General features: G+C 30.4%; 59 protein-coding genes (2 of these 59 running past the window's edge). 14 read left to right on the top strand and 45 right to left on the bottom strand.

Going from position 1 to position 57671, the window contains the following annotated elements:
- Window positions 1-542: the beginning of a prolyl oligopeptidase family serine peptidase gene (locus Q1B05_RS07230; protein ID WP_299779110.1), read on the bottom strand. It extends 2272 nt beyond the left edge of the window; only the first 542 of its 2814 coding nucleotides appear in the window; its start codon is at window positions 540-542; its stop codon lies beyond the left edge, outside the window.
- A gap of 218 nt (window positions 543-760) precedes the next feature.
- Here Q1B05_RS07230 and Q1B05_RS07235 point away from each other — a divergent pair, with 218 nt between their 5' ends.
- From Q1B05_RS07235 to Q1B05_RS07255, 5 genes are all read left to right on the top strand, one after another.
- Window positions 761-2821 carry a polysaccharide lyase family 8 super-sandwich domain-containing protein gene (locus Q1B05_RS07235; RefSeq protein WP_299779112.1) on the top strand — a complete coding sequence of 687 codons (2061 nt, stop codon included), beginning with the start codon at window positions 761-763 and terminating at the stop codon, window positions 2819-2821.
- 80 nt (window positions 2822-2901) lie between these two features.
- Window positions 2902-3399, top strand: coding sequence for a DUF2975 domain-containing protein (locus Q1B05_RS07240; RefSeq protein WP_299779114.1), 498 nt, complete (start codon window positions 2902-2904; stop codon window positions 3397-3399).
- A 3-nt stretch (window positions 3400-3402) separates the two neighbouring features.
- On the top strand, window positions 3403-3612 hold the full coding sequence (locus tag Q1B05_RS07245) for a helix-turn-helix transcriptional regulator (protein ID WP_299779116.1): 210 nt from the start codon (window positions 3403-3405) through the stop codon (window positions 3610-3612).
- Window positions 3613-3631: 19 nt separating this feature from the next.
- On the top strand, window positions 3632-5077 hold the full coding sequence (locus Q1B05_RS07250; protein WP_299779118.1) for an NAD(P)/FAD-dependent oxidoreductase: 1446 nt from the start codon (window positions 3632-3634) through the stop codon (window positions 5075-5077).
- Window positions 5078-5192: 115 nt separating this feature from the next.
- A complete protein-coding gene (locus Q1B05_RS07255) occupies window positions 5193-5678 on the top strand; it encodes a GNAT family N-acetyltransferase (RefSeq protein ID WP_299779120.1) in 486 nt (161 codons plus the stop codon).
- 86 nt (window positions 5679-5764) lie between these two features.
- Here the strand turns inward: Q1B05_RS07255 and Q1B05_RS07260 are convergent, their stop codons facing one another.
- Entirely contained in the window at window positions 5765-6184 is a 420-nt protein-coding gene (locus Q1B05_RS07260) for a DUF2147 domain-containing protein (RefSeq protein ID WP_299779122.1), read from the bottom strand.
- A gap of 257 nt (window positions 6185-6441) precedes the next feature.
- On the opposite strand from Q1B05_RS07260, the gene Q1B05_RS07265 reads away from it, so the two are divergent.
- The 4 genes from Q1B05_RS07265 (at window position 6442) to Q1B05_RS07280 (ending at window position 8899) form a co-directional block, all read left to right on the top strand.
- A complete protein-coding gene (locus Q1B05_RS07265) occupies window positions 6442-7002 on the top strand; it encodes a TlpA disulfide reductase family protein (RefSeq protein WP_299779124.1) in 561 nt (186 codons plus the stop codon).
- 2 nt (window positions 7003-7004) lie between these two features.
- The gene (locus Q1B05_RS07270) at window positions 7005-7679 is read left to right on the top strand and encodes a thioredoxin family protein (RefSeq protein WP_299779126.1); all 675 of its coding nucleotides are present in this window, start codon (window positions 7005-7007) and stop codon (window positions 7677-7679) included.
- A gap of 174 nt (window positions 7680-7853) precedes the next feature.
- A complete protein-coding gene (locus Q1B05_RS07275) occupies window positions 7854-8300 on the top strand; it encodes a GNAT family N-acetyltransferase (RefSeq protein WP_299779128.1) in 447 nt (148 codons plus the stop codon).
- A 62-nt stretch (window positions 8301-8362) separates the two neighbouring features.
- On the top strand, window positions 8363-8899 hold the full coding sequence (locus Q1B05_RS07280) for a GNAT family N-acetyltransferase (RefSeq protein WP_299779130.1): 537 nt from the start codon (window positions 8363-8365) through the stop codon (window positions 8897-8899).
- A 25-nt stretch (window positions 8900-8924) separates the two neighbouring features.
- Here Q1B05_RS07280 and Q1B05_RS07285 read toward each other — a convergent pair whose 3' ends face one another.
- Entirely contained in the window at window positions 8925-10511 is a 1587-nt protein-coding gene (locus Q1B05_RS07285) for an L-serine ammonia-lyase, iron-sulfur-dependent, subunit alpha (RefSeq protein WP_299779132.1), read from the bottom strand.
- A gap of 365 nt (window positions 10512-10876) precedes the next feature.
- On the opposite strand from Q1B05_RS07285, the gene Q1B05_RS07290 reads away from it, so the two are divergent.
- Window positions 10877-13111, top strand: a complete 2235-nt coding sequence (locus tag Q1B05_RS07290) for a S9 family peptidase (RefSeq protein WP_299779134.1) — start codon at window positions 10877-10879, stop codon at window positions 13109-13111.
- A 77-nt stretch (window positions 13112-13188) separates the two neighbouring features.
- Here the strand turns inward: Q1B05_RS07290 and Q1B05_RS07295 are convergent, their stop codons facing one another.
- Window positions 13189-14061: an AraC family transcriptional regulator gene (locus Q1B05_RS07295; protein WP_299779136.1), complete on the bottom strand. Its 873-nt coding sequence runs from the start codon at window positions 14059-14061 to the stop codon at window positions 13189-13191.
- 245 nt (window positions 14062-14306) lie between these two features.
- Here Q1B05_RS07295 and Q1B05_RS07300 point away from each other — a divergent pair, with 245 nt between their 5' ends.
- Window positions 14307-15221 (top strand): dihydrodipicolinate synthase family protein, encoded by a 915-nt coding sequence (locus Q1B05_RS07300; RefSeq protein WP_299779138.1) that lies wholly within the window; start codon window positions 14307-14309, stop codon window positions 15219-15221.
- A gap of 294 nt (window positions 15222-15515) precedes the next feature.
- Here the strand turns inward: Q1B05_RS07300 and Q1B05_RS07305 are convergent, their stop codons facing one another.
- From Q1B05_RS07305 to Q1B05_RS07330, 6 genes are all read right to left on the bottom strand, one after another.
- Window positions 15516-16910 (bottom strand): DUF3570 domain-containing protein, encoded by a 1395-nt coding sequence (locus Q1B05_RS07305; RefSeq protein ID WP_299779140.1) that lies wholly within the window; start codon window positions 16908-16910, stop codon window positions 15516-15518.
- Window positions 16911-16926: 16 nt separating this feature from the next.
- On the bottom strand, window positions 16927-17139 hold the full coding sequence (locus Q1B05_RS07310; protein WP_299779142.1) for a DUF4266 domain-containing protein: 213 nt from the start codon (window positions 17137-17139) through the stop codon (window positions 16927-16929).
- Window positions 17132-18121: an FAD:protein FMN transferase gene (locus Q1B05_RS07315; protein ID WP_299779144.1), complete on the bottom strand. Its 990-nt coding sequence runs from the start codon at window positions 18119-18121 to the stop codon at window positions 17132-17134. Before Q1B05_RS07315 ends, Q1B05_RS07310 begins: the two co-directional genes overlap by 8 nt.
- Window positions 18111-18545, bottom strand: a complete 435-nt coding sequence (locus tag Q1B05_RS07320; RefSeq protein ID WP_299779146.1) for a thioredoxin family protein — start codon at window positions 18543-18545, stop codon at window positions 18111-18113. Before Q1B05_RS07320 ends, Q1B05_RS07315 begins: the two co-directional genes overlap by 11 nt.
- 125 nt (window positions 18546-18670) lie before the next feature.
- A complete protein-coding gene (locus Q1B05_RS07325) occupies window positions 18671-20044 on the bottom strand; it encodes a HAMP domain-containing sensor histidine kinase (RefSeq protein WP_299779148.1) in 1374 nt (457 codons plus the stop codon).
- Window positions 20041-20709 (bottom strand): response regulator transcription factor, encoded by a 669-nt coding sequence (locus tag Q1B05_RS07330; RefSeq protein WP_299779150.1) that lies wholly within the window; start codon window positions 20707-20709, stop codon window positions 20041-20043. Before Q1B05_RS07330 ends, Q1B05_RS07325 begins: the two co-directional genes overlap by 4 nt.
- Window positions 20710-21021: 312 nt before the next feature.
- On the opposite strand from Q1B05_RS07330, the gene Q1B05_RS07335 reads away from it, so the two are divergent.
- Window positions 21022-21822 carry an SHOCT domain-containing protein gene (locus tag Q1B05_RS07335; protein WP_299779152.1) on the top strand — a complete coding sequence of 267 codons (801 nt, stop codon included), beginning with the start codon at window positions 21022-21024 and terminating at the stop codon, window positions 21820-21822.
- Window positions 21823-21938: 116 nt separating this feature from the next.
- On the opposite strand, the gene Q1B05_RS07340 is transcribed toward Q1B05_RS07335, so the two are convergent.
- The 29 genes from Q1B05_RS07340 to Q1B05_RS07480 form a co-directional block, all read right to left on the bottom strand.
- Entirely contained in the window at window positions 21939-22382 is a 444-nt protein-coding gene (locus Q1B05_RS07340) for a hypothetical protein (RefSeq protein WP_299779154.1), read from the bottom strand.
- Window position 22383: 1 nt separating this feature from the next.
- Window positions 22384-22635 (bottom strand): hypothetical protein, encoded by a 252-nt coding sequence (locus tag Q1B05_RS07345; protein ID WP_299779156.1) that lies wholly within the window; start codon window positions 22633-22635, stop codon window positions 22384-22386.
- A 227-nt stretch (window positions 22636-22862) separates the two neighbouring features.
- The gene (locus Q1B05_RS07350) at window positions 22863-23837 is read right to left on the bottom strand and encodes a class I SAM-dependent methyltransferase (protein ID WP_299779158.1); all 975 of its coding nucleotides are present in this window, start codon (window positions 23835-23837) and stop codon (window positions 22863-22865) included.
- A 718-nt stretch (window positions 23838-24555) separates the two neighbouring features.
- Window positions 24556-26232 (bottom strand): S8/S53 family peptidase, encoded by a 1677-nt coding sequence (locus tag Q1B05_RS07355; protein ID WP_299779160.1) that lies wholly within the window; start codon window positions 26230-26232, stop codon window positions 24556-24558.
- A gap of 368 nt (window positions 26233-26600) precedes the next feature.
- Complete coding sequence (locus tag Q1B05_RS07360; RefSeq protein WP_299779162.1) at window positions 26601-27239, bottom strand: CPBP family intramembrane glutamic endopeptidase; 639 nt, start codon at window positions 27237-27239, stop codon at window positions 26601-26603.
- 319 nt (window positions 27240-27558) lie between these two features.
- Window positions 27559-28992 carry an FAD-dependent oxidoreductase gene (locus tag Q1B05_RS07365; RefSeq protein ID WP_299779164.1) on the bottom strand — a complete coding sequence of 478 codons (1434 nt, stop codon included), beginning with the start codon at window positions 28990-28992 and terminating at the stop codon, window positions 27559-27561.
- A 1-nt stretch (window position 28993) separates the two neighbouring features.
- On the bottom strand, window positions 28994-29665 hold the full coding sequence (locus Q1B05_RS07370) for a phosphoglycolate phosphatase (protein WP_299779166.1): 672 nt from the start codon (window positions 29663-29665) through the stop codon (window positions 28994-28996).
- Between the two features lie 200 nt (window positions 29666-29865).
- Window positions 29866-30627, bottom strand: coding sequence for a Bax inhibitor-1/YccA family protein (locus tag Q1B05_RS07375; RefSeq protein WP_299779169.1), 762 nt, complete (start codon window positions 30625-30627; stop codon window positions 29866-29868).
- A gap of 18 nt (window positions 30628-30645) precedes the next feature.
- Window positions 30646-31239 (bottom strand): hypothetical protein, encoded by a 594-nt coding sequence (locus Q1B05_RS07380; protein WP_299779171.1) that lies wholly within the window; start codon window positions 31237-31239, stop codon window positions 30646-30648.
- 100 nt (window positions 31240-31339) lie between these two features.
- Window positions 31340-32329, bottom strand: coding sequence for a hypothetical protein (locus Q1B05_RS07385; protein WP_299779173.1), 990 nt, complete (start codon window positions 32327-32329; stop codon window positions 31340-31342).
- A 216-nt stretch (window positions 32330-32545) separates the two neighbouring features.
- Entirely contained in the window at window positions 32546-33346 is an 801-nt protein-coding gene (locus tag Q1B05_RS07390; protein WP_299779175.1) for a hypothetical protein, read from the bottom strand.
- Between the two features lie 77 nt (window positions 33347-33423).
- Window positions 33424-34362: a septum formation inhibitor Maf gene (locus tag Q1B05_RS07395; protein ID WP_299779177.1), complete on the bottom strand. Its 939-nt coding sequence runs from the start codon at window positions 34360-34362 to the stop codon at window positions 33424-33426.
- Window positions 34363-34524: 162 nt separating this feature from the next.
- Window positions 34525-35103 carry a hypothetical protein gene (locus Q1B05_RS07400; RefSeq protein ID WP_299779179.1) on the bottom strand — a complete coding sequence of 193 codons (579 nt, stop codon included), beginning with the start codon at window positions 35101-35103 and terminating at the stop codon, window positions 34525-34527.
- Between the two features lie 17 nt (window positions 35104-35120).
- Window positions 35121-35546, bottom strand: a complete 426-nt coding sequence (locus Q1B05_RS07405) for a UPF0158 family protein (protein WP_299779181.1) — start codon at window positions 35544-35546, stop codon at window positions 35121-35123.
- A 171-nt stretch (window positions 35547-35717) separates the two neighbouring features.
- On the bottom strand, window positions 35718-36917 hold the full coding sequence (locus Q1B05_RS07410; RefSeq protein WP_299779183.1) for a hypothetical protein: 1200 nt from the start codon (window positions 36915-36917) through the stop codon (window positions 35718-35720).
- A 165-nt stretch (window positions 36918-37082) separates the two neighbouring features.
- Window positions 37083-38102 (bottom strand): cytochrome c peroxidase, encoded by a 1020-nt coding sequence (locus tag Q1B05_RS07415; protein WP_299779185.1) that lies wholly within the window; start codon window positions 38100-38102, stop codon window positions 37083-37085.
- An 81-nt stretch (window positions 38103-38183) separates the two neighbouring features.
- Entirely contained in the window at window positions 38184-39056 is an 873-nt protein-coding gene (locus Q1B05_RS07420) for an MbnP family protein (protein WP_299779187.1), read from the bottom strand.
- 42 nt (window positions 39057-39098) lie between these two features.
- Entirely contained in the window at window positions 39099-41084 is a 1986-nt protein-coding gene (locus Q1B05_RS07425) for a TonB-dependent receptor (protein ID WP_299779189.1), read from the bottom strand.
- A 2-nt stretch (window positions 41085-41086) separates the two neighbouring features.
- The gene (locus Q1B05_RS07430) at window positions 41087-42010 is read right to left on the bottom strand and encodes a hypothetical protein (RefSeq protein ID WP_299779191.1); all 924 of its coding nucleotides are present in this window, start codon (window positions 42008-42010) and stop codon (window positions 41087-41089) included.
- A 334-nt stretch (window positions 42011-42344) separates the two neighbouring features.
- Complete coding sequence (locus tag Q1B05_RS07435) at window positions 42345-42713, bottom strand: hypothetical protein (protein ID WP_299779193.1); 369 nt, start codon at window positions 42711-42713, stop codon at window positions 42345-42347.
- Window positions 42714-42897: 184 nt separating this feature from the next.
- A complete protein-coding gene (locus tag Q1B05_RS07440) occupies window positions 42898-43392 on the bottom strand; it encodes a hypothetical protein (protein WP_299779195.1) in 495 nt (164 codons plus the stop codon).
- 24 nt (window positions 43393-43416) lie between these two features.
- The gene (locus Q1B05_RS07445) at window positions 43417-43848 is read right to left on the bottom strand and encodes a hypothetical protein (RefSeq protein WP_299779197.1); all 432 of its coding nucleotides are present in this window, start codon (window positions 43846-43848) and stop codon (window positions 43417-43419) included.
- 69 nt (window positions 43849-43917) lie between these two features.
- A complete protein-coding gene (locus Q1B05_RS07450; RefSeq protein ID WP_299779199.1) occupies window positions 43918-44832 on the bottom strand; it encodes a glutaminase in 915 nt (304 codons plus the stop codon).
- A 108-nt stretch (window positions 44833-44940) separates the two neighbouring features.
- Entirely contained in the window at window positions 44941-46146 is a 1206-nt protein-coding gene (locus tag Q1B05_RS07455; RefSeq protein WP_299779201.1) for a retropepsin-like aspartic protease, read from the bottom strand.
- 101 nt (window positions 46147-46247) lie between these two features.
- The gene (locus Q1B05_RS07460; RefSeq protein ID WP_299779203.1) at window positions 46248-46640 is read right to left on the bottom strand and encodes a hypothetical protein; all 393 of its coding nucleotides are present in this window, start codon (window positions 46638-46640) and stop codon (window positions 46248-46250) included.
- 92 nt (window positions 46641-46732) lie between these two features.
- Window positions 46733-48886 (bottom strand): DUF87 domain-containing protein, encoded by a 2154-nt coding sequence (locus Q1B05_RS07465; protein ID WP_299779205.1) that lies wholly within the window; start codon window positions 48884-48886, stop codon window positions 46733-46735.
- The gene (locus Q1B05_RS07470; RefSeq protein WP_299779207.1) at window positions 48886-50331 is read right to left on the bottom strand and encodes an SIR2 family protein; all 1446 of its coding nucleotides are present in this window, start codon (window positions 50329-50331) and stop codon (window positions 48886-48888) included. The genes Q1B05_RS07465 and Q1B05_RS07470 overlap by 1 nt, the downstream gene beginning before the upstream one ends.
- Before the next feature lie 152 nt (window positions 50332-50483).
- Window positions 50484-52802: a chondroitinase-B domain-containing protein gene (locus Q1B05_RS07475; RefSeq protein WP_299779209.1), complete on the bottom strand. Its 2319-nt coding sequence runs from the start codon at window positions 52800-52802 to the stop codon at window positions 50484-50486.
- 208 nt (window positions 52803-53010) lie between these two features.
- Window positions 53011-53523, bottom strand: a complete 513-nt coding sequence (locus tag Q1B05_RS07480; protein ID WP_299779210.1) for a VOC family protein — start codon at window positions 53521-53523, stop codon at window positions 53011-53013.
- Between the two features lie 120 nt (window positions 53524-53643).
- Between Q1B05_RS07480 and Q1B05_RS07485 the strand changes: the two genes are divergently transcribed.
- The gene (locus Q1B05_RS07485) at window positions 53644-53958 is read left to right on the top strand and encodes a helix-turn-helix domain-containing protein (protein WP_299779211.1); all 315 of its coding nucleotides are present in this window, start codon (window positions 53644-53646) and stop codon (window positions 53956-53958) included.
- 32 nt (window positions 53959-53990) lie between these two features.
- Here Q1B05_RS07485 and Q1B05_RS07490 read toward each other — a convergent pair whose 3' ends face one another.
- Genes Q1B05_RS07490 through Q1B05_RS07515 form a run of 6 tightly spaced genes read right to left on the bottom strand, consistent with a single transcriptional unit; the run spans window position 53991 to window position 57148 of the window.
- On the bottom strand, window positions 53991-54698 hold the full coding sequence (locus tag Q1B05_RS07490; RefSeq protein WP_299779212.1) for an aromatic aminobenezylarsenical efflux permease ArsG family transporter: 708 nt from the start codon (window positions 54696-54698) through the stop codon (window positions 53991-53993).
- Window positions 54699-55136 (bottom strand): nitrophenyl compound nitroreductase subunit ArsF family protein, encoded by a 438-nt coding sequence (locus Q1B05_RS07495; protein WP_299779213.1) that lies wholly within the window; start codon window positions 55134-55136, stop codon window positions 54699-54701.
- A gap of 38 nt (window positions 55137-55174) precedes the next feature.
- Window positions 55175-56149 (bottom strand): permease, encoded by a 975-nt coding sequence (locus tag Q1B05_RS07500; RefSeq protein WP_299779214.1) that lies wholly within the window; start codon window positions 56147-56149, stop codon window positions 55175-55177.
- A gap of 1 nt (window position 56150) precedes the next feature.
- The gene (locus Q1B05_RS07505) at window positions 56151-56549 is read right to left on the bottom strand and encodes an OsmC family protein (protein ID WP_299779215.1); all 399 of its coding nucleotides are present in this window, start codon (window positions 56547-56549) and stop codon (window positions 56151-56153) included.
- A 5-nt stretch (window positions 56550-56554) separates the two neighbouring features.
- Entirely contained in the window at window positions 56555-56791 is a 237-nt protein-coding gene (locus tag Q1B05_RS07510; protein ID WP_299779216.1) for a thioredoxin family protein, read from the bottom strand.
- A 51-nt stretch (window positions 56792-56842) separates the two neighbouring features.
- Window positions 56843-57148, bottom strand: a complete 306-nt coding sequence (locus tag Q1B05_RS07515) for a metalloregulator ArsR/SmtB family transcription factor (protein ID WP_299779217.1) — start codon at window positions 57146-57148, stop codon at window positions 56843-56845.
- 349 nt (window positions 57149-57497) lie between these two features.
- On the opposite strand from Q1B05_RS07515, the gene Q1B05_RS07520 reads away from it, so the two are divergent.
- Window positions 57498-57671 carry the 5' end (the start) of an arsenite methyltransferase gene (locus Q1B05_RS07520; RefSeq protein WP_299779218.1) on the top strand. 714 nt of this gene lie beyond the right edge of the window, so only the first 174 of its 888 coding nucleotides appear in the window; its start codon is at window positions 57498-57500; the stop codon falls past the right edge of the window.

Here is a 57671-nt window from a genome sequence, read left to right on the forward strand (position 1 = left end):
AGACCTTTTTTCTTTTTTCCTTTGGCTAAAGTATCTTTTACTTTGTCATCAGAAAGGGAATCTTTATTTTTCTTTTTATCTTTTTTTACTTCGTCTAGCATATAAGCTACATAACCAGACCATTTTTCTGGTACTTTATAAGACTGAATGTTTGCAATTTTATTGATGGTTTTAGATTCTAAATTGTAAATAGCTAAAGTGTCTTTAGGCAAATCTTTTTTCTTAACTTTTTTACGTTTTAAAGCTGTAATACTATCTTTCCAAGCATTAATGGTAAATAAAGCATATTTAGAATCGGTTGTAAAAGTTCCTTTTTTAGCACGATCATGCTCGAAAATAAGTTTGGCTTTCGCATCCTTAATTTTTAAGTATACATCTTCTTCGCCTTGATTTAGTGTATACATTACATAATCACCATTTGGAGAAATAGATTCGTCATCAATGGTCTTCCAAAGTCCGATATCGGATTGTTCAAGTGCTTTTTTTTGTGAGTAACTTAAGATGCTACAACAAAGTAATAGGGTAGAGAGAATAACTTTCATTTAATCATTTTTTTTTAAATATAATATAATTCAAAATAACTTTTAGTTTTTAAGCTATATCCGACTTAAATTAACATTTATGATAAAAATAACCTTGTGAAATTAAATATTTATAATCTTTTTTGGTTTGTGTTTATGATTTCGTAAATGGTTTTTATTTCTTAAATTTATAGATATTGCTCGAAATCGAGTTGAATATTTAGTAAACGAGAATAGATATGAAAAAAGCTTGGCTTATATTAGGACTGTTTTGTGTGCTTTTACCTTGGCAATTTATTGGGCAAACAGAACAGTTAAAAACTAATTTTAAGCAGTTTTATGCTCTAGAGGATGTAAATGTAGCCGAAACAGAATCTTTACTTAATAGTTTGCAAGTTGATGGTTCTTGGACAGATATTGACTATACCATGACTAGACGAAGCAATTGGTTGCCTCTTAATCATTTAAAGCGTTTAAAATCATTAGCTATAGCTTATAATCAACCCGATAGTGACTATTTTCAGGATAAAATAGTATCTGAAGCCATATTAAAGGGTCTCAATTATTGGTGTAATCATAAGTTTTGGAGTGAAAATTGGTGGCTTAAACAAATCGGGATTCCACAAAATTTAGGTCCAATTTTAATTCTTTGTGAATCTTTTATACCAGATGCTTTACAGCAGAAAGCCTTACAACTTATGGATGCCAGTGAAATTGGTATGAGCGGACAAAATAAAATTTGGTTAAGCGGTAATGTCTTTATGCGTGAATTATTAAGAGACCATGAAGATGTTTATAAAATTGCAGCCACAACTATAGAAGATATCGTAGTACAGTCTACAGGAGCAGAAGAAGGTTTACAACCTGATTTCTCATTTCATCAGCACGGCCCGCAACCACAATTTGGGAATTATGGTTTACATTTTTCCGAAGATATCGTGATGTGGATGTTTATATTTAATAATACGACTTTATCCTTTCCTAAATCTAAGGTCGATTTAATGCGTAATTTTTTATTCAAAGGTCAGCAAAAGGTCGTATATAACGGTAAATATGATGTTTTAGCTAGCGGCAGACAATTGTTTCCGGAGTATGTTGATGGGGAAATTTATCGTGGTGCAAAAACAAAATACGCTACGTTTAATAAAGTTAAAAATCAGTTTAATGCTTTCGATACGCATACTAACCCAGAGCAAGCTCCTATAGGTTACACACATTTTCAAAATTCGGATTATTCGGTGTATAGAACAACTCAATTTTTTTCACCGGTACGCATGTCTTCTACACGAATTATTGGCGCAGAGGCAGGAAATGGAGAAAATCAGCAAGCCTATTATTTAGGAGACGGGACAAACCTTATTTATAGAACGGGAGATGAATATTATGAAATTTATCCCGTTTGGGATTGGAAAAAATTACCAGGAACTACAATTGTACAAGACACCGTAAAATTGCCTATACTAGGTTGGGAAGGTTACAGAAATGATTCTGATTTTTCTGGAGGTTTAGATGCGGGAAATACGGGAATTACAGCTTTTAAATACAGACGAGATGATGTAGCAGCAAACAAATCGTATGTGTTTAGAAATAACAAAATTTATGCTTTGGGTTCTGGAATTACCAGTTCTAGGAATGATGAATTATACACTTCAATAAATCAATGCAGGTTAAAAGGCGATGTGATAGTAAGTTCTACTACAGAAGGATTAAAAAAGGTGTGGCACGATAGCATTGCTTATTTTAGTCTAGACCATAATGTAATACAATACAAACAAGATATAGCCTTAGGCAGTTGGAACAAAGTAGTGTCTTGGATGCCAGATACTGTTGTTAAAGACTCTATTTTTTATGTGGGTATTGGGCATGGGGTTCAACCAAAATCAGAACGTTATGCTTATGTAAGTATTGTTGGTGTTTCACCAGAAGATATGTTTCAGACTCAAGTTAAAGATTTAGCGACCATTTTAATGCATACAGATTCAGCGCATGTTTTAGTCTTTAATAATGGACAAGAAATTACTATAAGTGCTTTCGAGGCTTGCACCATATGGTTAAGTAACGAACAGAGTGTTGCTTTTAATTCTGCTTGTTTAGTAACTTTTACAAAACAAGATCAGGGTTGGTTGGTTCATGTATCTGATCCGACGCAGTTATTATCAGAAATTTTGTTTGTTATTTCAGGAGAATATACAAGCTCTAGCCAAACAACTTTTAAAAAGAATTCAAACACCGAAGTCCGAGTTAAACTTCCTCAGGGTATAGATATAGGCACGACAGTGAATTTTAGTCTTGAAAAATAAAAAATAATTGTTTATCAATAATTAAAATATTGTTTATCGATAATTTTTGTTTATTTTTAACAAGTAAATAATTATTTATCATGACTAAGACAATTGTATTTAAAACTTTAGTAGATCTTCTTTATATGCTCCATGTAGTAGGTTTAATCGGTATTTTATTCACGGTTCCTTTAGGGATTATCAACATTAATCAAGCAAATCTTAGTGTTTCAGATTGGACCATTTGGCATTGGAGTATTGTGATGTTAACTTTTATAACATATATCGTATTTTTAAGAGGACTATATTTTCTTAGAAAAATGGCTAGATTTTTGTTATCCAATAAGTACTTTTCAAATCATATCATCGACAATTTGAAGCAGACGGGATATCATTTTTTGTACACAGGTTTGCTTTACGTAGGTGTTATTCTCATTGTATTTGTAGGTAAATTATATCTGGGTACATTTGAATTAATTTTTGATGATAACTTATTAATTCCGCTATTTATATCTATTATAGGATTGTTTTTTATCATTCAAAGCCATTCTTTACTTTTGGCTAAAGATTTTAAAGAAGAGAATGAATTAACAATTTAAATTATGGCTATAATAGTAAATCTAGATGTTATGTTAGCCAAACGCAAACTAAAAAGTAAAGATTTGGCAGATCGCATTGGTATTACAACGGCGAATATTTCTATTTTAAGATCAGGAAAAGCTAAAGCCATTCGTTTTTCAACATTAGAGGCCATTTGTAAAGCGCTAGATTGTCAGCCGGCGGATATACTCGAATATTCTGAATCTGATTAAACGTATAAATAACAGCAAATTGAAAAAAGAGCATAAAGCAGGCAGTTGTTGGACAATATGTAATGCATGCCAAGGTCAAGGTAAAAAACGCCGAAGACTGAATAAAATGGCAAGACAACATTATCAGAATGCTTGTAAACAATTTGAGAACGACAAACAAGGGGCTGCTCCCAGAAAACCCAAAGGGAATTTATATTCTTGTACAGATTGTTCAGGATCGGGTATAGTGGCATCAGACCATTTTCCATTGGCCGATACATCACGTTATCCACATGTTGCCATTATTGGTGGAGGAATAGGAGGTATGGCATTGGCTGTTGCATGCCTACATCGGGGTATTCCGTTTACACTTTACGAACGCGATAGTAGTTTTGATGTGCGATCTCAAGGTTATGGTCTTACATTACAACAAGCCAGTAAAGCCATGTCTGGTTTTGGAATTTCAGAATTTAAAGACGGTATTGTTTCTACGCGTCATGTTGTACATACCACAGATGGCACAGTGATAGGAGAATGGGGTATGAGAAAGTGGTTGAATACCACAAAACAACCAACTTCAAAACGCACCAATGTACATATTGCACGCCAAGCTTTACGGCAGGAACTTATGGAACAACTTGGTGGTGGTAAAATGGTACAATGGAATCATCAGTTTGTAGGTTTTAAGAGTTCGAAACAGAGTAGTGCAAATTTGCAATTTCTTGTAAATGGAGAAACTAAGCATGTTAAGGCCGATGTGGTTGTTGGTGCAGATGGTATTCGTAGCGCTGTTCGGAAATTATTGATTGGTGATATTATTACACCTTTACGTTACTTAGGTTGTATTGTTATTTTAGGAATTTGTCCGTTAGAAGCTCTAGATGGTCTCGAAAGTGATTTATTAGATTCGGCTACTGTTTTTCAAACGGCTAATGGTAATGAACGCATATATATTATGCCTTTTTCAAAAGATAAAATCATGTGGCAACTCAGTTTTCCAATGGCAGAAGAAGAAGCTATATCTTTAAGTTCTAAAGGGGCATTTGTACTTAAAGAAGAAGCCTGTTCTAGAACCCAATGGCACGATCCCATTCCGCAGATTATGGCAGCAACTCAGGCTAATATGGTGTCTGGCTACCCTGTATACGATCGTGCATTATTGAAACCAGAATTAATGGAACAAGAACACATTACATTAATTGGTGATGCAGCTCATCCTATGAGTCCGTTTAAAGGTCAAGGTGCAAATCAAGCTTTACTAGACGCTTTGTCTTTAGCTCGCGAAATAACTAGAAAATGTAAACCGGATTTACAATGGAAGCAAAACGGTATTAGAACCAGTGTCTTAACTGCATTTGAAAGGGAAATGATTACACGTAGTACTAGCAAAGTGAAGGATTCTGCTGCTGCAGCTAAATTTTTACATTCAGAAATTGTATTAGAAGAAGGAAATGAACCTAGAGGACGAAGTCTAAAAAGAAAATAGAAGTGAGCTTATTTTTTATATAAGTTTTATGACATGTGTTAACCGAATTTTGTTAATTTTAGTATCATGTAATTTTGTTTATAGTGTAATGTATAGACAAATAAACTTAAGTGATATGATTAGAGAAATGACTGAAGCAGACAGCTCTAGAGTTCTAGATATTTATAAAATGGGATTAGATTCTAGAAATGCAACTTTTGAAATTAATGTTCCGCTTTGGTCTACTTGGGATTCAAAACATTTAAAGCATTCCAGATTTGTGTGGGTAGAAAATGATATTGTATTAGGGTGGATAGCTTTGTCTCCAATATCTACTAGAGAGACGTATAGCGGTGTTGCTGAAGTTAGTATTTATCTTGATTCAACTTGTTTTCAAAAAGGAATAGGATCGTTACTCATGGATCATGTTATAAAGTCTTCTGAAGATCATGGCATTTGGACTTTACATTCAAGTGTGTTTCCTGAAAATATAGGAACACTGAAACTTCATGAAAAATTTAAATTTAGATTAATTGGATGTCGAGAAAAAATAGCACAACTTGACGGCTTATGGAGAGATACATTACTGTTAGAGAGACGGAGTAATATTACTGGAATTTAATTATAGAAATTAAAGGTTGAGATTAACTTAAATTATGATTTTTTAGAAACAATCTATTTGGTTATTCTCAACCTTTGATTATTGTATTATTCTTTTCTAAGCCAATATTGTGTTCTTCCAAAAAGAGAAACGCCTAAAAAACCTCTTACTTTAAGTTTATTGTTGTTTACTAATTTTAAATAACAGCTGTAAACGTCTCCAGATTCTGGATCTAAAATTGTTCCATCACTATATTCATCATCATCTTTTTTAATATCTTCAATAATAACTAAGCCAATCATTGGTTGATTCTTTTTGTCTCCTTCACAAGCCGTACAAACCGAGTTTTTTTCTCCGATATATTTATCAATTATTTTTGCAGAATAAATATCATTGGTTTTAGATATTTCAATAAGTGCCTTTTTTTCATTGGTTTTATCGTCGTAGGTTTCCCATTGTCCAATAATAGTTTGTCCCGTAGCTGTGATACTTAGAGTGATTAAAAGTAGAAAAAATAGATGTTTCATTATGGTTTATGTATTTAGTTAATTTAATGTTTATTGTGTGTTTTCTGTAAAACAGGGTTAAAATATATTAAATTATTAAAATTAACAATGTTTTTATGTGAAAACGTGTAAATATATAAGTGTTTATTGAAAATAAATAAATAGAGAGTCTAATTTATTTTCATCTAGAAGCAAATTATAACCGCTGTTTTGTTAAAGATTACTTAAAAAAATGTTTAGCAATTAAACCTTTATATAATTTAGTTATCCTAGTTAGCATGAAAACTATTAAATTATATTATTCAATAATGACGTTACAAAAGTATGTTCTGTTATTAGCTGTTTTATTTGCACCGGTGCATTATGGTTATATGTATGGACAATCCAACATTGAATCATCTATAAAATCAAATCAAGAACATATTGCCGTTTATGATTTTGATGCTATTGAACCTCTATTGTATACAGATTCAGATACAATACATATCATAAATTTTTGGGCTATGTGGTGTGCACCTTGCGTTAAGGAATTACCAATTCTTAAAGCTTATGAAAAGAAGCATCCCAATGTAGAGGTTTTATTAATAAGTATGGACTTTCCTGAAAATATAGAATCAGAACTTAAGCCATTTTTAAAAGCAAAAGGCATTACCTCTAAAGTTGTTATGTTAGACGACCCTGATGCAAATAGCTGGATAGATAAAATAGACCCAAATTGGTCTGGAGCCATTCCGTTTACCATAATTTTTAATAAAGACAAACGTAGATTTTACGAACGGTCCTTTGAAAACATTGAAGACTTAGAACAAGAAATAAATAACACAATAAATAATAAATAAGAATGAAAACTCAAAATGTAGTATTTGCAATTGCCTTTTTTATGAGCAGTTTACTAATTTCTTTTAATGCTAACGCACAAGATAGAAAAGGACCACCTCCTGGAGGCGGACATAGCCCTATTCAGACAAAAACATTAGAAGAAATTGGCGGTTATAAAATAGGAGATGTTGCTACAGATTTTAAACTAAAAAATGTTGATGGCAACATGTTCTCTTTATCTAATATAAAAAATGCGAAAGGATATATCGTTGTATTTACTTGTAACGAATGTCCTTTTGCAAAAATGTACGAAGACCGTTTAATTGCATTACATAATACATATGCACCATTAGGGTATTCAGTTGTGGCAATAAATCCTAATGTAAGTGAGGATAATCAAAAAGAGAATTTTACTGCCATGCAAAAAAGAGCCGCCGATAAAAATTTTCCTTTCGTATATTTAGCAGATGAAGGACAACACGTATTTCCTCAATATGGAGCAGTAAGAACACCACATGTGTTTTTATTAGATCAGGATAAAAAAGTTCAATATATAGGTACTATAGACGATAATGCAAGATCTGCAGAAGACGTAAATGTAAAATATGTTGAAGATGCAATTCATGCCTTAGAAAACGGAAAGAAACCAGAACCTAATTTTACTAAAGCTATCGGTTGCCCAGTAAAGGCCATCTAAGAAATTAGGTAAAAGTAATACATTAAGCATTCGTATGGCACATTAGCTATGCGAATGCTTTGTTGTTTAGAGTCATATATTTTGGGCTTTTGAGTATACAAGATACAGAATTACAATCTATTAAAGGAAAATTTATTATATTAGTTGAATCTTTAAATTGAACACGGTGTTTCATTGACTTATACATTAAAACCAACAGATTTAGATTTTAGAGCAGCAGCGGCATCAGATTTAAATTTAACGTATGCTATTAAAACAAAATCTATTAAGCCCTATGTTGCTTCAATTTGGGGATGGGATGACGATTTTCAGTATCATACAGAATGTTTTAATCCGTTAAACACACAAATTATTTGTTATAAAAAAGAAGCTATTGGTTTCTTTAATATTATAGAGACTGAAACATTTTTTATTATTGAGAACTTACTTATATCTGAAAATTTTCAGAGTTTAGGCATTGGAGAATTTGTTTTGGATACGATTCTTTTACAAACAATTAAAGAAAAGAAGTCTGTGCGTTTACAAGTGTTTAAAATTAATACGAAAGCACAACAATTTTATAGAAGATTTGGTTTTAAATCCATCTCAACATCAGAACATCACATTCTTATGGAGAAATAATAGCACAATGATGTATTTGTTTTTAGTTTATATTTAGTTTTTTAACGGACTAATGTAAACACATGCTATTATTTGAAACCGATAGATTACAGATTAAAGGCTTAACACAGAAAGATAAAACATATTTTGCTGAGTTATTTACAGATCCTCAGGTTTTAGAATTAATTCCGCAAAAGGCATTCACAGCAGCACAAATTACCCATCGTTTTAATAATAATCAGAATTTAGATTTAAGTCGGTTACAAAACGAGAAATGTGTTTTTGGGATTTACGAGATTGGCCAATCTGAACTTATCGGCTTGTGTTTGTTTTTAATAAATTCTGACCAAGAATACGAATTAGGGTATCGTTTTAGAACTGCGTTTTGGGGTAAAGGCTATGCTACAGAAACCACTAAAGGCATGTTAGACTATTATTTTAATATTATGCAAGTTGAAACTGTGACTGCCGATGTTAATATTGCCAACCTAGCTTCGGTTAAAGTTCTTGAGAAATTTATGTCTTCAACTCTAGAGTTCTATAATGAAAGGGATTGTTGTACAGATAGACGCTTTAAGATTAAAAAAGAGGATTATTTAAAAGAGAATAATAAGTTATAAGGACAAAACAAGTTTGAAATTATACTTAACAATTTTTAAAACTAGGCGTGTTTAAAATACTTTTATAGCCGGCAAGTTTAGCTTCAATAGTTTTAGCTGTTTTAGTAATGGCTAAGCCGCCTAAACCAGTACATCTTAAGTTATGGTGAATGGCATCGCCAACACGTTTCATAGTTTCAATAACTTCATCTAAAGGAATCACTTGATCATAATCAGATAAAGCCATATTGGCACTAGAAATGGCTGTAGAGCTCGCCATAACATTTCTATTTAAACAAGGCGCTTCTACACGATCGGCTACTGTATCGCAAATTAATCCTAGAGAACTTTGTAATGCTATTGAAGCGGCGGCTAAAGCCTGTAGTAAAGAACCATTTTTTAAAACCACAAGTCCTGCAGCGGCCATTCCGGAAGCCGATCCGCATTCGCCCATGCATCCGCCAACTTCTGCTGAAAACGTGGCATGTTCGGTAATAAATATACCAATAAGTCCGGCTGCTAACATGGCTTTAACAATGTCGTCTTTTGTTAAATGTAGCACATCTGCAGTTCCAATTAAAGTTCCGGGAATAGCACCACAAGAACCCGCAGTTGGAGCAGCAACAATAACACCCATAGCACTTTTTACTTCCATAATGGCTGAGGTGTACATGGTACACGTATTTAAAACATCTCCTGGTACTAAATTGCCGTTTTCAAACTTCTTTTTAAATGTTAAAGATTGCGGACCTAGAATACGATCTTTATACTTTGTGCCTTGTAAACCCATAGCAACAGCATTACACATAACTTCTACTATATTACCCATCTTGTCTAAGACGTCTTGTGGCTTTATCTGGCCTCTTATACTTTCATAATCTAAGGCCAATTCCCAAAGTTTTAAATCTTTATCAGCATTATAAATCAGCATCTCTTCTACAGTAATAAAAGGCACGCTTAGATTTTGTCTTGATGTAATAGGTAGTACTGGAGCAATGGTTTTAATACTCTGAATTTCGTTTAAGGTTGATATTACTTGACGTAATTCTGCTTGTTGTGCTTTATTAGAGTGTACAGAAATAAAGTGTTGACATCCATAATGTACGTTAACTTCACCTAAATTCAGATTATGTATGGTGTTATAGATTGCTGAAGTTTCCTGAGTGTATAAGAGTGTTACATAAAAATCGCCATACATACTCACTGTGGCTTGGTCTATTTCTATAATCTCTATCATCCCGCCACCTGTAGAAATAGCAATAACTTGATGAGTTGCTGTGTTGTTTTTTAAAGTAATTTTATAGGTATTGGGATGTTTTGCAGCGATATCATGAATATCTATTTTAATTTTTATACCAGATGCTTCAATATGATGCTTGTAATCTTTTAAGCGTTCATCGTCGGCTTCCCAACCTAATAATCCGCCAAACAACCCCATATCTGATCCTTGGCCGGAATGTGTGGTTGCCAAAGATCCATTTGGATCAAATTCAATATATACTTCATCAATATCTCTATCCATGATATTTAAGCATATTTTACCTATGCGTAACGCCGCAGCACAATGTGAACTAGACGGTCCTCTCATTACTGGGCCAATAACGTCGTTAAAAATACTTGGATATAATTTCATATTAATAAGTATATATTAGTGAATAATTAATTAAAAAAGTTGCTGTTTTTTTTTGTTGTAACTATTTTGTTATCAGTGATTTAGTTAGCTATTAGTAAAGTGTATCAATTTTAAATATTACTAGCGCCCTAATTAAAACACTTAAACATCAATTCTAATTATTAAAATTAATAAAATTATCAATATTCGCTTTACTTGAAAGTGCTTTGGTTAATATAGTATTAGTATTGGTTAGTATACTCAAAAACTTCAATTAGATATTATCTTAATATTGCTTTTGTAAACTGTTTAAAAAACTTGTATTGTTCTTAAAGCTTAAAGACATGCATCTGATTTTTGTAAAATAGAAGAAAATAATTTAATACATGAAAAGAAATATAATTGCGCTGGTTACTGTTATTTTGATTGGATATCAATCGGAAGCCCAATCTAATAAAACATTGTCTTTAGAAGATATTTATAAGAATAACGTTTATCAGCAAAAAGGATTTGGACCAGTAAGATGGATGAAAGATAATAAAGGTTATTCTACTTTAGAATCGAATGCAAAACTAGAAGGTAAGGATATTGTTAAATACGAAGCAAAATCGGGTAAAAGAACAGTTTTGGTTTCTGCATCTCAATTAATTCCTAAAAATAAAAACGAAGCTTTAATAATTTCAGACTATCAATGGTCTAACGATGATAGTAAACTTCTTGTGTTTACCAATACAAAACGCGTTTGGAGATATAACACTAAAGGAGATTACTGGGTTCTCGATTTAGTAACTAATACATTAAAACAACTAGGAGCAGATTTACCAGAATCTACTTTAATGTTTGCTAAATTTTCACCAGATGCTTCTAAAGTAGCATTTGTAAGTGAGTTGAATATATTCGTTCAAGATTTAAAAACAAATACAGTTAATCAGTTAACTAAAGACGGAGGAGACCATATTATAAACGGAACTTTTGATTGGGTTTACGAAGAAGAATTAAGTTGTAGAGACGGATTTAGATGGAGTCCAGATGGCGAACATATTGCTTATTGGCAATCGAATACAGAAGGTGTTGGCACATTTTATATGATTAATAACATAGATTCTATTTACTCTAAACCAATCCCGATGCCTTATCCAAAGGTAGGAACAACATTATCTTCTGTAAAAGTTGGTGTTATTCCCGTTAAAGGCGGCGAGACAAAATGGTTTGACATTCCTGGAGATTCTAGAAATAATTATTTGGCTCGCATGGATTTTATTCCGAATTCTAACGAAGTTATGGTACAACAATTAAACCGACCTCAAAATCAAAATAAAGTATGGGTTGGAGATATTGAAACTATGAAGCTTAATAATATTCTTACAGAAACAGATGATGCCTTTTTAGATATTCATGATGATATCCGTTGGTTAGATCATGAAAAATACTTTACATGGTCTAGCGAACGCGACGGTTGGTTACATTTATATAAAGTGTCCAGAAACGGTGAAGAGATTCAGCCCATTACTAAAGGCAATTTTGATGTTGTAAATATTAATAATATAGATGTTAAAGGTGGTTATGTGTATTATATAGCTTCTCCAGATAATTTTACACAGCGTTATTTATATAGGAGTAAGATTAACGGAAAAGGGAAAGCTGAAAGAATTACACCTGAGAATCAAGTAGGACAAAGTAAATATCAGATTTCTTCAGATGCTAAATGGGCCATTCAAACGTTCGAGAATACAACTACGCCTTCAATATATTCACTTGTTAGTTTGCCTGCTCATAAATCAGTTAGAGTATTAGAAGATAATAGTGCATTAAAACAAAAATATGATGTATTGGGTGTTAACAATAAGGAGTTTATTAAAGTTAATATTGGAGATGATGTGCTTGATGCTTGGATGATAAAACCAAAAGATTTTGATGCTTCAAAAAAATATCCACTATTTTTTTATGTATATGGAGAACCAGCAGGATCAACAGTGCAAGATAATTGGGCTGGCGGAGATTTATGGCATCACTATATTGCAGATCAAGGTTATGTTGTAATAAGTGTAGATAATAGAGGAACAAAAACACCAAGAGGTCGTGATTGGAGAAAATCTATTTATGGACAAATCGGTATATTAGCTTCAGAAGACCAGTCTAAAGCAGCAACCGAAATTTTAAAAACTTATAATTTTCTAGATTCAGAACGCGTAGGTATTTGGGGATGGAGTGGAGGCGGACAAATGACCTTAAATTGTATGTTTAGATATCCAGAAATATATAAAGCAGGATTAGCAGTCTCTTTTGTATCCGATCAGAGGTTATACGATGCGACTTATCAGGAACGTTATATGGGATTATTGGAAGATAATGCTAAAGGATATTATGATGGCTCTCCAATAAATTATGCACAACATTTAGAAGGAAATTTAATGGTTATTCATGGAACAGCAGACGATAATGTACATTATCAGAGTTATGAAATGTTGGTAGACCGATTAATAAAATATAATAAGTTATTCTCTATGATGTCTTATCCAATGCGTTCTCATTCTATTCACGAAAGAGAAAATACATCGTACCATTTAAGAGAAACTATGGAAAAATACTGGAAGGAACATTTACCTGCTGGTGGAAAATAATTAGTACCCCCGTTTTTTACATTTTTTAAATCCGTTAAATCACTCTACAAAGTACTGTAGGGTGATTTTTTTATAATTTAATCTTTAGGGATGCCTACTAAAGTTCCGTTTATATGCTGAAGGTAATTAGAAGGAGAAACGTGTTTAAGCTCTTTAAACTTTCTGTTGAAGTTTGAAATAGATCGAAACCCAGATTGATCAGAGATTTGTGCAATAGATATATCTTTATTCGTTTTTAATAATTGGCAAGCATGTTCTATACGCAGTTCAATTAAATATTTAAAAAATGTTTTATTCGTTCGCTGTTTAAAAAATCTACAAAATGCATTTGGAGTCATATGTATTAATTCCGAAACCTTTTCTAAAGTAACATCATTCTGAAAATGATGAATAATATAATCGAATACAATTTGCATGCGTCTATCGTCTCCATTAGACATTTGTTTTGGGTAAATAAAATCTGTTAATACAGACATTTCACAATTAGAAAGACGACGTAATAATTTAAGAAAAATAATGTATCGCAGCAGCTTATTGGTTTTAGGTAATTTCTGCATTAATTTTTTAATGGATTTTGTTTTTGTTTTGGGTTTAAAACCAGATACTGCTTTATTAAAAAAATGATGAAGATTTTCTAATTCCGAAATTTTTAAAAGATGCTCCTTAAAAGTCTCTTCAGAAAAGAACAAAGAAACCATATGGGATCTTTCTTCAACTTGATCCATACTTTTAAATAAATGCGGACTATTTCCTCCAATTATAAAAATATCGCCATCGGTATATGGGTGTATACTGTCCGATATAATTAATTTTCCTTGTCCTTTTAAAATATAAGCAAGCTGTATTTCTTTGTGTTGGTGAAGTTTATTGTAAAATGAATTTCCCTGATCGACTTGTACAACAAGGTTCTCATTAATTTGTTTAGGTATTTTAAAGGGATAAATCTTCATGAGACTAAATGTACAAACATTGAGTATTTTATTATTATACCGGGTTAACATAGTATTGGTTTTAGATAATTTGGTATAATATCTCAATAAATCAGTATTAAAAAGAGTCGTTTTATTTACTTTTTTTAGGTTTTGTAAGACCGTAAATTTAAATCAGTTAATATAGTCTCAATATTGGCTAATATTCTTTTAACAGTATACTCTACTTAATAGATATTTTTGATTCAGAATTTAAAACATAATATATGTCAGTACAATGGAAAGGCGTGATGCCAGCGGTGACAACCAAGTTCACTTCAGATGATAAGTTGGATTTAAAGATGTTTATTAAAAATATTGAAGCTCAAGTAGAAGCTGGTGTAGAAGGTATTATTTTAGGAGGCACTCTTGGTGAAGCAAGTACACTTAATGATGATGAGAAAAAGATATTAATTGAAACTACTGTAGATTTTGTAAATGGTAAAATTCCTGTAATAATAAATGTTGCCGAACAAACAACAAAAGGTGCCATAGAAGCAGCTAATAAAGCTGAAAAATATGGTGCAGCAGGCTTGATGATGCTTCCTCCAATGCGTTATAAAGCAAACAATCGCGAAACGGTGATCTATTTTTCTGAAGTTGCAAAACGCACAAGCTTACCTATTATGATTTATAATAACCCTATAGATTATGGTATTGAAGTCACTTTAGATATGTTTGATGAACTTCAAAAACATGAAAATATTCAAGCCATAAAAGAATCTACTCGAGATATCTCTAATATTACTCGAATCCGTAATCGTTTTGGTAATCGATATCGTGTACTAACGGGAGTAGATACTCTTGGATTAGAAAGTACACTTATGGGAGCAGATGGTTGGGTTGCTGGATTAGTTTGTGCTTTTCCTGCAGAAACTGTTGCTGTGTATAAATTAGCAAAAGCAGGTAAGCTTAAAGAAGCTTTAGAAATATACCGTTGGTTTTTACCGATTCTAGAATTAGATATAAGTCCACAATTGGTTCAGAACATTAAATTAGCAGAAGTTTATACAGGTATTGGTACCGAACAGGTAAGAGCACCAAGATTGCCATTACATGGAGCAGAAAGAACACGTGTGATTAAAATTATTGAAGACGGATTAAAATCAAGACCTATACTTCCTGAATATAAACACTTATAAAAGTTATTATCTACAAAAAATATAATATTTAAAATGATGGGTTTGATTTTTTTTAATTAAAAGCAGATAAATTTAATACTTCCTATATTAAATTTATCTGCTTAATGGTAATCCTTTCTATCGTTTACAGTCTGGGGTGTATATAAATAAAAACCCTGTTTTCAGATTTAAAATATATAGACTTTTTTCAAGTACAAGATTAATATTATTAATAGCATCATCTAGACGTGTGTTATTTTGTATAGCCAGTCTAGATGATTAATGAGAAATAATAAAACGAAAATGTATCTCGTTTTAGTCCATTAAGAATTTAAAACCTATTGAAATAATGTTAGCTTTTAAACCGGTATTACGTTTGTAATTTGCATATTTTAAATCTATACTTTTCAAACCAAATTTTGAAATGTGAAACGTTGTAAAAATATCTGTATAACTTACTCCAAATCCATATTGATTTGCATTGAATTTAGACAAATCGTAATCTGATGTGTAATAGGTGCTTGTAGATATATTTTGCTCGTAAGGTGCAAAATAGTCTGCTTGCGTCTGGGTATAATATCTATAAGACGGATATATTGTAAACTTATCAGATAATTTTATAGGTACTTCAAGACTAGCCGTGTGCGAGTGTATGCCCCAATCATCAAAATAATATCTATAGTAAGTACGTAGTGAAAATGTAGAATTTAAAAAGTAGTTTAAACGTAACCCGATAGGGATTTTAAATCTGTTATCTGGTAATCTTTCAATATCATCTGCCAATTGAAAAACATCTGTATTGGTAGGTGAAGTGTAATTGGGTATGCTTTCTGAATTTCCAATGTAATAATTTGCCACATCGCCAAAATATACACGTTGCATCGGGTTGCTTAACCAACCTTGTTGTTTTACCAAATCTACAAATACCGATATCTGTGCGTTTTTGTTTAAAATTTGAGAAAAACTAAAAGATGCTGAATAGGAGTTTCTTGATTTGTTATCAATTAATTTAAAACCGTTTATAGGTTGCCAATTTGTACTAGCATTACCATTTTCATCTAAAATGGTTACACCATTAAAAAAACTACTATTTAGATTTCCATTAGTATCGTTATAGGTTTTTAATTCTATAGGATAGACAGGACTCCAAGTATCTAAATATACATTTGCACTTATTCCAACCGTTGTATTTTTATCATTGAATTGTTGTAGTATACCACCACCAAAACCAATAGAAGTATAATCAAACTCCGTTGCGAATGATGCATCTACATTCCATACTGTATTTCTGTCATCAGAACTATGTGAATAATCTACAGTTATACTTCCCCATGTATCTTGTTTAGAGGCTCCAGATGAAGCTACCCAAGGACTTCCAATAACATCATTATTAGATTTTGAAGACCTATCAAACGGATCTAAATTACTGGAAGAGGCAGAAGTGTAAGTAGAAATACCTGCATCAACCGTAATAACATCATCCGCATTTAAAGGCATACTTACCACAATAGTAGGAGTAAAGTCGGTTAAATGTTCATCTCCAATACCTCCTGTTACAGATGCATTATCTCCATCTTGTTGGTAATAACTCGTCAAAAAATCTATTTCTGTAGTTTCTAAAACACGTTTTTTATACACATTTGTAGAATCTTGTTGTGCTATTATTTTTCCGAAAAATAATAACGCTATACTAAATATTATATATTTCAATTTTTAATAATGTTTATTAATTACAACCGCAACCTCCTCCAGATTTTCCACCATTAGCACCAGAAGCACCTTCTCTATATACTTGAAAATTTGTTTCAAAACGATCTATGTTTCGTTGGGAGAGTATCATATCGGGATCGTTAATATTTACTTTCTCGTATTCTTTTACAGCAGAACATGACGTAGTTAGTATTATAATAGGTATAATTAAGAGTGTTTTTTTAATCATTTTTTATCGTATTTAATTCAATATTTTTTGATGTTAAAATGTTATTATCTCCATCGACTATAATACATTCAACACCGTGTAATTGGTTAATAAAATCTAAACCTGTTTGTGTTCCCATTACAAATATGGATGTTGCTAAAGCATCTGCAAGTTCAGCAGTTTTAGTAAAAATGGTAGCACTTAAGATTCCTGTTGCAGGATATCCTGTTCTTGGATCTATAATGTGTGTATAAAGGGTATTGTTAAATTGCACATATTTTTCATAATTTCCTGATGTAACAACGGCACTATTGTAAATTGGCATCCATGAAAAGACTTTAGTTTTATTTAACGGATTAACAATAGCGACCATCCAATCTTTTCCGTCGGGTTGTTTGCCCCAAGTATTTAAGTCTCCGGATGCATTAATAATTCCTGCAGTAACACCTTTACTTTGTAATAAGGTCTTGGCTTTATCTGCAGCGTATCCTTTGCCAATAGCCCCAAACCCTATTTTCATACCTTTTAACTTTAAAAATACAGTCTGTTTTGTTTCATCTAATATTATATTTTTGTATCCTACTTTTTTAACAGATTTTTTAATGTTTTCTTTTGAAGGCATTGCGGTCATGCTACCATCAAAAAACCAAATTTTATCCATAGAGGCATAACTAATATCAAAAGCGCCATCTGTTAATTTTGAAATTTTAATAGCTCGTTGTATTAGTTGAAATAGTTCATTGTCTACAATCACAGGTTTTATACCTGCATTTTTATTAATTGTTGAGGTTTGAGAATTTTTATCCCAAGAGGAAATTAATTTTTCAATTCTTGATATTTCCTGTACAGCCATATCAATATGATTTTGAGCTGTTATAGAGTCTTGTTCTACAACCGAAATATCAAAACGACTTCCCATAAGTGTAAGTGTTTTGTTGTAAACGTGTTGTGCATTAGCAAAATACGTTATTGTAAAAACGCATATTAAAAGACTATTTTTCAAAAGCTTGTAGTGATTTGAAATATAATTCTGGGGTTGTTTTCTTATAGCCTAAGCTTCCTAAAACGTTTCCTTTTGGGTTTAATACAGCAACATAAGGAAAGTATCCTTTTTTATTGTATTTCTCAGCTAAAGTTGCATTTTGTTCTTGTATAACTTTGCTTAAAGCATTTTTATTTTTTCTAGGAAAATCTGCTCTAAGCATAATAAAATGATCTTTTGCTAGAGTTTGAAAAGTACTAGTGCTCCAAATTTCTTTATCTAATTTTATACAAGGCGCACACCAATCTGAGCCAGAGAAAACCAATACTATATTTAGATTGTTATTTTCGGCTTTTAAAATAGCATCATCCCAGTTCGTTTCCCAATTTTGGGCAGAAGTAATAGATGTTATGGTAAAAATTAGAAAACTTAAAATGTTCTTCATTATATTTTTAAATAGGTGATTAATAATTTTTCTATCAATTAAATGATTAATTTTTGTAAACAGATTTTTTTTGTAAACGTATTCTTATTAGATGATGTTTCCCTAAAGAAATTCTTAAGATTCGCTTAAAATTTTATAATAAACATTGTACCTCTATTAATTTCACTCTCTACTTCAATTTCTGCATGTATAGCATCAGCAGCTTTTTTTGCTATAGAAAGTCCTAATCCATTTCCTGAAATATTTTTGTGCTGTAGGACATCTGATCTAAAAAAATGATTAAACAAATTATTTAAATCTTCCTTTTTAATACCTATGCCTTGGTCTTTAATTTCACAAACTATTTTAGAACCTGAATGTTTAAGAGATATGTCTATAGTCGTATTAATTTTAGAATACTTAACAGCATTACCAATTATATTATCTAAAATAAGATAAGTATAGAAATGAGGTACATTACACTCTAACTCTAGGCCAATATTAAAATTTATAGAAAGATTTTTTTTAGAGATTGCTTTTTTGTGACTTGAGATAATTTCATTAATTATTGTTGGTAATTGAATTACAGATTGGTCTATATATTTTGAATTTGGATCTAATCTGGCCAACAATAATAATTGTTCTATTTTTGCCGTCATTAATTCTATTTCGGTAAGTGTATATTTGATTTTATCTTCGTATTCTTTTTCTGTTCTTGGTTTTCTAATTAACACTTCTAAGGTGCCTTTTACTGTAGATAATGGTGTGCGTAATTCGTGTGACGCATCTGAAGTAAATTGGCGTTCACGTTCCATTGCATTTTCAATTCGTTGTAAGAGCTGATTTATGCTAGCTGATAAATTATATAATTCGTCTTTGTTTTCTGGTAAAAAAACTCTTTCATTTAAATTGTTTTCTGTAATTCTTTTGGTTGTTTTAGTTATTACTTTCACTGGTATAATACTACGCCCAGCAATATATCTAGATGTGAAATATAAGCCTGCTAATAGCACTAAATATGATATTATTAATACATTTTGTAGGTTCAGTATTACCATTTTGGAAGATTCTGAAGACATGGCAGCTAAAACATAACCTACAACTTGCTCATTATCTCTAATAGGTAATTGTACTTGCCTAATGGCTCTTTTATTTAAGGTTTGATTAAAATGATTTCTATTATGTTGTTTTCTATTAAACTTAAGGGTTTCTTCTTTTAGGTTTGGAGACTTATCCATGAAATCTCCATTTTTGTTTAATATTTGAATAAAAACAGGGTTTACTTGCACCTCTAGATGTTCGCGTTCTTCCCATTCTTTTTTGTTTCTTATAAGTATACTATCGCCTACAATTTTAATTTCGTCTGTGTGTTTTTCTGCTTCAAAAGAGAGGTCGTTATCTAGGTTTTGATATACAGTACCACGAACAACAAAGTAAACACTAATAAAAGCCACGGCCATAATTAGTGCAGTAGCAATCATATAATATATTGTAATTCTATTTCTAAAACTTAAATTCATAATTCTTTGGCAATATAACCTACACCGCGAATGGTTTGTATATAGTTTTCATTTTCGCCAAGTTTTAATTTTTTGCGAAGGGCATTTATATATACATCAATAACGCCTGTGTTGTATTCAAAATGTATATCCCAAACACTTTCAATAATATGTGTTCTGTGACAAACTGTACCTTTGTTTCGTATTAAAAATTCTAATAACGCAAATTCTTTTTGCGTGAGATTTATTTCTTCATTAGATTTAAATACTTGATAGGTTGAGATATCAAGGGTAATTTCTCCAAGTTTAAAAATAACATGCTCTTTAGATTTTGGACGAAGTTGTACTTTTATACGTTCTAGAAGCTCATCAAAATTAAAAGGTTTTTTTATATAATCGTTTGCTCCAGATTGTAGACCAATAATAGTTTCGTTAACGGTATCTTTTGCTGTTAAAAATATAATAGGAGTGTGTTTAAACTCTTTTCTAAATTGGAGACACACTTCAATACCACTTAAATTAGGAATCATCCAATCTAAAAGTAATAAGTCATAATCTCCAGTGAGTGCTAATTTTAGTCCTTTTAACCCTTCGTCTGCAATATCTATATCATAAAATTCTTCTTCTAATCCTTGTTTAAGAAAGTTATAAATTCCAGGTTCATCTTCAACTATTAAAATTTTCATGGTACAAAAGTTATAATTTTTAAATGAATTAAGATTGTGCTTATCTTAAGATACGCTTAAAATATATGATAAAATAAAAAACCTTAATGTACAATTTCATACTAATTAAGAAAATAAAAAATGAAATGGAATAAATAAGATTTATGATGTAGAGTATTGTCTGATTATTTTTTAAAATATTTATTAATCAATGTATTACGAAAAATAATTTTGAAAACTTATACTTAAAGATGAACTATTGATTAGACTTAGTATTACATTTGCAGCAAAATTGTTAACTCAAGTAGGTTTTAACAAAAAAAGAGAAAGATTATGAATGCAATATTCACAGATGCTAGTTTTCAAAACATGATGAATGTAGCAAATCGTTACGGTATAAGTGTTAATGCGGTTACAGATTTAACACATGCACTAATGCTTAGTCATGGTACAATGGCACAATTTAATATTCCTGAATTAGGAGGTGGAGGTCAATGGATGCAAGGCGGAATGACAATGGTAGGCGATATGTTTAACAATCAGTTAAAATCTACAGTAGACGGACTTTGCTACGAATTATCTAATTTAATTAATCAAGGCGAAATTCAATACAAACCTTTACCTAAAATACAAAACCAAAATGGTTCTCAGGCTTCAGGAAATTGGTGGGGAGATTTAGGTTTTCCTAATTCTACTGGTAGCCAAAACGGAACGAGTTATGCTATTTTTAATACTATTAAACGTTTAGCAATACAAGAAAATGGAAAAGTAACTGTGTTCGATACATTAGATAATCAAATAGGTGGTGTAGGTCAGCAACAAGGTGGAAATTATTCTGTAACATTTACAAGTCAATATGGTACGGTAAATTTAAATACGTTACCAATTGTTTCTGGTGGCGACAATAAACCGCAACCACAAGCAGCAACTCCAGAGGTTCAGTATCAACAAGAATCTATACCATCAAAACAACCTAATCAACAACCTATTCAAGATGTTTCTAATGCAATTAATAGTGAATTAGAAGAAGATATTTTTAATAAAATTGAAAAATTAGCGGGTTTAAAAGATAAAGGTATTCTTACACAGGATGAATTTAATAGTAAAAAAACAGACTTGTTAAGTAGATTGTAAATTGGTCTATTATAATATAATTACTATAAAAAAGCGAGGTCAATATGGCCTCGCTTTTTTATGAACTTTTTATTAGTGTATGAATAAATATAATAAGTAATGGTTGCTTGATATTTTTAATCTCGTGGAATACCTGAAGACGAGTCTTTTTCTAGTATATTATTTAAGGCTTCCTTTTTAAAGGTTGCAAAAGCAGAAATCTGATTGGTATCTAATATTTTTTTTATATCTAAAAAATGTTGCTCAGTGATTTGAATTTTTTTCATTTCAATATTAGAAATTGTCTTTAATAAAGAATCAGTTGGAGTTTCAAAATATTGAGTTACAAGATGAGATTCTTTTTTATATAAAATTTCCATTTTATTTTTATGCTCATGTGCAAAACTTAAAAAGGTATTTTGCTGTTCAGACGTTAAATTTAGAATTTTAATAGCTAAGTATTGAAACTCTTCTTTAGGTCGTTGTTCCGGTTGGGGATTAAACATAAAAGTTCCCATTTGTAAGAGATTAATTCCAAGAAGTAAGCCGATAATAAGTTTATAAACAATATCTTTTTTCATCTTAATTCGTTTTATAAAGCACGTAATCTTTTAATAATACAGTTGTTTTAGAAACACTGTTTGCATTGGTCTTTTTTAAAGTATTAAACATATGAATATTTAATGCAATTAAGATAACCGTAGCCACTGCTAACAAAGCTAAATGGCCTAATGGAATATGTTTTTCTTCTTTCTTTAGAGGTAATTGTTTAGTTCTTTTTACGCAGTTTATGCTTTGTATAATTTCGTCTGCCAGTTGTTTATTAGTTTTCATTAGAGTTTGTTTTTATACAATTAGACATTTATTTAATTCATTTTGAGGTAAACCGAAATTATTTAATTTAAGTTTGTTTTATAATATAGGAAATCTATTGGAGAGTTATTTGTATATGGAACTTAAAATAAAAGCAATTTTAGAGGGGCTTTTGATTACTTAAAAATAATAAGAGAGTGTAGCGTTTTTTTAATATTTAAGCATGCCTTTTTGATTGGGGTAATGATCTATAATTTTTTATAAACACCAAAAATAAAGTCTGAATTGTTATGGATTAAGTAATCGTCTTCTAACAGAAATAATTTATCTAGTACTTCTTTTTTTTCGTCATTTAAAACAATAAAATGATGAGAAATATCCTTTAGTACATTCATTAATATATTACCTCCATAGGGTTTTTCTATAATAGTCTCAAAATGTTTATGTATTGTAGGCATAATATTTTCTGAATCTATGCACTCAGAGGGATCAGCAATTATCATTCTAATTATACCAGGTCCAGAAAAATTATTTTTATAAATAGAGGAGTTAAAATTTTTTCTGAATTTTTTAGGTATAGTTATAATTGCTTCGTTTATTTTTTTAAGCTGAAATTTTGTAAACTGTAATCTACTAGGTCCTACATATTCGTTAATTATTAATAATCCAGCGTCCTTTAAACAATAATTAATCTTTTTAGATAATAATGATTCAACATTTTTTAAATGATGAAGTGATGCATTGAATAATACAATGTCGTAATAATTCTTTTGGATATTGTAATTTTCTATATCAGCACACACAAATTCAATGTTCTTTAATTTTTCTTTTTGAGCTGCTTTTTTTGCTTCAGAAATTCTAATGGGTGTAAAATCTACACAGGTAATTTTATTGAAATTATCTTGGTGTGCTAATTCTATTTCGTGGTAACATTCTCCGCTTCCGAGAGATAGTAATTTTAAGTCTTTTTTGTTTTTTAGAATGGTGTTTAAAAGATATTCCTCATAATTTATATTTTCATTATCAGAAATTTTTTTATTCCATCTTTTTTTTACTTCTGGGATATTCCACCAATTTGAACTAATTTTGGCAGACTTGCTAAATGCCGTTTTTGTTCTAGACGTGTTAGATGAAATTAATTTAGAAAAGATAAAATCCCAACCTCTTTGTTGTCCTTTTATTAAAGAATCTCTAATGTCATCTTTAGTAATTAGTCTAGTCATTTTTTTAATTTGTGATTTAACGTTTAAAAGACTTATTAAGGGATAAATACTTCATCAAATATAATATATTAAAGAAAAACACCCACCTGTTTAGCTAGATGTTTTTTTATTTTGATAAAAACGTTATAGTCTTTTAATGATTCGAATTTTAAATTGGGCTCAATAAAACGTAAATATTTGTTTTTTAATGGTCTGTTTTTGTATAAGTTTTCAAACCATATTATAATCTCTGAAACTTCTGTTGTAAGTAATGAGGCAGCTAATATTTGCCAATGTTTACTTTTACATTTAAAGTGCTTAATAACCAATTAAAATCATATTGACAATCTGATATCTCAGGAAACTGATAATTAGTTGTTTTGAATTCAACAATTTGATTATTAACTCCTTTAAAAATATTTTTTTTATAATTTTTCTCTTGTAAGAACATTAAGTTGTTAGCAAAAATTAAGATCACCATTTTAATAAAAGGTAATTCATACTAATAAATTTAAGTATCCTTTTAGGATGAATTACTTTTTTTACGAGCGATTTTTAATGTTTCTCATAATTTAATTATTAGAATTTTTATCACACAAAAATAAGATTGAATCCGAAAAAGAATAGGGGATTAAAGTCTTTATTTTAAAGATTATTAATAATGAAAGACATAAAAAAAATAGAACATAGTAACCAAGGGAAACGATATTCTATTTTTATAAGCGTATATAATAATGTATTATTTCACAATAAATTTTTTAATTATTGAATTGTTTTGAAGTTTATTTCTAACCTTTACAAAGTATGTACCAGAACTTAATTCTGAGATATTTACAGGTAATTCTGTGTTTTCTGTAGTAGTTTGTATACGATTTAAGCTTTGCCCAAGGGTATTGTATATTTCTAAATAATACTCACCATTAACTATATTTGAAATTTTTAAAGTTTCTGTATTTGAAATGGGATTTGGGTAAATTAATAAATTACTTTCATTTGTTACAATAGCATTTATACTTAATGCTTCACCCGATATTGCTTCATTTGTTAAAGCTTGATATGCGTTAATTCTCCCGAATCCATAATATTCATCATATCCGCTTGTGTCTTCTGTTGGATCTCCAACTTCATCTTCTGAAGAGGCTTCTAAAATAGTATGTATTTCATCTACAGTTAAATCGGGGTTTACAGATAATATTAAAGAAATTACACCAGTTACTTGTGGTGCAGCTTGGGACGTTCCACTCCAATAGGTGCCAAATTTTGTGTCATCTAAATAGTTTAATCCGAAAATGAAATTACCAGGTGCTACAAAGTCTAATTCAGGACCGTAATTACTTCCACCTCCCCATGAAAATGGTGCGCTTCTAGTATCATCTGAATTTGTTGCACCAATAGCAAATGCTTTATCATATTTAGCAGGATACCTTAAGGTTGATGAATTTTGATTACCAGCCGAAACCACTACAGTAACATTATTTTCATAAGCATATGTAATCGCATCTTCTAGGAGCACAGATGCACTTGCTCCTCCTGCCGAAAGGTTAATAACCGAGGCTCCATTATCTACAGCATAATAAATAGCTTCTGCCCAATTACTATAATAACCACTATTACTAGCATTTAATACTTTACAAATCATGATTTTAGAATTCCAGTTTACTCCAGCAAATCCGGTGGTATTATTACCATTGGCAGCTATTATTCCAGTAACATTCGTACCATGTCCATGATCATCGGTAGGATCATTATCATCATTTACAAAATCCCAACCATTTATGTCGTCTATATAACCATTACTATCTGAGTCGTTGGCATCTGATGATTCTTTACTATTACTCCATATTCTTCCTGATAATTCAGGATGATCTAGCTTTGCTCCAGAATCTAATACCGCAATAATTAAATCAGGATCGCCTTGCGTGATGTCCCAAGCTAAATCTGTATCCATATCGGCATCTTCTTTTGCTATAATGGTAGTCGCAGATGTAGTGAATGTGCCGTCGTTATAGTGTTGCCATTGACGATAAAAACTCGTATCATCTGGAGTTGTTTGTACACCATGTCCATAACCAATATAATCGGGTTCAACATACTCGAATAATCCTGTTTCTAGATAGGATTTGATAAGTGATTCTATGGGTGTATTTAATTCATTAAAATTAAGAATATAGGTGTCTGATTCGTTCTTGTTTCCTGTTAATTTTATTGATTTAATAGAATGTTTTTTGTTTAATAAAATAATTTCTGAATTGTCGAAATTTTGATTTTTAATAACGGTTTTACTATTTGGTGTTTTATTTGTTTTAAATTTTAAAATTAACCTAGGAGTTATACTTGTATCTGTGGTTTGTGAGACTGAAATTTGACTATAAAAAAGCGTGAGAAGAATTAATAGTTGTGTAATTTTAGTTTTCATATATTAAAAGATTTGGTTAGGATTGTGTTTGTAATTTTTAATGCTAAATGCATTTTTTTAATTATAATTCACAAATTATTGTATATAAAACTAATGAATAAAATACTGTAAAACCTTTGTTAGTGGACTACATTTATACTACAGCTTAAGGTTCAATTGTATTTTTATGATAACGAGAATAAAAAGAAATTTAATTAATATATTGTAAATATTAAGTTATTTAAATGATAGATTTGATAATCTTATAATTCATTATCTTCTTATGATAATTGGTGCTTTATTGGATATTATAAATAGTTGTATCGTAAATATTTTTATAGATTATATAATACATTAGTTATCGCATTGTTTAGAGGAGTACAGTAAATTTACCAATTCCCTTTTTCATATAAATCTAAAAATGAAGCAGCAGATAAATTCAAAATATCAACTAAAAAGTGAGCAAATATAATCCACTTTAAACTATCTGTTTTTTTATAAACAAGCCCCCAAATTAGTCCCATAACAAATGTTGCAATGATTATGGTAATTCCGCTATTTAATTCAGAGTGTATTCCAAAAATGGCATGATTAAGTGCGAAAAATAAACTTGTATATATAATACCAGTCCATTTGTTCCAGGATCTAGTGTAATCTAAAAGGAGTCCGCGCCAATAAAATTCTTCAAGCCAAGGATTAATTAACGCTATTAAAATCCAAGGTAACCAGACGCTCCAAACGCTTAATGTATTATAGTGTGTTAAAAATAAGGGGAGTGGTAGTAACCCAATACATACAGCCAAAATAGTCCAACCTATAGGACCTTTAGCTTTTAGTAACCATTTTTTTCTTTCTTCTATTTCTGTAAATCTTAAAATGAAAAACAAAAACAGACACCATTCTATTAAGATTATAGGTATAAATACCCATTTTCCAATTATATTTCCGAATAAATGAGCTATTCCGAAGTTAATTCCGATAATAAAAAAAGGTGATACAATTACAATTTTTTTTCTCGTTAACTCCATAGTGTAGGTTTTTTAGCGTGTTATTTCAATTTTTACTCGATGCATTTTCATGGATTAAATACTAAAATGTGGTTTACACTTAAATATAATGAATTAAAAAGTATTTATTTTAATTTCATTACATGTTTTTTTAAAATAAAGTATTTTAAGTCTTTGATTAGTAGTTGGTTTTGATTAATATTAGCTTTGAATTTAAAAGTTTTACTTAATGGCATAATTAATTAGTGACAGGCTGTAAGTGTCATTTCATTATCATAATGTTTACTGAGTAAGTATTCTGAATGTAATAGAATTACATGATTAATATTAAAAAAAATTATTAATCTTTCTTTATAACCAGTTTAGATAATGCGCCTGGGTAACCACGTTCTATAGCTAATTTAGCAGCTAATACATCAATCTCATGTTTAGAAATACTATCTAATAATTCGTTTTGATTTGATTTATTAGGTATTGCAATTATAATGCCTTCTTCCTGAATTTTATTTAGAATTTGATTAGCAACAGTTAGGGCAGAGGATGCTTTTATAATTTCACTACGCGCATATGATTTACTAGGAAAACGAACTTCTCCTACTCTTAAGCTTGGATCGTGTCCAGAGATTTGTTGTGCACCATACATTGGAGGACCTCCAACAGTTGCAGATTTAAAAGATGGAATAAATTTTCCAACAAAATCAATTGCATTTTCTGTTCTGCTTTTAATCTCGTCTGTTTTCCAATCGCGATGTAATTTTTGGGTAATACTTTTATTGAATTCAGGTTGTACAGCATTACCTTTAGATTGTACTAATCCATTTTCGAATAAAGTAATATCTTCTGTCATGCCATGAATTTGATAATACTCATCACAATATGGTGTAAGTTGTGCCATGCCGTGAGGTGTACCACGCTTTCCATGAAAGATAAGCTCTGGAATTAACCCCGGAATTGGTTGCCATTTAGACACATAGGCAGCTTTAAATTCGATTAAACGTTCTGAATTTAAATGTAAAGATTCATCAAATTTACCTGTTTTAAATCCACTAGAATTTACCAAATACTTAACCTTATATACTTTATCTTTTGTACATATCTCCCAATTATAATCGAGATTTTTTTTACGAACATCTTTTATATCAATTACATACGTATTTGTTTTGAGATTGCAATGTTCAGATTTGTTTAAAGCTAATTGTGCTTGAGCTGCTAGTCTAAAAAGATTCCAACCATATTCTTGAACTAATATTACGGGGGTTTTTAACTGGTTGTAATCAATTAATTTAATAGCATTTGTCATCCATTCATCAGCTGTATTCGGACGTTTTACAGTAGGCCGTTCTGTCAAAGTTATTAAATCGGCTTTATTATATAATTTGTAATACTCTTCAGGAGTACCCAAAATTTGATTAGCAGGATCTTCATTTATTAATTCTTTATAATAGGAAACTAACATTTCTAACCGACTTTCAATAGTATCGACTTCATATTTTTCCGTTTTAGGAATGCTAATAAATGTTGGTCTTTCGTCTATAGATTGCGGAAATAATCGTGCCATTTCTATAGATTGTTTCATGAGTATTCTACACTGTTCGTCTGAAATATCTGGATATAGATTTCCTCCTGCATGTAAATGACAAAAAGGAGGGCCATTAACAACGCTTGGTTCTTGTTCGAACACAATATTATCTATACCGTATTTGGCTAGTTGTAATGCGATAACAACACCAGAAACACCTCCACCGATAATACCTACATTATGAATTTTACTCATATTAAAATAGATTTTGTAGCTCTGAAAAATTATCTACTACTAATGTTGGATTATAATCTGCTATATTTTCATTGTAATTATAACCATAACTTACACCAATACTTTCCATATTTGCATGTTGTGCAGCAAGTATATCGTTTTTAGAATCTCCAACCATAATGCTTTTTTCTATTGTTGTATCCATTTCTTTTACTAAGTGTAAAAGGGGAGTTGCATCTGGTTTTTTCTTAGGTAATGAGTCTTCTCCAACCCAAGAATTAAAGAATGTTTTTATCTTTAATGTATCTAAAATGGGTTCTATAAAACCAAGAGGTTTATTAGTGCAAATTACCATTTTAAACCCTTTATTTTGTAACGTTTTTAAAGTTTCTAAAACACCAGGATACATAAAAGTATCTTTACACGTTTCGTCTTTATAAGCTGATAAATACAAATCAAAAGCTTCTTTAAAAAAATCATCAGTCAATTCTTTATTGGGCATAGCATATTCTAAAGCTCTTCTTACTAAGGGTTTTGCTCCATTACCAATAAAAGGTGTAACGTTTTCTATTGTTAATGGTGATGCATTATAATGCACTAACATTTTATTTATAGCCAACGTTAAATCGGGAATACTATTAATGAGTGTGCCATCAAAGTCGAATATAATAAGGTCTTTGTCTTTAAATTTCAAAATGCTTGTTTTTTAAGGCAAAGATGGGGAAGTTTTAATAAAACAGAGCGTATTTAAGATAATTTTGATAAACGAAATACATTAAAAAAACGGTTTTATACGTGCTGTTTTAATTGTAATAAAATTACCAAGATAAATTTAATTAAAAATGTTCTCTATCCGTTTTTTTATTGACACAATTAATGTTTTTAGTTGTTGTACTAATTTCTGCTTTTAGATTTACCTAACAATCTTAGTATTTCAATATATAACCAAATTATGGTTACCATTAATCCGAAAGCGGCATACCATTCCATGTATTTAGGAGCTTTAGCTTCGGCTCCTTTTTCAATAAAATCAAAATCGACAACTAAGTTTAACGACGCAATAACAACAACAAATAATGAAAAGAGTATACCGCCTATAGAGTTGTCATGTAAATAAGGTAAATTAAACCCCATAAAGCCTCCTATTATAGATGCTAAATAATATAATCCAATTCCTGCTGTTGCAGAAGTAACTACAAGTTTAAAATTTTCTGTAGCTTTAATTATTCCTAATTTGTATATAATTAATAAGCTAAATAGAATTCCGAATGTTAAAACAATAGCTTCTAACACAATTCCTGGGAATTGCTGTTCCATTAATGCAGATAACCCTCCTAAAGCTAAACCTTGTAATGCACAATATACTGGTGCTAAATAGGGTGCTGTTTTATTTTTAAAAATTATAATTATAGCAACAGCAAGCGCGCCTAGAGCACCTCCTAGTAAGTAAGGCTGTATGCTAGCAAGATTTAGACTATTTTGATATAAATCCCAAGTTATATATGCTGTTAAAAGCACTGTTAAGCCTAGTAATGCTGTTTTATTAACTGTACCGTTAATAGTCATTACTTCTTCTAAATGTGCCGATGATTTTACTTTAGCTTTTGTAAATACTTCTGTGCTTAAAGCTGGATTTTTAGATTTGTATAAGGCCATGTGCTGCCGGTTATATAATTATAGTTTGTCTGTTAATGTTTTAGGGAGTATTTTTTCTAAAATTACTTTCTGACTTTTTTCTATGACTAAAAATTTCCAATCTGTATTTCCGTTTTCAGAAATGGCATATGCGTCTTTTTTAGCATAGATATTATAAATACCTGTTTCTTCGTTATATGATACATTTTCTGCTCCGAATGTTTGATCAAAAGAGGCTTTGGTTAAACTTAATCGGTTATTCGTTTGCTGTTCCGTTTCTTCTAAATCATTATTAATTTTTATATTCATCTGACTGGAATACGTTAAGAGTGCATAATGTTTAGCTTCTATTTTTTCAGCATCTTGGACCGATATAACTTTCGGATCTATTATTTCAAACGTCATTGCAGGGTTACTAAACGTCTGTTTTAAAACAATTATTAATTGTACTTTCGGTATAATTTCAAAAAATTCTGGCGTGATATAATCCATTGATTTTTCAAACTCCATATTCACTATATAATTTAAGTAATCGGTGAATTCAGATTCAATATTCTTTTTATAGTCTTGTGTAAAACCAACGGTACAATAGGTTAAAAATAAAATTGTAAGTACTTTGTTCTTAATTTTCATCGCTCTTATTTGTGGTTGTTTGATATTTTTTAATCAATATATAGGTATTAATTATCTTTGTTTTGTTACAAATTGTAGTAAAACTATTAAATTTTTAGCATTATTTTATTAATGTATTTTCTAATTTTAAGCTTGATATATGTACTAAATCTCCTTCTTTAGTTGTTGGATCTGCATCCATATTAATTGTTCGTTTTGGTGTTTTTACAGTTATACCGTTAGAATGAATTATATATTGAGCACTCTTATTTGTAAATGTTAATGTGTGTGCGTTTGTATTGTATATAAAATTGTTGGAATAATAAAGTTCTACCTTATTGTCTCTATCTGTAAAAACATAGAATAGTTGATTGTTAGTAGTGTGAATTAAATTCATTCTTTTTCCATTCTTAAAGCTAAAAGCAAATATAGTTTGGAATTCTAAATCTGGATCTAAAATGCTATACGTTTCCTTAACCATTTGGTTATTTATTCTATTGGTTTCAGAATAATCTATAAATATTCCATTTATATTTAAAGATTCTTCTAAAATATTAAAAGCAACCGGTTTATCGTTTAGTATTTTATATTCAGAATATTGATGCCAACAACATCCGCTTTTTGTCATGGCATGTAGGGTTTTAGTATCGTAATCTACTTGAAACATACCACAATATTCTTGTGCTAATCTAGTGAAGTCTGGACTATAAACTAAGCCACTATTTTTTTGTAAATATATTTGAAAAGAAGGACCGTGATAACAACTGTTTTGTCCGTCCATAATAGCTAAATCATCTATACCATCAAAATCAAAATCTTGAGATATAATTATACTTTGTTCGCCATATGGCAATTGTAGTACATTTGTTTTTACTTGGTTATCATGATCTAAATTGAAAGTGAATGCGTTAGATTCTATTTCTATTAGTCTTTCATTTGTTTTTGAATCAAAAATTGTAATGGTTCCTCTCTTAAAAACGTCATCTTGATATCCTTTGTCAATGTGTAATTTTCCAATATAATTATCTGAAAAACTAGTTATATTATAATCTGTTTGTGCTATTGTAAATAAGGGTATTGTTATTAGAAATAGAATGAATAAAGTTTTCATATAATTATGGTTTTATACATAAAACGTTTGTGTAAATAGGTTAGAACTGCTAATTAATTTTAAACGTTGAAGTAAGCTGAATTTTAGGTAAAGTTAAAAGTTTTATGGGGCTTATATATACCTGAATTCTATGATTTTTATGCTTTATACGTTTAATAGTTTATCATTGATAATAGTCTGTTTTTGCTTGAGTATTAAAGTGGTTATATCAATGATTTATTTTAATTGAATGTGAATATGATCGTCGTGTCTAACTGCTCTGCAACCATGATATCTTATTTTGGTATTAGACAGATTCATTCTGCTTTTTAAATGAGGTTCGATAAATAGTTTTCCTAAACTCTGATTTCTCAGAAAACTATTTATTAGTGTTCTTGTTCCTTTTTTAGAAAACACTAAATCTTTATTAATGGTTCCTAAAGTTAGATATTTAGGATAATCGTATTGAAAATGACCACTTTTTAAGCAGACATCTATTTGGTTATATTCAGTTGGTTTTGGATTTTCAAAACTACCATAGCCACTTACAGATTTTTGTGTATTAGTGATTTTTCCGTCTTCTGTTTCGTAAATTAAACTGATATCTATTTTTTTTCCGTCGTTATGACTTAAATGTGGAAGCAGCGGAAATGCATTAATAAAAGGGAAATTTGCATCTAGATAATGAATCTCTATAGGTGTTTTCTTTAAAGTTGAAGCAGTCTGACTTAATACTGTGTTTAATTCTGGCAGCACATAATTTCTATTAAGTAGAACAGTGATATAGTTTGTAGGCTTTATTTTGTCTGAATGTTGTACTCGTTCTCGTCCAAACAGTGGTGCAATATGTGGCACAATAAATAGGGTAGAACATAGATATAGACTAATAAAAATAATAGATGTTTTAAAGGGTATTTTTTTATTCCATTGTTTTGAAAGTATTAAACTTATTATAAATACAATTCCACCAATTTGAGAAATTATAGTTAGTATAATAAAAAGGAATAGTCTAAATATTATTTTTAGTAACGTTTTCAAATTTAAATTCTAAGTTATTTGATAAAAAAAGGGTTTTAAACGTCACCATTTTGTTTAAATCCCTTTACTTATAGTGCTTATTTTATTAATTTAAGCTCGTCTCTTTTGGCTTCGTCTTTTATACTTTTTTGATTCCAATAGGGTTCCTGAAGGCTTGCTTTCAATTTTGCTGTAGTAATTAAACCATCTCCATCGTTTTCTGTCCAACCCATAATTTTATAAGGAAATTCATGTTCTACTTCTATAGTTAACGTTCTAGGTATGCTGGTATATTTTATGGTGTAATTTATAGTGTTTTCTAATTCTGTTTTACTAATTATAGCTTTAGAAACTTGCATTTTTTTATGCGTAAAACGACTAGAAATTGTAGAAGGTATTAAATCTATTTCTCCTCCAGGTAATTGTCCATTGTTAATACGAATCCGTGTCATAAGATCTTCTTCTAAGAATGCAACTTCCAATTTATGTTCTTCATCGCCATCAGATTCAAAATAAGAAAATTGTTTAAAGTTGTATGTATTTCCATCTAAGTTTAACTGTGTAAAGGTGTGTCCACACCATTCCTGAATACTTGTGGTAGATTTTAAAGTATACGGATGATTCATAAAATCGATAGGAGTAAAGGTAGATGTCACAATTGAATAATCGTAAACGCCAGTATTAAATTTGCGTACATGGTTTAGTTTCATAACCGAAACGTTATCTTCGCCAGCATCTTTTGGTCTATCTAATTTTACTTGTTTGCTTAAAGAAAAAGGTTCTGTAACAAAAATTAAAACCACTTCGCCATTCCGAATTTCACCATATCTAGACTGCTTTAAATTGTAACTGCTAAGTTCTGCTTTTCCAGAATACCAATACGATTTAAAATTTTCCTTTAAAGGTGTCTTACTTAATTTTACAACTTTAGCGGTCTCTGTCTTTATAGGCTCTGTGCTTTTTTGTTTATCTTGTTTTGCATTACAAGCGATGAATGAAAAAAGAATAAAGTAAATGAGTATGAGCTTAGTATTCATATAAATATTTTTTATTATTGATAACGTCTTTATAACCTAAGTTAAATAGTCAGACGCATTTAGTATCTTGTAATTACAAAGACTGTTTTTAAATAAATCCTGTTTTATTAGCTAATACCACTTTTATTTAAAAAACAAGTTTGTTTTTACTGAGCAAGTTTCTTATAAATTAAGATTAAAATCATCTAATTTATGTAATTCTTCAGCAATAATACCATGCCATCTTTGTTGTTCTTCTAGGTTTGTGGAATGACCTGTATGAGAATCATAACGCATTTGAAATTGAATGTATGATTGAAATAAATTTTTATGAATACGTCTATAATCAGATTCTAATATTTGACCAACTTTGTGTTTTTTAGCCTGAATTTCCCGTCTCATTTTTCTTGCATATAATTCTGCAATATCAAAATGTAATTGTTCGTGATTTATTATATGAACATTATCTGTGTTTATCCATGAGAGATCTTTATGGAATTTTGCTAAAACACAATATTCATAAACACCATTTTTATAGGCGTAGGGAACAATAATAATATTAGCACCTGTTAATGCTTTTTTTGTAGATGTAGAATCAATATCACCTTGGAAATCGGTGAGTTTTAATTTCCTGTCTGTAGTCCAAATAATAGCTTTATCTGTTTCCTTTTCAATCTTTTTTACGGTTTGTGCATAGCTGTTTGTAGATACGCCTGCGCTAATTAAAAAGACCAATATGTAACAGTTAAATAATAGATTCATTTAATTAAATACAGATTTTAGTCTATGTTGTTTAATTGATTTTCTACTATTTTTTCTACCTGTGTATTTTTAAATGCAAACCAAGATGCTCTAAAATCAGATTGATCTATAGCATATTTAAAATTCTGAAAGGGTTTCTTTTTATTTAAAATACCTTTCAACTCTAATTGAAATTGCTTGTCTGCTATTTGGTCTGTAAATTGTTCCATAATCTCAAAAGATTGTACGCTTTCTAAAACATCTATTTTTACTAAAACGTCTTTATTTTTCTCTACCGCTTCTAATTCGTCTTTAAAATGTTCCTGAAACTCATCGTCTTCAGGAAAGTTTAAAAAATTTGGAATCCCAATAATGTCTCCTGTTTTAGGATTGTAATAACAAGTACTGCCACAGTCTAATTCTTGTGCAATTTTTTTAATTAATTCGGAATGAGAGTTTTCCATTTAAATGTATTTTAGTTTTAAATATTAAATTTAATAAATCTTTTTGCAATTGTAATACAGTACTAGAATAATATGTTGTATCTAAATTTTGAAATTGTTTGACATAATTTTTAAGATTATTGATGTATTATAAATTAGCTGTAAATTTTAAGTGTTTAATTTCTTGAATTTTTAATATGAATTAAAATTCTTTATTATTTCTTTTAGCTGAAGCTTTAAATCTTCACCAGTATCAAAAACCATCTGTTCGTTGCTAGGAAATGGTATCAGTCTTTTACTTAAAAGAATACGATCTTCTTTATTTAAGGCACGTTCGTCGTTTTGGTTATTTTTACTTTTACGGTAATTTGTTGCATATATGTTTTCAAAGATAAACCCACTATCTATAGGAAAACTATCTATAATTTGATTCGTTTTTAAATCTACATACACCACATTTGCTAAAATTCGTGCTTCTTTAACTTGTACAGATTCTATATAATGGTATCTAACATCTATAATTTTATCTACTTTTATATAATTACCAAGACTATCTTTAATAGGATTTCCTTTTCTATCTTTCTTGTAACTTGAACCATCTATAATTTTTTTCTCTCTTAAAATTTCACGTTCATTAATACGTTCTGGTGATATATTAATTTGCTTTAAATTAAGTTGCATGGTATAGTCGTAAGTGGTGTTTTTAATTTTTTTGGCATGGTAAACACTCCATTGTTTGTCTAAGCCATATGTATTAAAATTAAGTAGGCTGTTTTGTAAACGATTTGGAATAATTTGATTGGTTTGGTTGTTTATAGTTACTAAAATATAATCGATACCCCGTATTTGTGCGTCGCCTATAAGTTGATAAGTGTTTTTATAATTAGGAGATATTGTATTTAAATAGGTTAGATTATCGTAGGCTTGACGAATGTCTGCTTTATTTTTAGAATCGAGCAATCTTACACTACTTGCATAGATGTAACCTGACAAATTGTTTTTAGAATTGATAATTACCTCATTATAATCTATAAAATGAAAAGTTGTTTTTTTTCCATTAGCCGTTAGTGGTAAAAGTGGTTTTATGGCTTCTTGTCGTGCATTTAAAGTCGTATATAAATCAAAAATTTCTTGATAGTTATCTGGATTATTATCTTTTTTAAGATAATCAATCCTGCTTAAATCTCTAGATTCTGCCTTTGTAAAAGCATCTCCAAGCATGTAAACATATTCTGTTGTACGCTTTTCAGATTTATTGGCTTTAAGTTTCTCGATTGCTGTATTTATAGCATAATCGTAATCGCCAGAATAGATAGCTTTTTCAACCTGTTTAGCGGTATTACATGCTATAACGTTAAATGTTATAAATAGGATAAGTAGTGTTCTTTTCATAATTATGGAAATGTAATGATTATAACTGTATGACAATAGTAGTGCCAAAAAAACACCTTCCCAAATTTTATTAGAAAGGTGTTTTATATTTTAAGGCTTAATTTTTTACTTTTTGAAATCTATTAATGGTTGTTGCTATTTCTTAATATAATGGTATGCTTTATATTAAAGTCCAACAAACTTCTCATCGCTTAGTGTTTTTAAAAATGAAATAAGATTGTTTTTTTCTGTATCTGTAAGTGGAATCCTATTGTCATTATCTTTCAAAATCGGATCTAAATTATCGGCTTCTAAAACACCAGTATCTAAATAATCCAGAACCTCTTCAAGGGTTTTAAACTGACCAAAACTTCCGTAAGGTGCTGTATATTCAATATTTCTTAACGATGGTACACGAAAACTCATATAATCATCTATTTCACCTGTTACTCTAGCGCGTCCAGCTTCTTCGTTATCAGGGTTTAAAGGAAATCCTATATTTCTAAAACTTTGATCGGTAAAAAGTTCTGTGCTGTGACAACTAATACATTTTTCCTGAAAAACGGCATATCCTAAAGCTTCTGCTTCGGTAAACGTTTCTTCTTCTCCATTTTGCACTTTATCGTATTTACTGTTGGCAGAAATCAAGCTGTATTCATATTGTGCTATACTGTTATATATACCATCTGCAGTAATGCCTTCACCATTAAAAGCCTTATTGAATAATGTAATATAATCTTTGTCGGTTTCAATTTTACCAATTACTTCTAGTATAGACGAGTCCATTTCTTCATGTGTTATTATAGGTACTAACGGCTGTGCTTCTAACTGTAGTTTATTTCCAACCCAATTATACACTTGCATAAATGCCATATTTTGAATAGGAGGTGGGTTACGAAGTCCAAGTCGTCCTTCAATACCAATTCCTATTGCATTGTGATCTGCAAAGGCATGTTCTTGTATATGGCAACTTGCACACGAAATGGTATTATCTGCACTTAATTTAGTATCATTAAATAATTTTTCACCTAATTCTACACCATATAACGTAGGTATGTTGGTATAAAACGAACTATTTAATTCAGGAAAGTTAATAGGAATATCTAATGAAACTTCAGGATTATTATAAGAAACGTATTCAGAATCATCTTTATTACATGATGTGAACACCAATAGTATAGCGACCGTTCTTATTATATGTTTCATATTAAAAATGTGTTTGAATGCAATTAAAAGAGTCGGTTATATGTTTTACCAAAACCGACTCTTATTTAGTGTGTTTTTTATTTAGTTTTCTACAGCTGTAATAGAAAACATACCTGTAATATCATCACTACCATTACCACCAATATTGTCTACAAACTTTGTCATTTCTGTTGCTGTATGTGCACTTGGTGTTGCATTATTTGTAATATCACTAGTCGTAACTAAAGTGATGGTGTAGCTATTTCCACTTAATAAATAATCAAAATCTGCTTCGATTTTAATTGTAGGTGCATTTTCTCCAACTATAGCAGCTGTAGTAAGGTTTAAAGTAATATCTCTGTATGCATCTACACCTTGGGTGTAAGTACTTTCATCATCTACAGTACCTTCAACAGTGCTACCAGAATGGAAAGATAATTCTTTGTTATCTGTATCGTAAAAACCTTCTATTTTAGTAAAACGATATCCTGTTCCCCATTCCCAATGCATTTCAGTATCGTTTTCTCCTGCTGCATCATAAAAATTAGGGAAACTTACTTGGTCTAAAGTATTTAATTCTGATTTTACACCTAATCCAAATTTAATTTGGCTGTAATTTGCTGTTGGAATATCGCTTAAAACATATTCTAACGTTTCTGTTTTAGATTGGTTTACAATTGTTGCACCGTTATCTAAATCGTTAACATTATAAGGAATTTCTGTTCCGTCTTCTTTAATTAATCGAATGTTACTAATTACATATTTTAATTCAGAAAAGTGGTGTACTTGTCCAGCGTCTGATGTGTTTACTGTTGCATCTGTATCTGTTTCATCTCCTAATACAATAGTTGTACCTTCAAACGTATTGTTAAATTCTAAAATCACATTGTTTGCTACAGGAATATCGTCGTCACTACAAGACATAATTGCTAATGGTATTATGGCTATTAAAAGGTAATTTTTTAAATTTTTCATTTTTTTTATTTAATTATTAATAGTTATTTTTTTGGTTAATTTTTATAGGTCTATTTTTAACGATGTAAAAATATTACGACCCATTCTCGGAATATTTCCCCAGTCTGCATAGGTGCTATAGTATTCGTTAAACACATTTTCTGCACCAATCTGGAATACTGTTTTGTAATTTTTAATATAAAATGTGTAATCTGCAGAGATGTTCCAATTGGTGTAAGATGGTGTCTCATCTTCTCCGTATTCTGGACTGTAATCAATTTGTTTTAAATCGCCATTAAAAGATGTTCTAAAACCGATTTTTTGATACGAATAATGCAAAGAAGTCTGATAACTTAAAGGGCGAATAAAGGGTAAATTGTTTTTATTTTCATCTAAACCACGTGCATAAGTTAAGGTTCCTTTCCAATGTAAATTGTTCAGAATAGAGTAGTTGGCATGCATTGAAAAATTGAATAATGTAGCATGGTCCAAAGACGTGTAACCTTTTACCCCAACCGATTGATAATTCATTGGACTGCCCTGACTTAAAATTCTCCCTATAATGTAATTCTGAATATAGAAATAGTTGACTTGTGCTTTAATACTTCCTTTTTTGTTTTTAAAACCAGCACTTGCATTAGCCTCATAAGAAATTTCATTTTCTAAATCAGGATCTCCAATGTAATCGTAGCGATCAAAACTGTTATAGATATAATAGCCATAACCTTCGGAAACAGAAGGTGCTCTATGGCCATATCCACCACCAATAGAAGATTCAAATCCGCTAGCGTTAAATTGATAACTCGCATATAAATTTGGTAAAAAACGTGTCTTTTCTTGTGAAGCTCCCGGATGAAAAATCCAATTGAATTCTATGTATTTTGAATAATTGTAATTCAGACCTAAAGTTCCTCCAAAATTTAACTGACTCTTTTCTGAAATGTCCCATGAGTTACTTATAGAAAGTCCAGCATAACGCGTGGTTACCCAAGGCCAACTATATGCAAACATGGTAGTTTCGCTTCGGTCTTGAGGATACATACGCATTTCTGCTATAGATAAATTGTCGTACGCATTAATTTGTATTTCTGATGAATAATTTTCTTTTTTTAGATTCACTTTAGATAATAAACCATAAGTTGTACTCCATCCAGGCATATCCATATGTACCAAATTCTCTGGTCGTGTAGTATCATCCATATAATGTTCTATGGTATTAAAATACACTTTAGTATCCCAAACTTTTATAAGCTTATCTTCAAAAAATTGTTTGTAAGTTACAGAGGTTATTAATGCTCTAGAGAGTGATAAGTCCATAGGTAATGCAGGATAGCCCACATCTTCAGCTTTATCAAAAATGGCATCTACACGCACCGATGACAAGTTTGTTGTTTTGTATGCAATACCCAAAGATGTATTGAATTTTTCGTATTGAGAATGTTCTACTTCATCTGTGTTTCCATCGGTATAATTTTTTGCTTTACGATACGAAATACTACCGTCTGCAACTAGTTTGTCACTTGAATATGATACATTTCCAAGATTAAAAAATTGATTGTTATTAAATTCAAAACCAGATTGATAAGCGCCATTCCATGTTTGCCCTAACGCGAAAGCTGTGCTTTTTCGTTTTAAATCTATACTTCCAGCTACGGTTGCACCATGCATGCTGCCTTCTTGACCAGATTTTACATCAATATCAGACAAGTTATTACTTTCAACATAAGATGTTACCGGATCCATTTTATCTGTACAGGCCCCAAAAATATGCATTCCATCTATAGTTACTGTCGAGCGTTCCGTACTCATATTATTAAGCAACGGTTCCCACGCATAAGCACCACGTTTAATAAAGCTAATGTTATCTGACGATGCCAAAAATTCATCTACAGAAACAGCCATTTTCATTGCTGTTTCTATTTTGTTTTTTTTAGCAGCGATAACAAGAACTTCATCTAAAACCACATTAGAACTGTCCTTTTTTATCGGCGTATTCTGAGCATTTGCTAATGTTCCTAATGCAAGTATTATTAGAGTTATTCGTTTCATATTTAAAATAATATGTCGATATAAAGGTCACTTTTAGCGCCTTCAATTCCTGGTGTAAATTCTGTGGAAACCTCTGTACCCTTTAACGTCTCTCCCTCTGCGTTTTGAAGTATAAAATTTAAGGTCCAGTTTCCTGTCATGGTGTAATTCACAACACCGTGATATAAACTATCACTTTCCATAATTAAATCTTCATTATTCGGAGACGAGTGGTTTCCCATAGAAGCTTCTGGCATTCTTGGGTCTAATAATAGAGTATAATCCTGCACAGCTGAATACGAATATTGCGACAGATCTGGAAATGTACCTTCAGCTTCTGTAGGCTGATTGTATTTGTAAATTCCAGCTACCAAATTATTTTCTGCAACACCTGGACTTTGCGGAGACACTAAGGCTATAAAATAGTGCTCGTTATCACTTCCAGTAAAGGCAGTCATATTAAGATTCATATTGGTCTGTTCTTCAACTGTAATAGTTTGATTAATAGCGTACGATTGAGTATCGACCTGAAAATTAATATATAACTGCCAACTTACTGTAGTATCACTTTCACTTGTAAATACAGCAAATCCAGAATAATAGTCTTCTGTAGCATCATATTCTAAATTATAAGCATGCGGACAAGATGAAGTGTTTCCATTAGCATCTGTAAATATGGGTAAAAATGTCACCTCTGCATCTTGCAAAGATTCACTGGTTACTGTGTTTATTATGCTTAGATGAATTTCGTTATATCCCTTATAAAGTGTTCCATTTAGGGCTTCCAGATTTACGGTGTAATCTCCACTAGTTATAGATGTTACGTTTTCGTATTCTATATATTCGGTCGTTTCGGTGCTTAATTCAGCTTCGTAATCGGTTTTCTCTACGGTACACGATGATACCACAACGAAAATTACGATTACAAAAAAGTGTAAACGTTTCATTATTTATGGACTGTTTCATTAAAAACTGTTGAAAATAGAGTAGCGTAAATAGAGGAACTTTTCTATTTTGAAACATTAAAAAAAGGATAGTTCTATTTTAGGTTGATGCAATTATTTTAATCACAATCAGGTCGCTACAAGATATAAATAGAATACTCGCATATAAGATGCACAACGAAAGCTTAGTAGAGATTTAACCTACTTTAAAGCTGTAACAAATGGTTATATTTTTTTATATGTGTGGACATAAAAAATCATATACAAGCACGTTGCTAAACCTAAGTTTTGCAAAATACCAAGTATGAGTTATGGAGTTTCTATTTGTATATTGAAACTATACGAGTGGTGGATGAAATACAAAGCCCATATAACTGAACTTATAAATTTTGTTATAAGAGGAGTCTATTTTTAATTGTTGCTTTTTAGGAAAGAACAATATGTAGTTAATTGTTGTGTCTTGAAAGAATACTAATGAATTTTCGAATGAAATAGAGTTCCCTTTTTCATTATTTCCCTTTTCAGTATCTGTCGCTTTTGCTAGTTGTGATTTTAAATGACATTTTCCGTTACATTGTAATTCTGGAGTCTCTTTATTTACACAAAGTTCATTTTTAATGTAATCGTAAAATGCAGCATATTCCACTAAAGGGATTAGTGGTTTAAAAATTAGAAATAACGCTAAAAGTAATGTCGCTGTTTTCACGTCACGAATTTCAATATTTTTTTTTGACTTTCCTAATCTTAAAATGTATATACTAGTTAATATTTTAAATCGAACGTTAAAAGCGTGTGAATTTTTTTTTTGTTATCTGTTGTAAATTAGTGTATTATATTTGTTGTTTGAAAGTGTTAGTGTTAATAAAAATAAAAGACATTTTCATCTTGTTTTATGGGATTAGGCTATATTTTGCCTCACTGGTTATGTTTACACCTCCATAAAATGTTAAATTGAAATTAATATTCCATGTGTTTTTAGATGTTTTTACTCCACTTATAGTGCCTATAGGATCGACATCTTTAGCTACACTATAAGGGAAATAACAGAAACAACTTTGTGTTAACACTAAATCTGTAGTTATTAATTCGGTATTGGAGTAGGAGAAACTCTCTAATTCAGGATCGATTTCGAATTTAATATATTCAAAATAACCATCGTCAGATAGATTTTTGTCTGTTTCAGCAACAAACTCGTATAAGAATACCAATTTATCACCAGGTTCTACAACCCCATATTTCATATATGTGTCACCTTCTCCTGTTATAACTGTTAACTCACTATTTTCTGTATAGGTGTAACTATAGGTGTCTCCATTACCATCATCATCCGTGTTACAAGAATACAGTAGCATAGTTAGTATACATATTATATAAATTTTTCTCATTGAGTAAGGTTTTTTAATTGGTGTTTATTCTATATTTAATTCTGTTTTAACCAATTGGTATTCATATAGTCCAACGTTATTTTTACTTGCAGATAATAACAGTGAATCTCTAGTTACTGTATAATTATATGTACCATTTAGTATTAAATTCCAATCAAAATCTGCAGTCCAAATATTTTGATCTGTAAAGTTTATAGTCGTTGTATTTGTTTCATAAGTCCCGCTTCCTACTGCAGGAATATAGTAATCATATCCAATACATTCATAGGTATTATTTGTGTTTAAACTTACCATTACTGGGTTAGAAAAAATAGTACCATCACTATACGTTACTGTAAACAATCCTGTATAATTTCCGCTTAAATTTTCATTAATATTATCGTCGTCGTTTTGACAAGCAATTAGTGATAATATTGATAAAACGACAAATAGAATGTTTCCAAATTTAGTTTTCATTATTGTTTTTTATTTATAGATGACAATTTATGAAAATGGTTGCGTGTCTATTATGTTTATATTAAACTATTAAAAAATAGAGAGTTTAGATTTTGTAGTAAAGGCTTCTAAAAATTTCATGCCTTTAAAAGAATTTCCGTTCTTATTTAATTTAGGACTCCATACTACAATGGTGTATTGATCGGGGTGAACCGCTACAATACCTCCGCCAACACCACTTTTTCCTGGTAGCCCAACTTCAAAAGCAAACTCACCAGACTCATCATAAAATCCGCAGGTTTGCATTAGGGCATTTATACGTTTAGATTGACGTTCGGTAAGTATTTCTTCTTTGCTATACGTACAACAGCCGTTGTTTGCTAAGAATAAAAAAAGTTCAGAAAGTTCTTTGCAGTTCATCTCTAACGAGCACAGGTTAAAATAGAAATCTAGTACATCGTCGGGTTCATTATTTATATTTCCTAAAGACTTAATAAAATTACATAATGCGATATTCCTATAACCTACTTTTTTCTCGGATTCTGCAATTTTACGGCTATACTTAATGTTTGGATTATTAGAAATTCGTCTTACAAAATCTAAAAATTCGGCTTTAGGGTTATCTAATTCTGTTAACAAGATGTCTGAAATAACTAAAGCCCCCGCATTAATAAACGGATTTCTAGGAATTCCGTTTTCAACTTCTAATTGTAATAACGAGTTAAAGGCATTTCCAGAAGGTTCTACATCTACACGTTCCCATATTTTTTTACCTAAAATTCTATAAGCCATCACTAACGATAACACTTTAGCAATACTTTGGATAGAGAATTTTTCAGAACAATCTCCCATGCCAAATCCGTTCTGGTCCATGGTGGTAATGTATACTCCAAATTTTTCAGGATCTATATTTGCTAATTCAGGAATGTAAGCTGCTAAATGGCCTTCATTTTCTATCTCTTTAACTTGATTGTAGCAATTTTCTATTATGCTTTTTATATTCACGGCGCTCTTTTGTATTTAATGAAAAGTGTTGAAAAAGAGACTAAAGTAATAAATACAAACGGAATAGTTCTTATTAGCACGTTTTAGTGTCTAGGACAAGTAATTATATTATTGCTGCATTGGAAGTAATTGTTTTTTTGTTAATGTAATAGACCTTATGTTTTCATGATCTTCAACTTCAATACTAAACGTATCTGGTAAATCTTTTTTAGTCCAATAATTATACAACGCTTCTGTGTTTAATCCAGATACATTTACGCCATTTATGGTTAGTATTTGTGTACCAATTTCTATAGGATTTTCTAATGGATAATCGTTTTTATATCCATAAACTATAATTTTATTAGTTAAGTAATTGGGATGAAAAAGCACTTGGTATTCAGAGATAATATTAGCCTTAATAGGTTTGTTTTGATCTAAATAAAACACTTCATTACTCCAATCTAATGTCACTGTAAAATGCTCAAAAAAAGTGTTACCTATTATATTAGATCCATTTTCAGAAAACGTAACCAGCTGGTCTTTAATTTTTAAATTATCGAGTAATTCTAAATCCAGTAAAGCACTGTAATCAGTACTTGTTAATATACCATTGGCTCCTATACTATTAACACCTGTAGCAGAAATATAAGGTATGGTATTAAGTGTATTTAAAGTAGCTGTTTTAGTACTTATGTTACCGCTATATCCCGTATCAAATGTAAACAGATCTTCAAACGTATTTAATTTGATTTTTATTTCTGCATCGCCGTATTTTCCGGATTTTGTGTTAAAATTATAGGCATTAGGGCTAATATGAAATGCATCTATGTTGTTAGCAATTCTAAGGATTTTATTTTTATAATCTATTTGCCATTTTGCCTTTCTCATTAAATTACTTCCTATAATTCCTACGTAATTATCTTTCCCTAAAAATTGATATAAATAAGAAAGATCTGAAGTATATGCGCCTGTATTTAGAAAATTGATATTTCCAATCTTTAGGTCGGCTATAGTGTAATATGTACTCTCTTTACTAATGCCATTAACATCTGAAATATCTCCATTTACGTTATTAGATTTAAGATTAATAGATTCTATTATACTATAATCTATCATTGTTATATCATTTCCTGTATCAAATATAAAAGGGTAGTTTTTTCCATCTATATATACATCTAAAATAATCTGATTTTTAACATATCTAAACGGAATTTCTTCAAAATATTGATCTTGTTTAACTTCACCTTGTGTAACCGTTTTTAATCTTTTTATAGCCGAACAATTCACTAAAAAACAAGATGCTAAAATAAGTAGAAGTAGCTTTTTTTTCATACGTATGTTGATTGATTTTTTTAGATGAAGTTTTGGTAGAAAATAACCAATTTAGGAAATAAAAACTAAACAAAACATTTTAAGACACTTTAGCGGTTCCTTTACTCTGAAATATATGTGTTCGAATAACAGTCAAAACAATCGCCCACGAGAACAAGTGTGTTGTTAGTAATAGTTATAATTTGTTTAAATCCATTCTCCTGAATTAGCATTTCTCGAGTGTCGTTAAAAAGTTCCGAGGTTCGGTTTTCAATAGTGTAAGCTGTTTTAAAGTTTAAAACCTCATTTTGATAACTTGCTATTGAGTCTGCCGTAATAATAAGCATTCTATTTTCGCCTGTACTTTCTGGAGTTTCTGTGGAGCCCGTTAGACCTCCAGATGCACTTTGCCATTGCCAATTTCCTGTTATTACAGAAGTAGAAATACTGTCGTCAGACTCTGAACAACTATAAAGTATTAATGTGATTATGGAAAGGTAAATGATTTTTTTCATGTGGTTAGTTTCTTTATAGATGTACTAATATGTATTTGGTTGCGTGGGGAGGATGATTGTTTTCATGTGGAAGCTTATTTAATTGATGTCTTTTATTCTTTAATATCTGCTTCATCATCAGTAGAATCATATTTTTCTCCTTTTTCCCAAGCTTCTGTAATTTTTTTATAATTAGGAAAGTCTTTTTGAAAATCCTTTGTCCAATTTTCTATAAATTTCGGATTATTGCTATTAGGTCTTGGATTTGCATTATTCATTCTTGCTTGAACTGGTGTTCTAACAGCATCACCCATAACTACAACATGTTGTTGTGGTAAAATAGGTAGTTGTTGTAAAATATCCTCATTTGCAGCTGAAACTAGTTGCCGGACATATTTTTGGTCTTCTGGATTTTGAAGTCTATGTATAATAAATGAATTACATTGGGATAATACAGTCTTAGATAATTCTGAAGGTCTTTGACTAGAAACAAGTAATGAAATTCCATATTTACGACCTTCTCTTGCAATTCGTTCAAAGACCTTTTTAGCTATAGATTCTCTATCACTACGGTTTTTCTCAGGAATATAATTTTGTGCTTCTTCTAATGCGATAACCATTGGTAATTTACCTCTTTCAGGTAAACGAGATGTAAATTCTAAAATAAGTCGTCCAATTAAACCTGTAATTGTTTCTAAAACCTCAAATGGTAATAAAGACATATCAATAATTGTCACTTGACTAGATTTGGCTTCTTGTAACTTTTCTATATCAGTTTTTCCTAATTTAGTTTTATATGATTCGGTAAATAAGTCAGTGTCTGTTGAGTTATAAACTTTACAAAAATCTCCTAAAATAAATGAAATGAATTTTGCTAATGCATTTGTGATTTCTTCTGTTTCATTTAAAAGTAGTGGTTTTGAAATTCTTTCATCACTTAAGTATGATTGCAATCTCAACCTAAGAGTTGAAACGAATTCTCTTAATCTATTACCGGAATTTTCTTGTTCACTAATTGCTTCATCAAAAAAACTTTCTAGTAAATCATGAAAATTGAAATAAATAGGTAAATCAATATTACGTTCTTTAGTTACTTCAACCTTTCTAGCTGAAGAATAATATAAAGAGAGTTCAGTTTTTAAGATTTTTGCACTTTCGGTTAAAACAGCAGCGCTAATATTACCTTTTAGATAATCATTTTTTGTTTTAGTTATTTTTGACTTCTCTTTCATCAGATTTCTAAGTGAATCCAATATTTTAGTTTTATCAAAATCGGTATCTAATTCAACCAACTCTTTACCAAAATCCTCTAAACCTTCATAAATCGTATTAATTATTTTAAAATCATTGGTAACACATTCGTTAATAATTATTTCTAATTTTGATATATAGGCTTGTGGTATTAGTTTTTGACTAATTGAAACCGTTTGGTTTTTTGCTAACCCTAACGCATGTTTCAAAACAGGAGCTTGTGTACCTGAAGTCGGTTCAAAGAGGTAATCAAAATCAGCAAAATTCATAAACCAAAAAGGAACTTTCATTCCATCTTTATCAATATGAAATGGATTAACTAATTCCAGGTTCTTATATGGATTTTCTTTTGTTCCTTGAAAAGCTTGTTTATATTCTCCGTTTGTGTCAAATATTATAATGTGAGCATTTTTGAGCTTTTTCCCATTATAGTCAAAATCAAACATGCTTTGAATAATAGAAGCAAATGTACATGACTTACCAGAGCCTGTATTTCCCAATATTGCTGCATGTTTACCGAAAAATTTATCAGGATTTATTTTTATTTTATAATCTGAAAACGAAGGAGATGTTCCAATAGGTAAGTAGTAATCATCATCAAAATTTATTTTTTCTGAGCCTTCTTTCTTCTTTTGGTCAAAAATATTATCCAAGTCTTGACTTGTAACATACCAAACAGGATTGTCAAGAATAGGATAGTTGTAAACTCCTTGAATATATTTTCCGCTATTTTCAATTGTTCCAATCATTGTTGCTACCAAATATCTTGCGGATTTGGTTAAGAATATAGCTTCCTTATTTTTTTCGATTTCAGTTTCATCAATAGACCTAACACTTGTAACCATAGCTACAATTTTATCAGAGCCAATTGGAATAATTACGTAGGAATTAATTCTAGCTACTTCAAAGATATCTTCATAACCACTTTTATAAAGACTTTTTAAATCATCATCAAGACGAATATAAGCTCTAAAACTATCAACAGAAATTACTTTTCCAATACTTCTTTCACTCATTATTCTTTGTCTTTAGTTGGTTCAACTTTAGAAGTTTTTGTTCTCAACAATTCATTTAATGTATTTGCAACTTTTTCGTTATTGTCGATATTATTGAAATTTGGCATTAATGTATCTGAGAAAGTTAAAAAGTCTCCAAAAAATTCACCTTCTAATATGATTATTCTTGGGTCATTAAGATCTTTTAATTTTTTGATATATTCATTTTGTGTACCTTGAAAATCAACTACAATAAGAGTAAAGGTTGGGTTTGATAAAGCCTGATAAATAATATCATTAAAATGCTCGTCACCAAATGAGTAGCCAACTGTAAGTAAAACCGATTGAGATTGAGTTATAGTTGAGGCAAACTGTCTAAAAAGTTCTGAGTAAGGCAAGTCAAGAGTATATGATTTTTTAACAGCAGAAGGGTAGATTATTATTTCCCCTTTTTTCTTTAGGGAATCTATTAATTCTAAAGGTTTTTCTTCAATTCCATAAAGATTATTAGCATCTCTATATTCTGAATTAACCCAAGATAATGATCCATGCAATTTATAATATTTTACTACTTTTTCTATTCTTTGTATTTTTCCAGAAGTAGTAGAGCCTGGATAAAAAATGTCATATTCAAATGTTTCTGGCTTAAAGTATCTTTTATGAAATCCAGAAAAACCATCGATATAATGAACACCAAGCTTATCAAAAGCATATTCAAAAGCTAAATCATAGTTTGCAGTAAAGATATTTGCTCGTTTTAGATTTAATGGTCTTTGAAGAAGAGCTTTAAGAAACATTTCATGGTAGTAGTATTTATTTTTTAATGCATTTTTAAATGACTTTTTCTTATCTCTTTTAATTATTTTTCTAAGTTCAGATGTGGGTATTTTTCTTTTGTCAACATCACAAACTAAAAATAACCCCTCTTTTATAGCGGTAATTAGTTCTGAAATTTTATCTGTTCTAATCTGACTTTTATCTAAAGAAAGTACAAAATCTTTAGCTATTAAATAATTCAAAACCTTTTCATATTCAATAGCTATTTCATTAGATTCTAAATCACGTACTATATCAGATTCTATTTTAAATTTCCATTTTCTTTTATCTTCAAAAGTTTGAGTTCCAGAAATTAGATTACCTTTTCCTTCTTTTAAAAAATCAGTTTGTAGTTCTTTAATAACAGAAAGGAGACATTTGTATGTATCAGTATCATTAATTAAATCAAACTCCTTTTTAATATAATTTTCTACTTCTATTGGGAAATTACGAATAGCTACTGCACCTAAATGAATTGAAGTACCTGAACCAAAAAGAAAACTAACATTATCTAATTCAAGATAATTCTTCAGCATTAATTTAATTTTATCAATGATTTTTCCTTGGTCTAAATCTTCAGCTATCCAATCAGCTAACTTATCTGTGTTTCCAAAGAAAATTTTATTCTTTGTTGGTTCAAAATGTGTCATTTAGTATTAATTGATTAATAACTTTAAATATAACATTTTATAAAAAACTAAGAACCATTTAATCAGCTGTATTTTAACATAATAATGCGACCCTGAAACAAGTTCAGTGTGACGGTTGTGTGCTAATAAGATAAATTTGAAATTTTATTTTCCTAATACAAAATTTTAAGTTTCAGTTGGTCTTCAACTTTAATAGTTCCAGAATTTAAAATGGTATTATTTGTTTCGTGATTATTTTTTTTGCCCCATAATACGGCCACATGTGTTACAGGATTGTTAGTAAAGGTATTGTCTGCTAACTCTACATTTACAATACCTTTAGTTTGTAGTAAAATACCATTGCCTGTGTTGTTTCCGGAGTTTGTAAAGCTACTGTTACTTACTGTTAAAATACCGCCAATGGTAGTCTCGTCGTACCCGTCTCGAAGAAAGTTAATGACATTATCGTGTACATTTATAAATTCACAATGATTTATAGTTACCAGTTCTGCATTATAGTTTCCTTCATCTTCTGCTGCTAATTCTAATCCGTTTTTACAGTCTTTAAAAGTTGTGTTTATTATAGAAATGTTATCTGCAAATGTGGCTTTATAAGCTTTTAAAATGTAATTAAAATTGGTAATTGTACAACCATGAACATATATATTATAAGCCGATTTCATATTCTCTCGCAATGGTGCGAATGCAATGTTTGCGTCGTTTCCTTTTAGGTTAATATGCTCTAGATGGAGTATTCCCTTTGGATGCATTTTAAAGGCTGGCGTATTGGTGTTTCCGGTGTATACTAATTTTGGTGGAGCTGTTGAGTCTTTAGCACGAATGGTTATGTCTTTATCTATGCTTAAAGGTGAAGTTAAGGTATATAGTGAAGCTGTTAATTCTATAATATCTCCGTCTTTAGCTGTTGCAATTTTTTTAGATAAATCACCTTCAGCAGCCGTAGCCATTAGAATTTTAGATTCCTTTTTCTCTTGTTTTGGAGTAAACCATTTTGGTCCGTAAATAGATTTGTCTATTTTAAAATTTTTGGCAGCGTTAAGATCTACTATAGCACCAATACGGTTATTTTTTTCTCTAGAGACTCCAAATAAATCATGATCTATCTTGGCGAAATCATAACCCAAAAATACATCGTTTAAAATGTTGTTTTTAGCATCATCAGGAGCATACAACCAGTCGTTAATTTTGGTCATGTGTAATGGTATATTCAATAAAACATTAAAGTCTGTATAGATACTTCTATTATTATCTATAACATTCTTTTCGTATTCAATTCCATCCATTTCACTATGGTTTATAAAAGGCGTTTTATTTTTTTGCGTATTGTAAATTATATTATTAGCAATAGTAGATCGAATAGGAGGTGCAGAACGAATTTCGCTTGGTGGTAATACATCTGCACTTTTTAGATTTTGTCCGACACCAATTTGCCAAGTCGATTCACAATCTACCCAAGTATTAAAAGCCACAACTACGTCTGATACTTGTAAATAGCGGTTTAAAGGCGTCATAGGAATACCATTCATAATGGCAAGTGGAGCTCTAAATTCTTTGCCTTTTATTTTATAGAAGTAGTTATTTGTAATCCAATGCCCGCTATTTACTACACGAATTCCTCCATAAAAATTGGAGTCGTCTCCACCAATAAATATATTCCTATCAACAGTAGCATAACTACCATGTCTTAATACCAACGAGCCTTCACATTTATAAAATATATTGTTAGTATATGAATTGAAATTTGTTTTATCCGAGATAATTTCAACTTCACCATTACATGCTTCAAAATAATTGTTTGATACATTTACATAGCCTGGTGATACGCGTGTTTTACTATCACCTACACGAATGGTTTCTCCTCTAGGACCTCCTTTTCTTGGACGCGGACCAAAATAATTATTTATAATTTGATGATGAGTATTTATATGCTCGTTACCAGTAAAAAATACACGAATGGTTTCTCCATCATTAGATTTTCCTGTAATATAACAATGATCTAGTTGATTGTGTTTTCCGAAAAATTCTATCCATCTGTCGCTATTTAAACGCGAAGGCTGTGTAAAATCTTCAATAATAGTATTGGTTACTCTACAGTTAAAAGCCACATGGTCTTCGCCTATCATATATCTAATAATAGCACTTTTTGGTGTATGTCCATTTCTAAAATATAAACCATCGACCACTAAAAATTCACCACCTAAATGTAGGTAAGATGTACCTTCTATAAACACTTTTCCGGGTGTTTCTGCGCGTAATGTTATGGGGAGTTGTTGCGTTCCAGTGCCTTTAAAATTGATTTCTACATCTTTCCAAATACCATTTGCTAGTGTAATCAAGTCTCCTGGTACAGCATCTAATATGGCTGTATTTAGTTCTTGACTATTGGTAACGTAAATGCTGTTTTGGGGTGAATCTTTACTACATGTGCATAATAGGAAAAGGGCACTTAAGAGAAACATAGTTTTTTTCATTAGTACTATTTTAGTTTGTGTTAGCGACTGTCGTGTTTTTATAGGGCTTTTTTTTGAATTGCTTTTTCAGGTTGTAGCAAAAAACTAAAGATTTTTTAAGAAAAAAGATGATGATGACCCCTATAATTTACATTTAACATAAAAGTAATAAAAAAAGCGTAAGCCAAATATGACTTACGCTTTATAGCTAGTATTTAAAAAGTGAGGCTTATTTTGTATACGCTCCCGAAGAATATGTTAATTCGTAACTGTGAGTATAAATTTCGAAAACAATTCCGAAAGGATCTTCTACATAACACATTTTAAATGGTTTCTCGCCTGGATAATATGCTCTTATAGGCATACGTTGTTTACCACCGTAAGCTACAATTTTATCTATTAGTGTTTCAATATTTGGGTCTTGAATACTAAAGTGGAATAATCCAGTGTTAAACGGATTAAATTCGGGAGCTTCTTTTACGCCATGAGGAAATGAGAAAATTTCTACACCAACTCCGTCAGAAGTCGATAAATGTGCGATTTCAAATTCTTCCCAATCTTCACCAAACACATCAATACACATGATACCAATGGCTGTGTCTTTTTCTTTTTTTATGGTAGATGGTTCCATAATGGTGTACCAGCCCATGACTTCTGTGTAAAATTTTACAGCTTTTTTAATATCGGGTACTGTAATTCCAATATGTGAAAATGATTTTGGATAATCTGTATTTGTTGACATAATATTTGATTTAGATTACAAATTTAATCTATATTTGTCTATATAACAAGTACTTACTAAAAAGTAGTATAGTTACTAAAAGTAGTAAAATACTGATTATTAATGTATTAAAATTTAATTTTGAACAAAGAAAACAATTGTCCACTTAATTATACCATGAATTTAATAGGTACAAAATGGAAACCTTTAATATTATTTCATCTTCTAGAAGGCGATTTACGCTCAGGAGTATTACAAAAACATATTCTTGGAATATCCAATAAAATGTTTACGCAAACGGTACGAGAATTAGAGAAAGACGGTTTGATTTGTAGAACTGTTTATCCTGTTGTACCTCCAAAAGTGGAATATGGATTGACAGTTAGAGGAAAATCTCTAGAACCTATTTTAAAAGGTTTAGATGCTTGGGGAGCTAAAGATTGGAAACAGTCTTAAGTTTAGCTTTTGGATATTTTTTTTATTCTATGTTAAATAAGTCCTATAAAAATTGAAACATAATACAATCCAGTAAGTATAAAGACAACGCCTGCTACGGTGCGCATTAGTTTTTCAATTTTTGTAATCTTATTATAGAATATCCCTATTTTTCTTGCGGCAGAAACTAGTAAATAAGTAAATAGTATAACGGGTAATCCGGTTCCGAAAGCGAAAATAATAGGCAAGTATAAGCCGTCTGCAGATGTAATAGACATAGGAATTAGCATACCAAAAAACAAGGCCCCACTGTATGGGCAAAAGGCTAAGGCGAATACCACACCAATTAAAAATGCCCCTAAAAGACCTTTATCTTTGAATTTATCTGATAGTTTGTCTTGAAAATTAATTGTTCCTAAAAAGTTGATTTTTATTACGTTTAGCATTATTAACCCAATAAGAATTAATAAAGGCCCCAAGTATTTTTCGCCATTCTGATTGAAAAACCGTGCAATATGAAATTTACTAGCTCCAAAGTATAATATTAGTCCAATGACTGTATAGCTAAAACCTCTACCTAAAGAATAAAGTAAACCACTTAAAAATACCTTGCGTTTATTGGCTATGTTTTTAGATATAAATGCAGTAGCTGTAATATTGGTTGCTAATGGACACGGACTAATGGCTGTCATTAGTCCGAGTAAGAATGCCGATAAAACTGGAATGTTGTAATTCTCTAAAAGCGATTGAAGAACATTCATTTACAATGTGTTTAATGCAGTATTTATTTTAGTTTGTAATCCTTCAGAAAAGGCTGCTTTATCTGTTCCATTCATAAATGCAAAATCTGTTAAATCTATGTGTTGTTCTTTTCCGTCTTTAATTACATTTAACATTAAGGCTGTTCCTGCAGCTTCAAATTTTTCGGCTACTTTTTTGTTGGCTTTATCATCTACATTTATAACCTGAAATGTCACTTTATTGTCTTTTAATTCATTTGAGAAATAAGTGTCTAAAGTATATTTAGTATTGGCTTCTATGGCTTTACACGTCATACATCTGTGAGTAGAGTGGAAGTCTAATACTTCTATTTTAGATATAGATTTGTCTATATTTTGGTCTTCTTTTTTAGTTTGTCCGTTGCAAGCCGTTAACAAAAAGGTGATGCTTAAAACGGTTGAAAATTTGATTATTTTCATAGTATATAAAGTTTATTTTAGTCTAATCTATCTGTTTTTTATAAAATCATATTAAACAAGAATCCGGAAAAGATTATGGCAAGTGTCACTACGCCAAAGAAGATGGCAATTAACTTTAAAGACATTACTTTTTTTAATAAAGTAGCCTCCGGTAAGGATAAGCCCACAGTCCCCATCATAAACGCAATGGCTGTACCTAGCGGGACACCTTTAGCAACAAAAACTTGAATAATGGGAACAACACCTGCTGCATTTGCATACATTGGTACCGCTAAAATGACAGCTAATGGTACGGTCCACCATTGGCCACCTCCTAAAAATTTATTAAAAAAGTTTTCAGGAACATAACCGTGCATAGCACCTCCAATTGCAACTCCTATAATTATATAAATTAGTACACCTTTAATAATGTCCCATGCATTTTGTGTAATTTCAGGGATACGTTGTTTAAAGGTTCGCTTTTCTTCTTGATAATAGTCTTGTTGGTTTTTTTGTGCCATGATGTTTTTAACCCAATCAGAGAGTAGAGGTTCTAGATTAAATTTACCAAGAATCCATCCCCCAAGTGTGCCAAGCATAATTCCAGAACTTACATAAATTAAAGTGGCTTTTACGCCAAACATACCCAGAAACATGGCAATTGCGACTTCGTTAACTAAAGGCGAGGTGATTAAAAAAGCAAAGGTAACACCCAACGGAATTCCGCCTTGTACAAAGCCAATAAATAATGGTACAGATGAACAAGAACAAAAGGGAGTAATCGCTCCGAAAATCGATGAAAACAGGTATTCTAAGCCATATAGTTTATTTTTATTCAGATAGTTTTTTAAACGTTCTATCGGTAAATAAGTATTTACGATTCCCATAATAAATACGATAATAAATAATAGAATTAGGATCTTAATAGTATCGTAAATAAAGAAATTTAAAGCAGTTCCGAGATGGGTATTTGCTCCAATACCACAAACAGAGTAGATTAACCAATCTGCAAAATGTTGTAACCAATCAAACATATTAAAGCGTTTTTATAGTTCCGCTAATGGCACAAGATAATTTTACTGTATTGTAAATTGTACCGTGTTTTTCGATGTTCTTTTTTAGTAAATCTATATTCAGGTTATTATCTGTGCTGTAAATTTTTAAATCATAATGAATGTTCTCCATTCTAGGAGGATGTTCTAAACGATCTGCATGTACATTTACAGTTGCTTTGGTATAAGAGAAATTCATCATTTTAGAAAAGCGTTCTACATTTTTTAGCATACATGCAGAAAATGAACCTAAAAATAGTTCTGCAGGATTTGGTAACGTGTCTGCTGTTTGTGATGTCGTACCAAAATCTATTTGAGAAGATTTGATACGAATCTCTGCATCCTGATTTGAAACTGAAGATGCGTTGATTTGATAGTTCATGACTCTTATTTCAAAAGTTCCAATACTTCAGTTTTTGATGGTACTCTTCCTTTTATTGTAATAACATCATCGACAACTAATGCAGGTGTTGTCATGACGTTATATTTCATGATCTCCATAATATCTTCAACTTTTTCAACATTAGCATCAATGTTATTTTCAGTTATTACATCTTTTACAACGCCTGTCATGGCTTGACATTTTGGGCATCCAGTTCCTAAAATTTTAATTACTTTACTCATAATATTAGTATTTGTTTATCGCCAATAAACGATAAGATTATTAAAAAAATATCAATCAAAAAATTCTTTAAATAGTGATTTTGCAATTTTCCAATTCTCTTGATTAATACAGTATTTTATTTTTGGTGATTTTAATTCGCCTTGAATTAATCCCGCATTTTTTAATTCTTTAAGATGTTGAGAAATTGTAGACTGCGCTAAAGGAAATACATCTACTAAATCACCTGTAAAACAACAAGATTGTTTATCTAAATGTTTTAAAATTGCAATTCGTGTTGGATGTCCTAATGCTTTTGCAAATCGTGCTAAAGCTTCAGTATTTTCTTTGTATTCTATATGTTCTAAACTTCTTTTCATATTCTTATCGTAAAGATACGATTGGTTTTTTTGTTAAAATGTGACTTATGTCACCTACAGTAATATTTTTATAAAAATAATTAAATTTAGTTAATATGTTAGAGTCAAGTTTTACCTAAGTTTAAGTGAATCATAATTTTAAGCACACGTAATCATGGTTCAATTTTTTATACTTTTTTTAAGTTGAATTAATTTGATGTATCATATATTAATCGTAATATTACAATGGTTAGTTTTTTAATGAATAGACGTTTGTAATTCGTTGAAAAACTATTATTCAATTATATAATTTATGGTTTGAAAATTACTTAGAAATCATAAAGATTTTATTAATAACTAATTTAATATCATGAGCAAAGAACAAGAACTTAAAGACATTGTAAAGGCACGTTATGCTAAAATCGCAGAACAAGGGAAGGTTGAAAATGCCTCGTCATGTTGTGGTGCTACGCCGCCAACAAACAAAGTGTATAATATTATGATGGATGATTATTCTGAAACCAAAGGGTATGTAGAAGATGCA

Origin of the sequence: uncultured Formosa sp., assembly GCF_947500765.1 — a bacterium.
Classification (GTDB): Bacteria; Bacteroidota; Bacteroidia; order Flavobacteriales; family Flavobacteriaceae; genus Formosa.

Bases quoted from the DNA above. Each gene is read 5' to 3' on its own strand.
- Q1B05_RS07410 (WP_299779183.1), bottom strand. From the start codon at position 36,917: ATGAAAAGAACACTACTTATCCTATTTATAACATTTAACGTTATAGCA.
- Q1B05_RS07425 (WP_299779189.1), bottom strand. From the start codon at position 41,084: ATGAAACGAATAACTCTAATAATACTTGCATTAGGAACATTAGCAAAT.
- Q1B05_RS07320 (WP_299779146.1), bottom strand. From the start codon at position 18,545: ATGAAGAACATTTTAAGTTTTCTAATTTTTACCATAACATCTATTACT.
- Q1B05_RS07500 (WP_299779214.1), bottom strand. From the start codon at position 56,149: ATGTTTGATTGGTTACAACATTTTGCAGATTGGTTAATCTACTCTGTT.
- Q1B05_RS07470 (WP_299779207.1), bottom strand. From the start codon at position 50,331: ATGACACATTTTGAACCAACAAAGAATAAAATTTTCTTTGGAAACACA.
- Q1B05_RS07405 (WP_299779181.1), bottom strand. From the start codon at position 35,546: ATGGAAAACTCTCATTCCGAATTAATTAAAAAAATTGCACAAGAATTA.
- Q1B05_RS07395 (WP_299779177.1), bottom strand. From the start codon at position 34,362: ATGAATACTAAGCTCATACTCATTTACTTTATTCTTTTTTCATTCATC.
- Q1B05_RS07235 (WP_299779112.1), top strand. From the start codon at position 761: ATGAAAAAAGCTTGGCTTATATTAGGACTGTTTTGTGTGCTTTTACCT.
- Q1B05_RS07360 (WP_299779162.1), bottom strand. From the start codon at position 27,239: ATGGAGTTAACGAGAAAAAAAATTGTAATTGTATCACCTTTTTTTATT.
- Q1B05_RS07240 (WP_299779114.1), top strand. From the start codon at position 2,902: ATGACTAAGACAATTGTATTTAAAACTTTAGTAGATCTTCTTTATATG.
- Q1B05_RS07245 (WP_299779116.1), top strand. From the start codon at position 3,403: ATGGCTATAATAGTAAATCTAGATGTTATGTTAGCCAAACGCAAACTA.
- Q1B05_RS07375 (WP_299779169.1), bottom strand. From the start codon at position 30,627: ATGGCCTTATACAAATCTAAAAATCCAGCTTTAAGCACAGAAGTATTT.
- Q1B05_RS07400 (WP_299779179.1), bottom strand. From the start codon at position 35,103: ATGAATCTATTATTTAACTGTTACATATTGGTCTTTTTAATTAGCGCA.
- Q1B05_RS07490 (WP_299779212.1), bottom strand. From the start codon at position 54,698: ATGAATGTTCTTCAATCGCTTTTAGAGAATTACAACATTCCAGTTTTA.
- Q1B05_RS07460 (WP_299779203.1), bottom strand. From the start codon at position 46,640: ATGAAAAAAATCATTTACCTTTCCATAATCACATTAATACTTTATAGT.
- Q1B05_RS07365 (WP_299779164.1), bottom strand. From the start codon at position 28,992: ATGAGTAAAATTCATAATGTAGGTATTATCGGTGGAGGTGTTTCTGGT.
- Q1B05_RS07285 (WP_299779132.1), bottom strand. From the start codon at position 10,511: ATGAAATTATATCCAAGTATTTTTAACGACGTTATTGGCCCAGTAATG.
- Q1B05_RS07290 (WP_299779134.1), top strand. From the start codon at position 10,877: ATGAAAAGAAATATAATTGCGCTGGTTACTGTTATTTTGATTGGATAT.
- Q1B05_RS07445 (WP_299779197.1), bottom strand. From the start codon at position 43,848: ATGAAAACTAAATTTGGAAACATTCTATTTGTCGTTTTATCAATATTA.
- Q1B05_RS07455 (WP_299779201.1), bottom strand. From the start codon at position 46,146: ATGAAAAAAAAGCTACTTCTACTTATTTTAGCATCTTGTTTTTTAGTG.
- Q1B05_RS07420 (WP_299779187.1), bottom strand. From the start codon at position 39,056: ATGAAAAATTTAAAAAATTACCTTTTAATAGCCATAATACCATTAGCA.
- Q1B05_RS07495 (WP_299779213.1), bottom strand. From the start codon at position 55,136: ATGAAAATAATCAAATTTTCAACCGTTTTAAGCATCACCTTTTTGTTA.
- Q1B05_RS07280 (WP_299779130.1), top strand. From the start codon at position 8,363: ATGCTATTATTTGAAACCGATAGATTACAGATTAAAGGCTTAACACAG.
- Q1B05_RS07265 (WP_299779124.1), top strand. From the start codon at position 6,442: ATGAAAACTATTAAATTATATTATTCAATAATGACGTTACAAAAGTAT.
- Q1B05_RS07475 (WP_299779209.1), bottom strand. From the start codon at position 52,802: ATGAAAAAAACTATGTTTCTCTTAAGTGCCCTTTTCCTATTATGCACA.
- Q1B05_RS07505 (WP_299779215.1), bottom strand. From the start codon at position 56,549: ATGAACTATCAAATCAACGCATCTTCAGTTTCAAATCAGGATGCAGAG.
- Q1B05_RS07510 (WP_299779216.1), bottom strand. From the start codon at position 56,791: ATGAGTAAAGTAATTAAAATTTTAGGAACTGGATGCCCAAAATGTCAA.
- Q1B05_RS07260 (WP_299779122.1), bottom strand. From the start codon at position 6,184: ATGAAACATCTATTTTTTCTACTTTTAATCACTCTAAGTATCACAGCT.
- Q1B05_RS07345 (WP_299779156.1), bottom strand. From the start codon at position 22,635: ATGAAAACTAATAAACAACTGGCAGACGAAATTATACAAAGCATAAAC.
- Q1B05_RS07430 (WP_299779191.1), bottom strand. From the start codon at position 42,010: ATGAAACGTTTACACTTTTTTGTAATCGTAATTTTCGTTGTGGTATCA.
- Q1B05_RS07480 (WP_299779210.1), bottom strand. From the start codon at position 53,523: ATGTCAACAAATACAGATTATCCAAAATCATTTTCACATATTGGAATT.
- Q1B05_RS07300 (WP_299779138.1), top strand. From the start codon at position 14,307: ATGTCAGTACAATGGAAAGGCGTGATGCCAGCGGTGACAACCAAGTTC.
- Q1B05_RS07255 (WP_299779120.1), top strand. From the start codon at position 5,193: ATGATTAGAGAAATGACTGAAGCAGACAGCTCTAGAGTTCTAGATATT.
- Q1B05_RS07330 (WP_299779150.1), bottom strand. From the start codon at position 20,709: ATGAAAATTTTAATAGTTGAAGATGAACCTGGAATTTATAACTTTCTT.
- Q1B05_RS07385 (WP_299779173.1), bottom strand. From the start codon at position 32,329: ATGAAAACTTTATTCATTCTATTTCTAATAACAATACCCTTATTTACA.
- Q1B05_RS07310 (WP_299779142.1), bottom strand. From the start codon at position 17,139: ATGATTAAAAAAACACTCTTAATTATACCTATTATAATACTAACTACG.
- Q1B05_RS07340 (WP_299779154.1), bottom strand. From the start codon at position 22,382: ATGAAAAAAGATATTGTTTATAAACTTATTATCGGCTTACTTCTTGGA.
- Q1B05_RS07515 (WP_299779217.1), bottom strand. From the start codon at position 57,148: ATGAAAAGAAGTTTAGAACATATAGAATACAAAGAAAATACTGAAGCT.
- Q1B05_RS07295 (WP_299779136.1), bottom strand. From the start codon at position 14,061: ATGAAGATTTATCCCTTTAAAATACCTAAACAAATTAATGAGAACCTT.
- Q1B05_RS07350 (WP_299779158.1), bottom strand. From the start codon at position 23,837: ATGACTAGACTAATTACTAAAGATGACATTAGAGATTCTTTAATAAAA.
- Q1B05_RS07355 (WP_299779160.1), bottom strand. From the start codon at position 26,232: ATGAAAACTAAAATTACACAACTATTAATTCTTCTCACGCTTTTTTAT.
- Q1B05_RS07465 (WP_299779205.1), bottom strand. From the start codon at position 48,886: ATGAGTGAAAGAAGTATTGGAAAAGTAATTTCTGTTGATAGTTTTAGA.
- Q1B05_RS07415 (WP_299779185.1), bottom strand. From the start codon at position 38,102: ATGAAACATATAATAAGAACGGTCGCTATACTATTGGTGTTCACATCA.
- Q1B05_RS07335 (WP_299779152.1), top strand. From the start codon at position 21,022: ATGAATGCAATATTCACAGATGCTAGTTTTCAAAACATGATGAATGTA.
- Q1B05_RS07440 (WP_299779195.1), bottom strand. From the start codon at position 43,392: ATGAGAAAAATTTATATAATATGTATACTAACTATGCTACTGTATTCT.
- Q1B05_RS07325 (WP_299779148.1), bottom strand. From the start codon at position 20,044: ATGAATTTAAGTTTTAGAAATAGAATTACAATATATTATATGATTGCT.
- Q1B05_RS07270 (WP_299779126.1), top strand. From the start codon at position 7,005: ATGAAAACTCAAAATGTAGTATTTGCAATTGCCTTTTTTATGAGCAGT.
- Q1B05_RS07380 (WP_299779171.1), bottom strand. From the start codon at position 31,239: ATGAAAATTAAGAACAAAGTACTTACAATTTTATTTTTAACCTATTGT.